At 41.7% G+C, this 57,671-nt stretch carries 47 protein-coding genes and 1 pseudogene (1 of these 48 running past the window's edge); 27 read left to right on the forward strand and 21 right to left on the reverse strand.

The window, feature by feature from the left end:
• The first annotated feature begins 317 nt into the window (after positions 1-317).
• Positions 318-884 carry a hypothetical protein gene (locus QWY86_RS03085; RefSeq protein ID WP_290238642.1) on the forward strand — a complete coding sequence of 189 codons (567 nt, stop codon included), beginning with the start codon at positions 318-320 and terminating at the stop codon, positions 882-884.
• Positions 885-917: 33 nt separating this feature from the next.
• Here the strand turns inward: QWY86_RS03085 and QWY86_RS03090 are convergent, their stop codons facing one another.
• A complete protein-coding gene (locus QWY86_RS03090) occupies positions 918-1,421 on the reverse strand; it encodes a hypothetical protein (protein WP_290238644.1) in 504 nt (167 codons plus the stop codon).
• Between the two features lie 115 nt (positions 1,422-1,536).
• On the reverse strand, positions 1,537-2,130 hold the full coding sequence (locus tag QWY86_RS03095; RefSeq protein ID WP_290238646.1) for a hypothetical protein: 594 nt from the start codon (positions 2,128-2,130) through the stop codon (positions 1,537-1,539).
• A 140-nt stretch (positions 2,131-2,270) separates the two neighbouring features.
• Here QWY86_RS03095 and gatB point away from each other — a divergent pair, with 140 nt between their 5' ends.
• The 3 genes from gatB to QWY86_RS03110 all read left to right on the forward strand — a co-directional run bounded on the left by gatB (position 2,271) and on the right by QWY86_RS03110 (position 5,634).
• Positions 2,271-3,728 carry an Asp-tRNA(Asn)/Glu-tRNA(Gln) amidotransferase subunit GatB gene (gene gatB / locus QWY86_RS03100; RefSeq protein ID WP_290238649.1) on the forward strand — a complete coding sequence of 486 codons (1,458 nt, stop codon included), beginning with the start codon at positions 2,271-2,273 and terminating at the stop codon, positions 3,726-3,728.
• On the forward strand, positions 3,728-4,840 hold the full coding sequence (locus QWY86_RS03105; RefSeq protein WP_290238651.1) for a TlpA disulfide reductase family protein: 1,113 nt from the start codon (positions 3,728-3,730) through the stop codon (positions 4,838-4,840). Before gatB ends, QWY86_RS03105 begins: the two co-directional genes overlap by 1 nt.
• A 104-nt stretch (positions 4,841-4,944) precedes the next feature.
• Positions 4,945-5,634, forward strand: coding sequence for a response regulator transcription factor (locus QWY86_RS03110; RefSeq protein ID WP_290238655.1), 690 nt, complete (start codon positions 4,945-4,947; stop codon positions 5,632-5,634).
• 55 nt (positions 5,635-5,689) lie between these two features.
• Here the strand turns inward: QWY86_RS03110 and QWY86_RS03115 are convergent, their stop codons facing one another.
• A complete protein-coding gene (locus QWY86_RS03115; protein ID WP_290238657.1) occupies positions 5,690-6,805 on the reverse strand; it encodes a trans-sulfuration enzyme family protein in 1,116 nt (371 codons plus the stop codon).
• A gap of 122 nt (positions 6,806-6,927) precedes the next feature.
• On the opposite strand from QWY86_RS03115, the gene QWY86_RS03120 reads away from it, so the two are divergent.
• The 4 genes from QWY86_RS03120 (at position 6,928) to QWY86_RS03135 (ending at position 11,759) form a co-directional block, all read left to right on the forward strand.
• Positions 6,928-7,422 carry a lipocalin family protein gene (locus tag QWY86_RS03120; RefSeq protein WP_290238658.1) on the forward strand — a complete coding sequence of 165 codons (495 nt, stop codon included), beginning with the start codon at positions 6,928-6,930 and terminating at the stop codon, positions 7,420-7,422.
• Between the two features lie 1,526 nt (positions 7,423-8,948).
• The gene (gene mqnE / locus QWY86_RS03125) at positions 8,949-10,142 is read left to right on the forward strand and encodes an aminofutalosine synthase MqnE (protein ID WP_290238660.1); all 1,194 of its coding nucleotides are present in this window, start codon (positions 8,949-8,951) and stop codon (positions 10,140-10,142) included.
• Between the two features lie 145 nt (positions 10,143-10,287).
• Positions 10,288-10,911, forward strand: coding sequence for a histidine phosphatase family protein (locus QWY86_RS03130; protein ID WP_290238662.1), 624 nt, complete (start codon positions 10,288-10,290; stop codon positions 10,909-10,911).
• Between the two features lie 107 nt (positions 10,912-11,018).
• Positions 11,019-11,759, forward strand: coding sequence for a menaquinone biosynthetic enzyme MqnA/MqnD family protein (locus tag QWY86_RS03135; RefSeq protein ID WP_290238664.1), 741 nt, complete (start codon positions 11,019-11,021; stop codon positions 11,757-11,759).
• A 127-nt stretch (positions 11,760-11,886) separates the two neighbouring features.
• Here the strand turns inward: QWY86_RS03135 and QWY86_RS03140 are convergent, their stop codons facing one another.
• The 4 genes from QWY86_RS03140 to nhaA all read right to left on the reverse strand — a co-directional run bounded on the left by QWY86_RS03140 (position 11,887) and on the right by nhaA (position 15,555).
• Positions 11,887-12,201 (reverse strand): HPF/RaiA family ribosome-associated protein, encoded by a 315-nt coding sequence (locus QWY86_RS03140; RefSeq protein WP_290238666.1) that lies wholly within the window; start codon positions 12,199-12,201, stop codon positions 11,887-11,889.
• 62 nt (positions 12,202-12,263) lie between these two features.
• Positions 12,264-13,160 carry a helix-turn-helix domain-containing protein gene (locus tag QWY86_RS03145; RefSeq protein ID WP_290238997.1) on the reverse strand — a complete coding sequence of 299 codons (897 nt, stop codon included), beginning with the start codon at positions 13,158-13,160 and terminating at the stop codon, positions 12,264-12,266.
• Between the two features lie 61 nt (positions 13,161-13,221).
• Positions 13,222-14,229 (reverse strand): aldo/keto reductase, encoded by a 1,008-nt coding sequence (locus tag QWY86_RS03150; protein ID WP_290238667.1) that lies wholly within the window; start codon positions 14,227-14,229, stop codon positions 13,222-13,224.
• A gap of 174 nt (positions 14,230-14,403) precedes the next feature.
• A complete protein-coding gene (nhaA, locus tag QWY86_RS03155) occupies positions 14,404-15,555 on the reverse strand; it encodes a Na+/H+ antiporter NhaA (protein WP_290238670.1) in 1,152 nt (383 codons plus the stop codon).
• 556 nt (positions 15,556-16,111) lie between these two features.
• On the opposite strand from nhaA, the gene QWY86_RS03160 reads away from it, so the two are divergent.
• Positions 16,112-17,503: a DASH family cryptochrome gene (locus tag QWY86_RS03160; protein ID WP_290238672.1), complete on the forward strand. Its 1,392-nt coding sequence runs from the start codon at positions 16,112-16,114 to the stop codon at positions 17,501-17,503.
• A gap of 239 nt (positions 17,504-17,742) precedes the next feature.
• Positions 17,743-17,988, forward strand: coding sequence for a hypothetical protein (locus QWY86_RS03165; protein ID WP_290238674.1), 246 nt, complete (start codon positions 17,743-17,745; stop codon positions 17,986-17,988).
• Between the two features lie 675 nt (positions 17,989-18,663).
• Here QWY86_RS03165 and QWY86_RS03170 read toward each other — a convergent pair.
• Positions 18,664-18,876, reverse strand: a complete 213-nt coding sequence (locus QWY86_RS03170) for a hypothetical protein (protein ID WP_290238676.1) — start codon at positions 18,874-18,876, stop codon at positions 18,664-18,666.
• A gap of 650 nt (positions 18,877-19,526) precedes the next feature.
• Here QWY86_RS03170 and QWY86_RS03175 point away from each other — a divergent pair.
• A complete protein-coding gene (locus QWY86_RS03175) occupies positions 19,527-20,060 on the forward strand; it encodes a GNAT family N-acetyltransferase (protein ID WP_290238678.1) in 534 nt (177 codons plus the stop codon).
• 10 nt (positions 20,061-20,070) lie between these two features.
• On the opposite strand, the gene QWY86_RS20055 is transcribed toward QWY86_RS03175, so the two are convergent.
• Complete coding sequence (locus tag QWY86_RS20055; RefSeq protein ID WP_353958890.1) at positions 20,071-20,184, reverse strand: topoisomerase DNA-binding C4 zinc finger domain-containing protein; 114 nt, start codon at positions 20,182-20,184, stop codon at positions 20,071-20,073.
• Positions 20,185-20,273: 89 nt separating this feature from the next.
• Positions 20,274-22,628, reverse strand: a pseudogene (locus QWY86_RS03180) (UvrD-helicase domain-containing protein); the annotation flags it as partial.
• 199 nt (positions 22,629-22,827) lie between these two features.
• Here QWY86_RS03180 and QWY86_RS03185 point away from each other — a divergent pair.
• Genes QWY86_RS03185 through QWY86_RS03195 form a run of 3 tightly spaced genes read left to right on the forward strand, consistent with a single transcriptional unit; the run spans position 22,828 to position 30,180 of the window.
• Complete coding sequence (locus tag QWY86_RS03185; RefSeq protein ID WP_290238681.1) at positions 22,828-28,488, forward strand: P-loop domain-containing protein; 5,661 nt, start codon at positions 22,828-22,830, stop codon at positions 28,486-28,488.
• A gap of 37 nt (positions 28,489-28,525) precedes the next feature.
• Positions 28,526-29,182: a RipA family octameric membrane protein gene (locus QWY86_RS03190; RefSeq protein ID WP_290238684.1), complete on the forward strand. Its 657-nt coding sequence runs from the start codon at positions 28,526-28,528 to the stop codon at positions 29,180-29,182.
• Positions 29,179-30,180, forward strand: coding sequence for a YiiX/YebB-like N1pC/P60 family cysteine hydrolase (locus tag QWY86_RS03195; protein ID WP_290238685.1), 1,002 nt, complete (start codon positions 29,179-29,181; stop codon positions 30,178-30,180). Before QWY86_RS03190 ends, QWY86_RS03195 begins: the two co-directional genes overlap by 4 nt.
• A 57-nt stretch (positions 30,181-30,237) precedes the next feature.
• Here QWY86_RS03195 and QWY86_RS03200 read toward each other — a convergent pair whose 3' ends face one another.
• Positions 30,238-30,735: a JAB domain-containing protein gene (locus QWY86_RS03200; protein WP_290238687.1), complete on the reverse strand. Its 498-nt coding sequence runs from the start codon at positions 30,733-30,735 to the stop codon at positions 30,238-30,240.
• Between the two features lie 371 nt (positions 30,736-31,106).
• Here QWY86_RS03200 and QWY86_RS03205 point away from each other — a divergent pair, with 371 nt between their 5' ends.
• The 3 genes from QWY86_RS03205 to QWY86_RS03215 are packed head-to-tail and all read left to right on the forward strand — an operon-like array spanning position 31,107 to position 34,654.
• Positions 31,107-31,886, forward strand: coding sequence for a DUF3800 domain-containing protein (locus tag QWY86_RS03205; RefSeq protein WP_290238689.1), 780 nt, complete (start codon positions 31,107-31,109; stop codon positions 31,884-31,886).
• A 3-nt stretch (positions 31,887-31,889) separates the two neighbouring features.
• The gene (locus tag QWY86_RS03210; protein WP_290238691.1) at positions 31,890-33,368 is read left to right on the forward strand and encodes an HNH endonuclease; all 1,479 of its coding nucleotides are present in this window, start codon (positions 31,890-31,892) and stop codon (positions 33,366-33,368) included.
• A 26-nt stretch (positions 33,369-33,394) separates the two neighbouring features.
• A complete protein-coding gene (locus tag QWY86_RS03215) occupies positions 33,395-34,654 on the forward strand; it encodes a hypothetical protein (RefSeq protein WP_290238694.1) in 1,260 nt (419 codons plus the stop codon).
• A 44-nt stretch (positions 34,655-34,698) separates the two neighbouring features.
• Here the strand turns inward: QWY86_RS03215 and QWY86_RS03220 are convergent, their stop codons facing one another.
• Positions 34,699-35,301, reverse strand: a complete 603-nt coding sequence (locus tag QWY86_RS03220; protein WP_290238696.1) for a hypothetical protein — start codon at positions 35,299-35,301, stop codon at positions 34,699-34,701.
• Between the two features lie 234 nt (positions 35,302-35,535).
• Between QWY86_RS03220 and QWY86_RS03225 the strand changes: the two genes are divergently transcribed.
• Both QWY86_RS03225 and QWY86_RS03230 read left to right on the forward strand, forming a co-directional pair.
• A complete protein-coding gene (locus QWY86_RS03225; protein ID WP_290238699.1) occupies positions 35,536-37,869 on the forward strand; it encodes a YecA family protein in 2,334 nt (777 codons plus the stop codon).
• Between the two features lie 136 nt (positions 37,870-38,005).
• Positions 38,006-40,471 (forward strand): RING finger protein, encoded by a 2,466-nt coding sequence (locus QWY86_RS03230; RefSeq protein WP_290238701.1) that lies wholly within the window; start codon positions 38,006-38,008, stop codon positions 40,469-40,471.
• A 315-nt stretch (positions 40,472-40,786) separates the two neighbouring features.
• On the opposite strand, the gene QWY86_RS03235 is transcribed toward QWY86_RS03230, so the two are convergent.
• Complete coding sequence (locus QWY86_RS03235) at positions 40,787-42,052, reverse strand: hypothetical protein (protein ID WP_290238703.1); 1,266 nt, start codon at positions 42,050-42,052, stop codon at positions 40,787-40,789.
• Positions 42,053-42,309: 257 nt separating this feature from the next.
• Positions 42,310-43,866, reverse strand: coding sequence for a hypothetical protein (locus QWY86_RS03240; RefSeq protein WP_290238705.1), 1,557 nt, complete (start codon positions 43,864-43,866; stop codon positions 42,310-42,312).
• A 95-nt stretch (positions 43,867-43,961) separates the two neighbouring features.
• Between QWY86_RS03240 and QWY86_RS03245 the strand changes: the two genes are divergently transcribed.
• Positions 43,962-44,696 (forward strand): TRADD-N-associated membrane domain-containing protein, encoded by a 735-nt coding sequence (locus tag QWY86_RS03245; RefSeq protein WP_290238707.1) that lies wholly within the window; start codon positions 43,962-43,964, stop codon positions 44,694-44,696.
• 203 nt (positions 44,697-44,899) lie between these two features.
• The gene (locus QWY86_RS03250) at positions 44,900-45,379 is read left to right on the forward strand and encodes a hypothetical protein (RefSeq protein ID WP_290238709.1); all 480 of its coding nucleotides are present in this window, start codon (positions 44,900-44,902) and stop codon (positions 45,377-45,379) included.
• Positions 45,380-46,306: 927 nt separating this feature from the next.
• On the opposite strand, the gene QWY86_RS03255 is transcribed toward QWY86_RS03250, so the two are convergent.
• Positions 46,307-46,654, reverse strand: a complete 348-nt coding sequence (locus QWY86_RS03255; protein WP_290238711.1) for a hypothetical protein — start codon at positions 46,652-46,654, stop codon at positions 46,307-46,309.
• Between the two features lie 187 nt (positions 46,655-46,841).
• Here QWY86_RS03255 and QWY86_RS03260 point away from each other — a divergent pair, with 187 nt between their 5' ends.
• Both QWY86_RS03260 and QWY86_RS03265 read left to right on the forward strand, forming a co-directional pair.
• A complete protein-coding gene (locus tag QWY86_RS03260; RefSeq protein WP_290238713.1) occupies positions 46,842-48,215 on the forward strand; it encodes an AAA family ATPase in 1,374 nt (457 codons plus the stop codon).
• Positions 48,212-49,000: a hypothetical protein gene (locus QWY86_RS03265; RefSeq protein WP_290238715.1), complete on the forward strand. Its 789-nt coding sequence runs from the start codon at positions 48,212-48,214 to the stop codon at positions 48,998-49,000. Before QWY86_RS03260 ends, QWY86_RS03265 begins: the two co-directional genes overlap by 4 nt.
• Here the strand turns inward: QWY86_RS03265 and QWY86_RS03270 are convergent.
• Genes QWY86_RS03270 through yhhA form a run of 4 tightly spaced genes read right to left on the reverse strand, consistent with a single transcriptional unit; the run spans position 48,924 to position 51,663 of the window.
• Complete coding sequence (locus tag QWY86_RS03270; protein ID WP_290238718.1) at positions 48,924-49,766, reverse strand: aKG-HExxH-type peptide beta-hydroxylase; 843 nt, start codon at positions 49,764-49,766, stop codon at positions 48,924-48,926. The two genes, QWY86_RS03265 and QWY86_RS03270, sit on opposite strands and share 77 nt — an antisense overlap.
• Positions 49,763-50,350 carry a cyclophane-containing peptide 2OG-Fe(II) oxygenase YhhC gene (gene yhhC / locus QWY86_RS03275; protein ID WP_290238720.1) on the reverse strand — a complete coding sequence of 196 codons (588 nt, stop codon included), beginning with the start codon at positions 50,348-50,350 and terminating at the stop codon, positions 49,763-49,765. The genes QWY86_RS03270 and yhhC overlap by 4 nt, the downstream gene beginning before the upstream one ends.
• Entirely contained in the window at positions 50,337-51,488 is a 1,152-nt protein-coding gene (yhhB, locus tag QWY86_RS03280; RefSeq protein WP_290238721.1) for a cyclophane-forming radical SAM/SPASM peptide maturase YhhB, read from the reverse strand. Before yhhB ends, yhhC begins: the two co-directional genes overlap by 14 nt.
• Positions 51,478-51,663: a YhhA family cyclophane-containing RiPP gene (gene yhhA, locus QWY86_RS03285; protein WP_290238723.1), complete on the reverse strand. Its 186-nt coding sequence runs from the start codon at positions 51,661-51,663 to the stop codon at positions 51,478-51,480. Before yhhA ends, yhhB begins: the two co-directional genes overlap by 11 nt.
• A gap of 405 nt (positions 51,664-52,068) precedes the next feature.
• On the opposite strand from yhhA, the gene QWY86_RS03290 reads away from it, so the two are divergent.
• From QWY86_RS03290 to QWY86_RS03300, 3 genes are all read left to right on the forward strand, one after another.
• Positions 52,069-54,135: an FAD-dependent oxidoreductase gene (locus QWY86_RS03290; protein WP_290238725.1), complete on the forward strand. Its 2,067-nt coding sequence runs from the start codon at positions 52,069-52,071 to the stop codon at positions 54,133-54,135.
• 160 nt (positions 54,136-54,295) lie between these two features.
• The gene (locus QWY86_RS03295) at positions 54,296-54,814 is read left to right on the forward strand and encodes a hypothetical protein (protein WP_290238727.1); all 519 of its coding nucleotides are present in this window, start codon (positions 54,296-54,298) and stop codon (positions 54,812-54,814) included.
• 349 nt (positions 54,815-55,163) lie between these two features.
• The gene (locus tag QWY86_RS03300) at positions 55,164-55,478 is read left to right on the forward strand and encodes a hypothetical protein (protein ID WP_290238729.1); all 315 of its coding nucleotides are present in this window, start codon (positions 55,164-55,166) and stop codon (positions 55,476-55,478) included.
• A 288-nt stretch (positions 55,479-55,766) separates the two neighbouring features.
• On the opposite strand, the gene QWY86_RS03305 is transcribed toward QWY86_RS03300, so the two are convergent.
• A complete protein-coding gene (locus QWY86_RS03305; RefSeq protein ID WP_290238730.1) occupies positions 55,767-56,411 on the reverse strand; it encodes a hypothetical protein in 645 nt (214 codons plus the stop codon).
• A gap of 102 nt (positions 56,412-56,513) precedes the next feature.
• The gene (locus QWY86_RS03310; protein WP_290238731.1) at positions 56,514-57,230 is read right to left on the reverse strand and encodes a HEPN domain-containing protein; all 717 of its coding nucleotides are present in this window, start codon (positions 57,228-57,230) and stop codon (positions 56,514-56,516) included.
• 314 nt (positions 57,231-57,544) lie between these two features.
• Between QWY86_RS03310 and QWY86_RS03315 the strand changes: the two genes are divergently transcribed.
• On the forward strand, positions 57,545-57,671 hold the 5' portion of the coding sequence (locus tag QWY86_RS03315; RefSeq protein WP_290238732.1) for a helix-turn-helix domain-containing protein. 284 nt of this gene lie beyond the right edge of the window; the window shows 127 of its 411 coding nt (coding positions 1-127); the start codon lies at positions 57,545-57,547; its stop codon lies off the right edge, out of view.

Raw genomic sequence — 57,671 nt, forward strand, 5'->3', positions numbered from 1 at the left:
CGAATCGTAAAAAGTAAAAGAACCAAAGGAAAATATCAAACATGGACCAACTACAAAAGAGCGATATGAGCCTTAAGTTAATGACATTGGGGGTTGGGGGTGGTTTGTAAGTTTCAATGCACATACCTAAATTCTTTAAACCCCATTGCAGTGGAAATATCCCGATTTCATCGGGAATTGTAACGCAAAGCGGGACTGAACGTTCCGAAGAAACGATAACGCTGCTTTTCTAAATATTTCGGAATAACAGAAGAACATATTATTATTTAAATGAGAAATTAAAAACTAATTTATTAGTTTCGTTCAAATTTAACCAAATGAAAAAAACTCTCTTAATTTCAATTTTATTGGGCTCCGGTATGTTTGCAAATGCACAAACTAATCAAGCCGAAAAGAAACAAAATAATGCTAACGAAACTGGCAAAAATGAGCTAAAAGTGAATTTATTAACTTCTATTTTAGCGTTACCAGAAATTAGCTATGAGCGAATTATTGAAGATAATATGGGTGTTGGCATTTCATTGTCAGCCGGAATAGGCGATGATGACGATTTTTCAGAATACCGATTTCTAGCTATTCCACACTATAGATTATATTTTGGTAAGAAACGTGCAGCAGGCTTTTTTATAGAGGGAAACGCTGCAGTTGGTGCGATAAGAGAAAATAATTATCAATTTTATGACGATGTTATAGGAAATTATAGAACGCCGATAAATAAGTCGCCAGTAATTAATTTTGGATTAGGTGCAGCGGTTGGTGCTAAGTTTTTAACCAGAAACGGATTTACCGGCGAGATTTACGGTGGTGTAGGACGCTTCCTGGGCAATAATCGTTCAATAGAAGCTTATCCAAGAATTGGAATTATTTTAGGTAAAAGATTTTAATCAAAAAAAGAGGCTCATAAGCCTCTTTTTATTTTAATGTCTACCTCTGCCGTGTCCTCTATCATGGTGGGCTTTACCTCTTCCATGAAAATCATGACCTCTGTTTACGTATTTTACGCTTTTATATGATCTTCCTGGTGCGCTATACCTAACCCGGTTGCCACCGCCACCGTAAGAATTACGATAATAATTGGTGTGGGTAGCATATCTTACACGATGTGTGTTGTAACTGCGATATGGACTGTTACCATAAACTACAACTTTTCTGCCGTGATTTAAATTATAACCTCTGTATCTGGCTGGCAAATACCTCGACCTCGTCCATCGATTACCACTTAAGTAAACGAATTGCCTTTGCGGAACGTAGTAATAAGATTGAACTTCGGGTAAATAGTAATAGTTAACGTTTTGATAACCGGCCGGAACCCATGCAGGTTGCGTGCCAATGTTTACGTTTAAACTTACTTGAGCGTTAGATTCTTTTGATGTTAAAGCCACGATTCCTACAATCGCGGAGATGATTAGTAACTTTTTCATAATAATCTAAATTTAATTTGTGTGTACTTGTATAAATTCAAACGCTGTGCCAAAACCATTATTGTAACAAAAAAAGGAGCTTCTTCCGAAACTCCCTTACCACAACTAAATACGATTATCCACGGCCATGCCCTCTTTGATTATTATTTCTTTCTGGACGATTATGGTTTGAATTATCATTACCACGATTGTTATTTTGTGCTGGTCGAGTATTTCGATTGACATTTACAACAGTTTTTTGGTTCCGATTAGGACGATTGGTAACTACAACAGTTTTATCATTCTTATAATTCGGGTGACCTTTTACCACATAATATTTACTATCGTGACTATCTCTGATAATGGTTTGGCGGCCGCGGTAATTTTTGTATTTCGCATAATTTGTTACATAATAGTTGTTTTGTAAGTAGGGTTTGGGTTTATTTACCACTACTTTGTAAGCTCGATATAAATCGAAATTTCTAAACTGCGGAGGCAGATTATTTGCCCAAATCCAATTATTGCCATTAGCATAAATATACTGACCAGATGGAACGTTATAATAAGCATTGATATCTGGGAAATAGTAGTAATCTACATGGTTGTAACCTGTTGGCCCCCAAGCTGGCTGAGATCCAATATTTATGTTTAAACCAACTTGTGCTTTTGCATTGTTTATGCTGAATAATGAAACCATCAGAACTGCAGCAAATAATACCAACTTTTTCATAACTTTTAAATTAAGGTTTCTATTGTGTGTTAATTATTGAAATAGACATAGCCGTTACACAGTAGTTTAATTGTAACAATCCGTTTTAACATTCTTTAACTATATTTGCCGAAGCAATACATTAAAGGCACAATTTTAATATGGGTTTAGGTACAAACCAAAGAAATTTCGAACTTGTTTCAGGACTGGAAATTCACGTTCAGTTAAATACAAATACCAAAATATTTTCTGCCGATAGTGCATCTTTTGGTGCTTTGCCTAATCAAAATATTTCTACGGTTTCGCTTGCTTTGCCAGGCGCTTTGCCTAAACTTAATAAAGAAGTTGTTGCAAAAGCCGTTAGAATTGGTCTTGCCTTAAATTGTACAATTAATCAAACCAATCATTTCGATAGAAAAAACTATTTCTATGCCGATCTGCCAAAGGGATATCAAATTACACAAGATAGCCAGCCAATTTGTGTCAACGGTTTTTTGGAGGTTGAGCTTGGCGACGGTTCGACTAAGAAAATTGGAATTAATAGAATTCACTTGGAAGAGGATGCTGGTAAAAGCATACACGATCAAGATGATAATTATTCTTTGGTTGATTTAAACCGTGCGGGCGTTCCTTTAATTGAAATTGTAACAGAACCAGATATTCGCAGTGCGGAAGAAGCATCAGCTTTGCTAAGTGAAATTAGAAAACTGGTTCGCCATTTAAACGTGAGCGATGGTAACATGGAAGAGGGCAGTTTGCGTTGCGATGCAAATATTTCCATCCGCGAAAACGGTGCAACAGCATTTGGTACCCGTTGCGAAGTGAAAAACCTAAACTCAATGCGTAACGTACGTAGAGCAATGGAATTCGAATTCGGCAGGCAAGTAGAGGTGATTTCTAACGGCGGTAAAATTATTCAGAGCACTTTAAATTTTGATGCAGATAAAGGCACAACATCGCCTATGCGTACCAAAGAAGAGGCAAATGATTATCGTTATTTCTCTGACCCGGATTTGCAGCCAATTTATATCTCTGATGATTGGTTAGCAGAAATTACATCGGCCATGCCTGCTTTGCCGAATCAAATATCAAAAGAAATGGTTGCAGAATTTGGTATTAGCAAAGCTGATGCAGCCTTATTTGCCGAAGATTTAGATTTGCTGTATTATTTTAATGCGGCTTTACCACTTGTTAAGACGAAGAAAACATTAATAAATTGGCTAATCGGACCGATTAGAGCAGTTTTAAATGAAAAAGGAATTGCAATTGCTGAATATAAAGTTAAGCCTGAACAATTGGCCATGACGATTAATTTGGTTGATGATAAAAAACTAACACAGCAGATTGCCATACAACAATTATTACCTGCAGTAGAACAAAAAGATGAGGTAAACGTTGCTGAATTAGCTCAGTCTTTAAATCTCTTGATTTCTGAAAACAGCGATGAATTGAGCGGTTTTATCGATGAAGTTTTACAAAAATACCCTGCACAGGTTGATGCATATAAAAAAGGCAAAAAAGGCGTTTTAGGTTTGTTCGTTGGCGATGTTATGAAATTGGCCAAAGGCAAAGCGGATGCTAAAAAATTAAATGAATTGATACTTGAAAAATTAAAATAATGAAATTAAAAAACCTGAGTTTAATCGTATTAATTGCGATAGCGTTTACAGCTTGTAAACCGAAAGATAGTTTTAACATTGATGGAACGTTCCAAAATCCTGGAAGCGAGAAGAAAGTTTTCTTATATGGAATGGAAAGTAGCCAAATGGTTGCTATAGATTCTACTAATTTATCAGAAAAAGGAGAATTTAAGTTTATCCGTAAAACACCATCCGTTGATTTTTTCCGTGTTTCTGTTGGTAATCACGAATTTATGTTAATTGCTAAAAATGGCGATGACATAAAACTAGAAGCAGATTTGGCTGATAAAACGATGGCTTACAAAATTTCTGGTGCGAATGAAGTGGAGAAGTTATCAGAAGTGAATGATTTGAGAAATACCTACGCTAAACAGGTAGAAAATTTACAAAAAGATTTTGAAGCAAAAGTAGCGCAACAACCTTCAAACCGAGCTGTAATTTTAGAACAGTTAAAGCCGCAATATGAATCTTATACCAACCAGTTAAATGTTGGTATTATTAAGTTTGCAAAGGATAACAAAGGTACTTTAGCAAGTTTTTATGCAATGAATACTTTAAGTCCGCAAGAATATGAAGCAGAATTGGTGAAATTTGCTGATGAAATTAAAGATGAAATTAAGGGGAATGCTACTGTAGATACTTTTGTTAAACAAATGGCTTTATTAAAATCTGTCCAAGTAGGACAAGTTGCACCAGCATTTACTATCAATGATGTTAATGGTAAGCCTGTTAGCTTAGCTGATTATAAGGGTAAATATGTTTTGGTTGATTTTTGGGCCTCATGGTGTCAACCCTGTCGTCAGGAAAATCCAAATGTTGTAAAAGTTTACAATCAATATAAAACTAAGAATTTCGATATTTTAGGTGTTTCATTGGATACCGATAAAGCAGCTTGGTTAAATGCAATTAACGCAGACGGATTAAAGTGGACTCATGTTTCTGAACTTAAAGATTTCAATGGAGAAACTGTTCGTAAGTATCAGGTTCAAGCAATTCCAACCTCATATATTATTGCACCAGATGGAAAAATTGTTGCGAAAAACTTACGCGGGAACGAGCTTGAAGCATTTTTAGCAAAAACGTTACGTTAAAAGAAACTCAATGTTAAACTAATTTGAGTTATTAACAATTTCTTAACTTAGGGTTAACTGAATATTGCATCACAGACACTACTTTCGTAATAAATATTTAACTAATGAACAACGTAGGTCAGAAAATATTAATTGTTGATGATGAACCAGACATTCTGGAACTGATTGAATATAATCTTAAAAAAGAAGGTTATCAGGTTTTTACAGCATCTAATGGCCAAGAAGGTATAACTGTTGCCAAAAAGGTTCATCCGGATTTAATTATTTTGGATATCATGATGCCGAAAATGGATGGGATAGAGGCTTGCAGGTTAATGCGGGCAATTCCAGAGTTCAAAAATACATTCATGGTTTTTTTAACCGCTAGAAGTGAAGAATACTCGGAAATTGCAGGTTTCAACGTTGGCGCTGATGATTATATTGCTAAACCGATTAAACCAAGAGCATTGGTAAGCCGTATTAATGCCATTTTGAGAAGAAATTCTGGAACAGAAGAAGTTTCAGAAAATAAACTTGAGATTGGTGATTTAGTTATCGACCGCGAAGCTTATTTGGTTTTTCAGAATGGTAATAAGGTGGTATTGGCGAAAAAGGAATTCGAATTGTTGTATCTTTTAGCTTCTAAACCTGGCAAGGTTTACACCCGTGAATCTATTCTAAAAAATATTTGGGAAGATTCAGTAGTGGTAACTAACCGTACAATTGATGTTCACATTCGTAAACTCCGCGAAAAATTAGGTGAAAATTATGTATCAACAGTAAAGGGAGTAGGTTATAAGTTTGAGCTTTCTTAAATAAACTTAAAAAAATATTTAGCCCCGTAATTTATAAAATTCGGGGCTTTTATTTTTAACCTAAAGCTTGTTCTAAATCTGCTATTATATCATCAACGTGTTCCAATCCTACAGAAATTCTAAGTAAATTTTTAGGTGTTTTACTGTCTGGTCCTTCAACTGAATAGCGGTGTTCTATTAAACTTTCAACACCACCTAAACTTGTAGCTTGTGCAAATAATTTAACTTTATTAACAACTTTGCTCGTATCGTTTACATCACCTTTAACTAAAAACGACATCATACCACCAAAATCTTTCATCTGTTTTTTAGCAATATCATGCTGTGGATGTGTTTCCAATCCTGGGAAAAATACAGCCTCAACTTTTGGATGATTGACTAAATACTGAGCAACTTTTTTCCCATTTTCACAATGGCCTTTCATGCGATAGGCTAATGTTTTTATACTTCTGCAAAGCAGAAAACAATCAAAAGGAGATGGAACGGCTCCGCCAGTTTGCTGAATATTTTTAATTTTTTCCCAAAGTTCATCCTTTTTGGCTGTAACTAAAATGCCACCTAAAACATCACTATGTCCGCCTAAATATTTAGTACTGCTGTGCATTAAAATATCAGCACCTAATAAAATCGGATTTTGCAGAATTGGCGAAGCAAACGTGCTATCGCAAGCTAAGGTTATTTGATTTGCCTTGGCAATTTTTGAGATTTCTTCAATATCCGTAATCTTTAATAATGGATTGGAAGGTGTTTCAATCCAGATTAATTTTGTGTTGGGTTTTATGGTAGATTTTATCAAATCTAAATCGGTTTGATCTATAAAATCAAATTCCAAAATCTCATTAAAGATGGTAAGTAATTGCTTTTTTATGCCCCAATACATATCATCAGGGGCAATAATGTGTGTGCCAGGTTTGAAAGCCTGAAACAAACTTAAACCGCAATTATTGCCCGATGCGAAAGCTGCAGCATCTTCACCGTACTCAAGTTTAGCAACGGTGTTTTCTAAAGCAGACCTGTTTGGATTGCTCACGCGACTATACATATGACCACCTGGGTAACCACCATGTTCATCCCTAAAAAAAGTGGTAGATAAATTTAATGGCGGTGTAACATCACCAGTTGTGGTTTTGACAATATTAGATGCGTGAATAGCAAGGGTTTCGGGTTTCATTATAATTTCTATTTAGATGCGATTAACCGCAACGCAAGTTAATAATTTGAAGCAAAATTAATGTTAGCAATTGTTTTGGCAAGATTTATGTATTCAGTTTGGCAGAAATTAAATTAAACAAAATGAAAAGATTATTTATAGCTATCGCGATAGCATGTTCTACATTGGTAATGTTACAAAGTTGCTCGTCAACAAAAAATGCAACAACTGGTATTAATGGTGGCAGAGGTACAATCACTGGTACATGGGTTTTGAATAATATTACCTTGGAAGGTTTGCCAGACCAAGCTGTTCAAGGCTTGTTTGGAGAAAAATCTTATAAATGTTTTCAAGGTAGTACCTGGAAGTTAACAAATAGTGGAAATGGTTCATATACATTGCCATCATCTAGTGCATGTGGTGAGGTAATGCAAACAATTTTCTGGTCGGCTACACCATCAGAAGAAACATTTCAATTCAAGAAAATTTATGAAGGAGATAAAGCTAAAAACGTAACAGAGGGTTATCGTTTAGTATTAACCCAACTTTCTAAAGGAAATATGGTTATGAAATCTCCAATCGAGTTTGGTGGTAAAACGGCTAACATCGTATTAACGTTTTCGCCAGCAATGAATTAGAATTTACCTAGGAAAAACATAATGGGAAAGCACTTCTGAAAAGAGGTGCTTTTTTGTTATAGCCACAGATTCACAGATTAATATTTTTTTTGCCACGGAAGCACGGATAACACGGAATTAATTGACTAGATGATTTTCCGTGCCTTCAGTGTTTCCGTGGCTATTATTATTTTATTTAAATACTAAATTTTTGAAATAAATAATCTGATAATTCTGGGGCTAACCTATTGTTTGCTAAAAAATGATGAAAAACCTTTCCGTGTCTTTTGTGCTTCCGTGGCAACAATTATTTATGTTTTTTTTAAATAGAAAATCTGTTAATCTGTGGCTAACCCTCCGTTTGTTACAAGAAAATGATTATAATAGAAGCACTTCTGAAAAGAGGTGCTTTTTTGTTATAGCCACAGATTTACAGATTAATATTTTTTTTGCCACGGAAGCACGGAGCACACGGAATTAATCGACTAAATGATTTTCCGTGCATTCAGTGTTTCCGTAGCTATTATTATTTTATTTAAATACTAAATTTTTGAATAAATAATCTGTTAATCTGTGGCTAACCTATCGTTTGCTAAAAAATGATGAAAAACCTTTCCGTGTCTTTTGTGCTTCCGTGGCAACAATTATTTATGTTTTTTGTAAACAGAAAATTTGTTAATGTGGGGCTAACCTATTGTTTGCTAAAAAATGATGAAAAACCTTTCCGTGCCTTCAGTGTTTCCGTGGCAACAATTATTCATGTGTTTTGTAAATAGAAAATCTGTTAATCTGTGGCTAACCCTCCGTTTGTTACAAGAAAATGATTATAATAGAAGCACTTCTGAAAAGAGGTGCTTTTTTGTTATAGCCACAGATTTACAGATTAATATTTTTTTTGCCACGGAAGCACGGAGCACACGGAATTAATTAAGGAGATGATTTTCCGTGTCTTTTGTGCTTCCGTGGCTATTATTATTTTATTTAAATACTAAATTTTGAAATAAATAATCTGATAATTCTGGGGCTAACCTATTGTTTGCTAAAAAATGATGAAAAACCTTTCCGTGTCTTTGTGCTTCCGTGGCAACAATTATTCATGTTTTTTGTAAACAGAAAATCTGTTAATCTGTGGCTAACCTATCGTTTGTTACAAGAAAATGATTATAATAGAAGCACTTCTGAAAAGAGGTGCTTTTTTGTTATAGCCACAGATTTACAGATTAATATTTTTTTGCCACGGAAGCACGGAGCACACGGAATTAATCGACTAAATGATTTTCCGTGCCTTTAGTGTTTCCGTGGCTATTATTATTTTATTTAAATACTAAATTTTTGAATAAATAATCTGTTAATCTGTGGCTAACCTATCGTTTGCTAAAAAATGATGAAAAACCTTTCCGTGTATTTTGTGCTTCCGTGGCAACAATTATTTATTTTTTTTTGTAAACAGAAAATCTGTTAATCTGTGGCTAACCCTCCGTTTGTTACAAGAAAATGATGTTCAAATCGCCTCAAAATTGTATTTTTGTTCAAAATAAAAGTCAGAAATGAATACAACTGAGCAAGTTGAAAAAATATTAGCTGATACATCATTATCAACTGAACTACAAAAGATAGCGCACAAAGTACTTAAGCAAGAACGTATTACTTTTGATGAAGGTGTTTATCTTTATGAACACGCAGAATTAGGTTATTTGGGTGTTTTGGCCAACTTCATTAGAGAAGCTAAGCATGGCGACATAACATATTTTAATCGCAATTTCCATTTAGAACCTACAAACCTTTGTGTTTACGATTGCAAATTCTGTTCATATTCCCGCTTAATTAAACAAAAGGAAGAAGGCTGGGCTTTGACAATGGACCAAATGCTGGATATCGTTAAAAAATACGATGATGAGCCAGTAACCGAAGTTCATATTGTTGGTGGCGTTTTACCGCAGTACGATATGGCTTTTTATGCGAGTTTGTTTTCTGCAATTCGTGCCCATCGTCCGGATTTACATGTTAAAGCATTAACACCTGTTGAGTATCATTATATTTTCAAAAAGGCGAAAGTAGATTATGCTACCGGAATGAAGCTGATGAAAGAGGCTGGTTTGCAATCTATGCCAGGTGGTGGTGCAGAAATCTTTCATCCAGAGATAAGAGAACAAATTGCTAAAGATAAATGTACTGGCGAACAGTGGTTGGCTATACACGAAGAATGGCATAAATTAGGTATGAGAAGTAATGCAACCATGCTTTACGGTCATATCGAAAAATACGAACACCGGGTAGACCACATGGAAAAACTTCGTGATTTACAAGATAGAACTGGAGGCTTTCAAACATTTATTCCATTGAAGTTTAGAAACCAGCACAATCAAATGAGTAATGTTCCAGAATCATCAGTAATTGAAGATTTGAGAAACTACGCCATCGCTCGTATTTACATGGATAACTTCGATCACATTAAAGCTTATTGGGCAATGATTAGTCGTGAAACAGCACAGTTATCTCTGAATTATGGTGTTGATGATATTGATGGAACTTTAGACGATACAACAAAGATTTACTCAATGGCTGGTGCTGAGGAACAAACACCTGCAATGAGTACAAAGGAATTGGTAAATCTGATTAAACAGGTCGGCCGACAAGCAATAGAACGCGATACTTTATATAACGTGGTTACCGATTTTGAAAACGTTGTTTTTGAAGAAGAGAAGAAGCCAGCTTACTATAAATTGCCAGTTGTAAATTAATCTTGAATGAACAAGTGATAGATTGAGTGAATTTTGCGAAATGCTTCAACATTCTCTATTCAATCATTCACTAATTCAATCATTATCTATTCAATCAATCACTAATTCAATCAATCACTAATTCAATCATTCACTAATATAAGAAATGAAGCAAATTTATATCATCCGCCATGGCGAAACAGAACTTAACAGACAAGGAATAGTACAAGGCAGAGGTATAAATTCTGATTTAAACGATACCGGTAGGGCACAAGCCGAAGCTTTTTATCAAAAATACAAAGATGTTCCATTCGATAAAATTTATACTTCGGATTTGAAACGAACCTGGCAAACGGTGCAAAAGTTTATAGATGCTAAATTGTCTTGGGAAAAACTTTCAGGTTTAGATGAATTGGCTTGGGGTGTTTGGGAAGGTAAGGCTAACACAGAGGAATCTCGTGATGCATTTCGCGAAATGTTACAAGCTTGGGAGCAAGGCGATTATACTGCCCATTTTGAAGGTGGCGAAAGCGTACAGGATGTTTATGAACGCTTAAAACAACCTATGCAGGTTTTAACAACCAGGCCCGAAGAAAAAAATGTTTTGCTTTGCATGCATGGTAGAGCAATGCGTGTTTTCTTGTGTTTGCTGTTGAATAAGCCACTTAGTGAAATGACGGAATTCCCTCATCAGAATACAGTTTTGTATAAAATGGGGTTCGAAGATGGAAAGTTTACCGTATTGGAATTTAATAGTGCCGTTCATTTGGATGGATTGGTGATTGAATAGTTAATAAAATTCGTCATTGCGAGGCACGAAGCAATCTAATCTATTGCATTACGCTCGAAAGATTGCTTCGTGCCTCGCAATGACGGCAATATTTTAAAAATAATACCTTGAATAAAATTAAAATATCGGCTGTTGAGTACACCAATACCAAAGCCTTTATATATGGAATCGAGCATTCCGATATTATAAATCAAATAGATTTAAGCTTGGATATTCCTTCAGAATGTGCAGCTAAAGTGATTAGCGGAGTTGTAGATATGGGTTTAATGCCTGTTGCTGCAATTCCACTGGTGCCAAATGCAAATATCGTAGCTGATTATTGTATTGGTAGTGATGGTGCAGTTAATTCGGTATTTATTTTCAGTAGCGTACCTGTAAATGAAATTAAAACCTTGAGGCTGGATACACATTCCAGAACTTCGAATAATCTTGCTAAAGTGTTACTTAAATTTTATTGGAAACAAGATGTCGAATTTATTACGGATATTCATCAGGAAACTGATGCTGTTGTTTTAATTGGCGATAGAACATTTGGTAAAAAAGATGATTACGCATTTGCTTATGATATGGGAGCAGAATGGAAAAATTTTACGGGCTTACCTTTCATGTACGCAGCCTGGGTAGCCAATAAAGAAATTCCGCAGGTATTTAAGGATGAATTTAATGCTGCCTTAAAGTTTGGGTTAAAGCATAAAAAAGAGGTTCTACAGCATTTGCCTAAAACTGATAATTTCGACTTAGGCGATTACCTTTACAACAAACTTCAGTTTGAAGTTACAGAAGATAGAATGAAAGCTTTGAAATTATTTTTAGGATACATTGAAGAACTGGAGAAAGAAACAGTTTAACAACACTTAATATTTAAGCTTTCGTCATTCCCGTGCCTACGGACATCTTAACACCTGTAATATTTTAATTCTGCATTAAGATGCACAGTCAAACTGAGCATGACGAAAGCGCTAAATATCTATTCTACTAATGCGTTTTCAATTTCCCAGCAATGGTTTCCAATTTACTCTTAAGCTTACTCAGTGCACCTGAAATTGCTAAATCATAATTGTTACCAAAATTTGTAACCGCTATTGGTTCTTTACCAGATATTCTGGCTTCTAATAAGCAACGTTTATCTTCCAAGCCATCCTTACTTCCGTTTTCATCAGAAAGATGAACTTCTAATCTGGTTATTAAATCACTGAAACGACTTAAAGATTCTGTTATCTGGGCTTGTATCTTATCTTCGTATTCCTGGTGTATGGTCAAGTTCTTGTCGGTATTCAGCTGAATCGTCATAATATTAAATTTAAGGTTAAATAATATTATGATAACAGTCAGAATGGATAAACGTTTTATTTTTAGTTAAATGATTGTCTAAATTCAATAGGCGACATTTCAGTTTTCTTTTTGAAGAGCGTGCTAAAGGATTGCGCATGTTCGAAACCTAAATCATAAGCAATTTCGCTGATTGATAAATTTGTGGTTGAGAGTTTTTCTTTTGCCTTTTCTATTAATTTTTCGTGAATGTGTTGCTGCGTATTTTGGCCAGTATGCACACGAAGTAAATCACTTAAATAATTTGGAGATAGATTCATGTGTTCTGCAATCATCTTCACCGTTAATAAACCTTGATTTACATTTTGATTATTACTGAAGTAACCATCAACGAATTGCTCAAATTTGACCAATATTTGATGGTTATTGTTTTTTCGGGTAATAAACTGTCGCTCGTAAAATCTATTTGAATAGTTAAGCAACAATTCAATCTGAGAAATTATAATTTCCTGCGTGTGGCGGTCGATATGCTTGCATTCGTTATTAATTTTATCAAAGATGTTAATGAGGTTATTTTCTTCATCTGCAGAAAGATGAAGCGCTTCATTAACTGCATAATCGAAAAAGCCATAGGCACTTATCGCAATTGCCAATGGATGTTTAAGCAAAAAATCGGGATGGAAGATGAGCAAATAACCTTTGCCACATTCAATGGTTTCTAAGTCTAAATGTTGCACCTGATTAGGTGCCGTAAAACTCAGTACACCTTTATCATAATCATAATGTTGCTGTCCGTAACGAATCTTTCCGGTTGCTTCTCTTTTTAAAGCAACACAATAAAAACGGTTTACAAATCCCTTCCACACATCATCTTCGAGAAATACACTTTCTGCCAGGTTAATTACACTAACCAAAGGGTGCAATGGTTCGGGTAAAGATAGTAACTTGTGAAATTGTGAAACAGACTTAATTTCGTTCATCATACTAAATTAAACATTATTAAAATTAGCGGCTGCATTTTATATACAGGCCCTAATTATTCTAATCAATTAAACCCATGCTAAATTCATCATAAGGGTTTCCTGTATTTGTACCTAATGGAACGATACTTTCAATTTTAGCCAATTCACTTTCCGTTAAACGAATGTTTGTTGCCTCGATATTTTGCTCCAGATATTTTCTTCGCTTAGTACCTGGAATAGGTAAAATACCTTTGCTGATAATCCAGGCAAGCGCCAATTGTGATGAAGTTACATTTTTTTCTGTAGCAAGTGTTTCGATGGCTTTAACCAATTCTATATTCTTATAAAAATATTCTTCCTGAAAACGCGGTATTGCCCTGCGGAAATCATCAGCAGGTAAATCATCAATACTTTTAATTTCTCCCGTCAAAAAACCTCTGCCAAGTGGCGAATAGGCAACAAAACCAATACCATGCTGACTAAGCGTATCCAACACACCACGCTCTTCAACAGTACGTTCAAATAAAGAATATTCACTTTGTATAGCTGTAATTGGATGGATTGAGTGTGCTCTTTTTACCGTCTCAGAAGAAACTTCCGATAAACCGATGTAACCAACTTTCCCTTCCTTAACCAAATCAGCCATAGCTTGCACAGTTTCTTCTACAGGCGTACTCTTATCTAATCTGTGCATGTAGTACAAATCAATAAAATCGGTATTCAGGTTTTTTAACGAACGTTCTACCGCTTTTTTTACATACTCTTTTTTACCATTAATTGCCCAGGTTACTTTATTGTTATCATCAATTTCCCAACCAAATTTTGAGGCTATAATGTATTTATCTCTGTTGCCATTAATTGCCTTTGCTATAAGCTGCTCGTTCTTAAACGGTCCATACAAATCTGCTGTATCTAAAAAATTGCCACCTAATTCCAGCGAACGATGAATTGTGGCAATGGCTTCCTTTTCATCTGCCTTACCATACATATTCCCATCTTGAAAACCTGTCATGCCCATACAACCTAAACCTATTTGCGGAACTTCCAGGCCTTGACTTCCTAATTTTATTTTCTGTATATCCATCATTTTATGTTTTATAAATCAAAGGTATTGCCTTTGATGATTAGCATTGTATGCAAAGCCCTGATTGTTGTAGGTAAATCAAGGATTTTAAATAGATACAGAATTATAAGGGTTTAGTAGCAAATGTAGATTCGTATATTATTAGGGGATTTTATTTAACAAATCGGTATTAAATGATCAAGATTTTAGGTTTTTCAAAAAGATAAAACCAATAATGCCTGATAAAATTGATGCCGTTAAGATGGCAAACTTTGCTTCAGCAATGTGACCGGCATCATCAAAAGATTGTAACGCAATAAAAATCGACATCGTAAAACCAATGCCTGCAAGCATCGCCAACCCAAAAATATGTTTCCAGTTTGCACCTGTTGGTAAGGATGCCCACTTTAATTTTACAGCCAAAAAGCTGAAACACGTTACACCAATGGTTTTCCCGAAAAATAAGCCAATAACAATACCTAATCCTAGCGGGAATTTTAAAGTGCTGAACATATCACTCTGCAAAGTTATATTGGTGTTAGCAATTGCGAAAATTGGCATTATTAAATAGTTTACAGGAACAGTTAATGCATGTTCTAATTTTTCTAATGGCGATTCCTCGTCTGTATCGTTGGTTGGGATTGTAAAGGCTAGTAATACACCAGCAATTGTTGCATGAATGCCCGAATGGTGAATAAAATACCATAAAAATACTCCTGGAATTAAATACAGCAATAGGTTTTTAACACCAAAGTAGTTCATCAGCGAAAGGATTAACACCACAATTGCTACCATTCCCAAATATTCGAAATGTATTTGATTGGTGTAGAAAATAGCAATTACGATGATTGCACCTAAATCATCTACGATTGCTAAGGCGGCTAAAAATATCTTAAGGCTAGCTGGAACATTCTTTCCAAGCATGGCTATAATTGCCAGGGCAAAAGCAATGTCTGTAGCCATCGGAATTCCCCAACCTTTTGAAGTTTCAGTTCCTGTATTAAAAAGAATGTAAATCAATGCAGGCACAAGCATACCACCAAGTGCGGCAATTACTGGTAAGGTTGCATTTTTCACTGTCGATAATTCTCCCTCTACTAATTCCCTTTTGATTTCCAGTCCAACTAATAGAAAGAAAATGGCCATTAAAGCATCATTTATCCAGGTTAATATACTGTAATTCGCAATTTCAAATCCGATTTTGGTTGCCAGAAATTTTTCGAAACCAGCACTGGCAGATGAATTTGCAAGTAGGAGCGAAACACACACACAAACCAGCAGAATAATACCGCCAAATTGTGATGACTTAAAAAACTGCTTAAATATGTTTAGGTTGATACTTTTAGCCATTGCGGTAAAAATAGTGAAAGCAATTCTAAAATTTCGAACCTAGGTGTGTAAAAACGGATAAATTTTTTACGGCATAATATTCAAAAAAAAGCCAGAGGCTAAACTCTGGCTTTTTTGTTAATGCTCTTGCTTGTTGTTTGGTTTTACAAGTGCAATCAAGATGCCAAGGCTGGTAATCATGGTTAGTACGCCGGCGAATAGGTTAAATTTCTCTGCCATTTCTCTTTCTAGTTTAGTTTCTGAAAAATATAACTATTCTGTTACAAAGTCAATATTAGCATAAAATAATATGTACTCCTAAAAGTTTTAAGTGTAGTTGGCTCGAGTTGCGAAGTTAGGCTAGCATAGTTTAGAATTATTAGCATAATTATCTATACTTGAACTCTATTTAAGCTATACAGTTGATAGGTAGTTGCATTAATTATTGCTAACTATATCTGTTCGAAACTTTTTTAATGCTCTTATGTTAAAAAAGTAATAACAGAGTCTTATAAAATTTTGACTGAGCACCTATATAACCATTATTAGGTTTTTTGGGTAAATCAATATAGTTGGTATGAAAAAAATTGGTTTAGTTTGGTTTAAAAATGATTTAAGACTTCATGATAATGAGGCACTTGTTACCGCAGTTAAAGAGTGCACCGAATTATTGTGCTGTTTTTGCCTGGAAGAAACGCATTATCAAAAACATGAATTGGGCTTCCGCAAAGCGGATGTAAACCGCTTCATATTTTTAGAACAAACAATCAATAATCTGAAAAAGAATCTTAAATTAATCGGTGGCCAGCTCATCATTGGTTCTAAATCTGCACTTATTACTTTGCCTGAGCTCATTAATAAATATGGCATAACCGATATCTATGCAGAACAAGAATATGCCCGCTATGAATTAGATTTGATTGATAAGTTGAAAGATGCCTTGCCTAATGTAAATTTTAATTTTTTCTGGGTAAAAACGCTGTACCATATAGATGATATTCCTTTCTCTATTGCTAAAATTCCTTTAACCAGTAAAGCTTATCGCATTCCAACGGCCAAGGCGTCTGAACCCAGAAAAACGCTTGACGTTCCAAAGAAAATTAACGCTATTAAAAAGATAAAAGCGACTAAATTTCCTTCATACAAAGAATTTGGTTTTAAATTAAAGGAATACAAAAATGCAGCGCCTTTTGTAAAGGGGGGAGAAGATGCTGCATTGGAAAGATTGGAATATTACACTTTTAAGTCTGAGCAATTAACTAAATACCGCTGGAGTAGAAACCAATCTGATGGTATGGATTATAGTTCCAAATGCTCTCCTTATTTGGCTTTGGGTAGTATATCGCCCAGAGAAATTTATGAGAAGGTAAAGACCTACGAATCGAAAGTTAAAAAGAACCAAAGTACCTGGTGGCTGATTTTTGAACTGGTTTGGCGTGATTACTTCACTTTCAAAGCGATGCGTTTCGAAGATGCTATTTTCAAAACGAAGGGTTATAAAAATAAAACCTACCAGTGGGAGAATGATCCCACCAAATTCGAAAAATGGTGCAATGGAAAAACCGGTATTCCTTTTATTGATGCCCACATGCGCCAACTCAATCAAACCGGTTTCATGAGCAACAGGGGCAGGGTAAATTGCGCCAGCTATCTGGTTCACGACCTTAAGATAGACTGGACCTGGGGTGCCGCTTATTTCGAATCGAAACTTATCGATTATGATGTAAGCTCCAACTGGATGAACTGGCACATGCAAGCTTTTGAAATTTGGTACACCAACCCTGTAAATCAATCTAATAAATACAAAGCACAGGATTTTATAAGGCATTGGATTCCCGAACTCGCCAAAGCTAATAACATGGAAGTATTAATTCCCTGGGAAAATAAATTTAAAGGATACCCTAAGCCCATAGAAATTTATTCTAAGTGGGACAGGGCGATTAATTTGATTAAGAAGATAAAAGTTTAGCAAGATTTGGCATTGCTCTTCTGATACTAGTTTTATTAGTACATTACGATACGCGTGCGGCAGCAGAGGGTTTGAAGTTCTCTCCAGTAAATATATCCTCAATTCCATTTTCTTTCTATATCATGATCTACACTTTTACTTCCAGCTTTTACCATTGATGTATTAGTAATAAGTTTAAACTACTTTTAGTGATTGGATTTGGAGGGAAAAATTAATATTTTAGTTAAAATTAAACTCTTATGTCAAATAATAACCCTACCACCACCCAAGCTGAAAAAGGCACTGATTTAAAAAACCCCTTTAAGGCATCCATTTTAATTTTTTTATTTTTTGTGTTTATCAGCTTCGCTCTTGCAATAATGGTTAATGCCAAACATACTGGTGATACCAATCTGCTATTAGTTGGGCTGATTTTTCTAGCTATATCTGTTAATTGTATTGCAGGAACGATAAATATTTTTAGGAAAGCTTCAACCCCTCGATAACGCAGGCCTGTGGTTTTAGCAATATATTGTTAGAAGTTTAGCGATGGATCAGTCCCGCAGTGCCCGATCGCTGTCTTGAGCCTTTTTCAAATCGAACCAGGCCAACGCTTCCGTTCGAATCCCAGCGGGATCACAAAAAGCCTCCAACTTTCGTTGAAGGCTTTTTGTGATCCCGCTGGGATTCGAACATAGTTCGAAAGCATGCGTTTAATCAATATTTATTGGTCTTTAGGTTCGATACTCACCCAGTGACTCACCGCTTTTTTTGTGTCTTTTTATTGCAAATACTATACTGTAAATCTAACTTTTTATTTTTTAATATTGAAGCGATATTTTAAAATTAATCTAAAGAAGATTTCTGCGATTTTTAGGATTTAGTAGCTAAAACTAATTTCTCCTATGTCCCACGACATATGCTTAATATTTATTCAGAAACTGAATATTTGTTAGTTGATAATATTCAAAACGGTTCGAGCCCCATTATCCACCCCCAAGTTTTGAAAAGCAGTCTGAAAAGACTGCTTTTATTATGTAATAAGCTTTTTGTCAATTAGTTACAAAGTAAAACCTTCCTAAAAAAGTGGTTCGATGTTTTAAGGTGAAAAATGCATAAATTGGGTTTTTAACTGAATAAAGCTGTTCTTGAAGGTTCGAGCCCCGCTATTGATCTAATTTTTAGTGTGATTTTTTGTGACTGAAGATAACTTTCTTTAAACTACGTCTAGCTCTACCTTTCTTACTCAGTCCAACTTTAAGTCTTTTTACAATATTCTTAGACAAGAAATACATGAAGTCTAATATTTCTATAGCATCCTCTTCGGTGATATCTTCTCCTTGTTTCTTGAAGTAGGCAATTGCGTATTTGGGGGCTATTGATCTTTTATCCATGAGAATACAATCAGGTGTATTAACTGAAACGAGTAATATATCGAAACCATATTAAAAGTCTAATCAATAAGTTTAAGGGTATTGCATAAGTTGATTCAGAGACAACATTTGATTTATGCAATGATTTTGCAAAGGTTGGTGTTAATGTGGGTATTTCGGCAAAAGTGTACGAGCGTTTCGCATTTATGCTGACACCTTATTTCGCTCCAAACTGACGGGCTGTTTCGGACCAAGCTGTACGCACTGATCGTTGGGGCAGGATTTCTTCGCTCAGTAAGTCCTTTTAATTTTTTAAGTTCAGGCCAAATAAAGGGCTCTCCTGCTAAAATGCTGCCGGATATGGTAATTGATCTGTCGGGTGGGATTTGAGAGGTTCAGTGCACTTTTTGAAGGATATTTAGATTTATTTCCAGGATTAATCCTTAAGGATTGCTGGGGCAAACTTTTGGATATTTGTCTGGGCAGGATGATTGGATGGATTTACGAAAAGAAGGAAATTTGGAGCTGGCGATCACTTTTGTTCAGAGGGAAAGGGACAATTTAGTTAACCGCCCGGCAGTCAAATTCGCGTACAGTTTGGCCCGAAATGGATCGTACAGTTTTATTGAAATACGCATCGCGAGGGCACATGCTGTTATAACAGCCTCTAAATGAAAATCGATAGAATCTTCAGTATCCGCATTTTTGACGGTAAAAAAGACCTACGGGATCGCATACTTATTTTCAGTAAGTCCGCAATCGCCAAAGCCGACCTGCTGACCCGTATAGATTACGATGCCCAGGCCTTAAGCAAAAAACTTGACCAGGGGACGGTCATCCTGCTCATGCTCGAAGAACAAGTCTGCGCCATGGCACGCTATCAGGTCCATCCCACAAGAAACCGCCCCGAAAACATCCATAGAAAAGATATGGCCTGGATCAGCGATTTCGCCGTGCTGCCCACTTACTGGCAGATTGGCCTCGCCAGGATGCTGCTCGAGGTGATCCGCAATTATTCCCGTTACCTAGGCAAAAACACCCTGCGCATCCTTGCCCCAACCAGACCAAACGAGCTTAAAGCGTTTCTGCTTCACAGCGGCTTCACTATAGGATCCAGCCAGCCAGGCTTTCCCTTGTCCTTTTTAGGACTTGCACTCCGAGTCAAAAAACAGCCTCCTACCTTAACATCAAACAAAAGGCCTTAGATGAAAATTGCTAAGCCCTGGAGATCAGCTGCTGGGTATAGTTGCACTGGGGATAATTCCTGCAGCCCAGAAATGCGCCCCTTGCCGAATTCCTCGCCACAAGCAGCCCATTGCACTTCGGCACAACGCCTGCTCGCCCGCCTTTTCCCCAAGCGCATAATCAGAGATGATCTCCTGCAGAAAAACACTTGGATTCTGCGGATTGTACATCAGGTAAACCTGGTGTTTAGCCCTGGTCAGCGCCACATAAAACAGCCGTCTTTCCTCCGCATGCTCAAAGCTGTCCCCCTCATGGAGCAGGTTTGACAGGATCGGGTCATCCGCCATGGCCGAAGGAAATCCGAATACCCCACCGTCCAGGTCCAGCAAAACCGAGACATCACAGGTCAGTCCCTTGCTGGAATGGGCCGTAAAATAACTGATACTGAGCATTTTGAAAGCCTTTTGCAGTTCCCGAAGATCATCGGGCTCCGTGCGGCGGTAACGACCGATCAGAAATACCGTAGCCCGGCCATGATTGCGCGAAATTTCGCCCAGTATCCGCTTCAGTGCATCAAACTTCTGCAGGCTTTGTATTGCGCTATTGCCAAAAACACTTACCGGCACAAGCTCGAAAGCCGTCCAGGCAGCCTGAAAAGGAGAGGAGAGCGTTTTTTTGAGCTGCACCGGGTTCTTCTGGATAAAGCCGCTGGACAGATTCAAAATCTCCTGATTGAACCGGTAAGTGCGCAGCACCCCATTGAGCGCGGTAGCGCCAAAATGTTTGGAAAACTCGGTCATAATGCCAATATCGCTTCCCGTAAAACGGAAGATCGACTGCCAGTCATCGCCCACCGCATACAGCCTGGCCTGCGGATTGGCCGACTTCAGCGACTTGAGCAAACCATAACGTCCAAGCGACATATCCTGGAACTCATCCACCAGGATGTACTTATACTTTTTCCTAAAATCCCCCGAGCGGATATAGCCCGAGGATAAATTGACCATATCATTGTAATCCATGCTCACAGTTCTTTCCAGCTCCGCCTGATAAACCCTCAGCAAAGGCTCAAATACATCCAGAAAAACCGAAAACCGCTGGTCGTTCCTGCCCGAACGCAATTCAGCCAAAGAGGAATGGTTGGATTTCATCAGGTTCAAAAAGGTATAGATCAGCCCCATAAAATCCTCAAAATCCTCGGCCTCTTTCAACGTATCGAGCAGTTCACCCGCAGGCCGTTTTTCCAGCCTTACCCCATGGGCCAGCAGGTGGTTTTTCAGTACCCGCAACAGCTGGCCTTCCCTGGCCTGAAAGGAATAGGTCTTGATCAGCGTCGTCTGGTATTTTTCATGGATGTCTGCTTTCCAGGCCATTCCGTGATGGTACTGTTCCCTGGCCGAGGTAAAAGGTGGCCTATACTTAAAATACGAAGGCACATCGCCCTTTTCATCAATCCCATAGTGCTCATGGTAGATCCCATAACCCGGCAGAAAGAAATCTGGCGAATAAGCACCAAACTCCGGGTTGCGGTCCTCGCGCTCCATGGGATAGAGGCTTTCATATTCATACTCCACCTGGTGCAGGTACAGAAAGTTGGCAATCTGCACTTCCTCCATACTCCGGTATTCCCTGCCGTCCAGCCCCTTGTTCCTAAAGGAACGCTCCTGGGTAAACAGGGCATCCGCACTCTCAAAATCAAAATCGTCCCGCTCGGGCCTGGCAAAAAAGGCTAGAAAATTGATCGCCTTCAAAGCAAAGTCACCATCGGACAAAAACAGCTCATCGAACTTGCGCTGAAGGAAAGCCTTGGTGAGGTAATCCTTTCCGTCAAAGGCCAGCTTTTTTGGGTTTTCGCTGCAGTACCGCGTCACCATATTGCCAAAGCCGTTAAAGGTCTTAAAGGTAATCCGGCTAGTAAGCTCGCCGTCCCGCAGAAACCTCGAAGTCCGCTCCGCCATTTCCTCCACCGCATTATTGGTAAAGGAAATGACCAGCAGCTCCTCGGGCTCGACCAGCGACTTTTGCAGCAAATAGGCAATCTTCGCACTGATCGTTGTCGTCTTGCCCGTACCCGCGCCCGCAATCACCAGGTTGTTGTCCTCCTCGCACACCACCGCCCGCATCTGCTCCTCGGACCGGGGATGAGCGTCCAGTCCGGCAAAAAAGTCCCGGTACCGGCCGATCTCCATCGGAATAAAACGTTCATTATAATCCGAACGGATCTGCTCCAGGTTGGCAAAGCTCCACAGAAAATGCCCCACTAATGCCTGCTCCTCTGCTTCCAGACCGCAGTTCTTATAGTCTTTTGGAACCGAATCCAACAACACAGCGTAGCATTGGAGCAAGCCCTGCGCTTTCATCGCCGAAAAATAAAACAGCATGTCCTGGGTATCGCCCAATGCCCTGATCGCCAAACGGATCTCTGGAATCAAACTGCGGAGGTTTTCCCACCGGCTTTTCTCCGCCCGGCACATCAGGTAATACTGCCACAGGCCCAGCGAACATAAAAATAGCAGCAGCTGCAGCCAGCCTGGCAGTCCCTCGGGCGTGGTTTTCTGGGTTTTTCTCGGCTTTGGTCTAGGTTTCATTTTGGAGCGCAAATGAGATTTTGGCAAATATAATCATTCTGCAAGTCCAGGCCTTTAAAATTCCCAACTTCTCAATAGCACACCCTAAAACAGACCAAGCCCAAACTTTTGAACATCTGTTCAAAATCGAAAAGATTATCCTTAATTTTAGCCTGCTCAACGCTCCCAAAATCAACCCTGAGCAATAATCTAAATGACCATGGCGCTATCCAATGCACACGAAGGTTATGAATACCAGGATCTGTTGACCTGTTATTTTATCCTTCAGGAAATACTCGAGGAAAACAGAAGTTCCTTCCTCATCGACCGAAAGGAATTCTCCGGCGACAAAATCGATGACCTGACCATCATCAGCGACAAAGGACGGCAAAAAAAGCAGCTCAAATACAGCAACGCCGATACCGACCACCGCCTATGCAAAAACGATCTCTCCAGTGAAGCCGCCTACCAGCTCTCCCTGGACACGCTCTATTTGGCCTGGCTGGACCATCCCGAAAAAAACCAGAGCAGTTTCCGGATCTGCCTGGCCTGGCTGCCGCCCACGGATTCATTATTGGATATCCTTATCGAAAGATCCAATCAGGGTAGCTTTAGCAAGTTTCAGACCACCGTCTATCAGATCGATCCAGAAAAGCTCTGGCCGGAAAATGCTGCCCCGATCCCTTCCTGGCAGCGCTTTAATAAAGCCGCCCAAAAGATCGACCGCGATAGCTTTAAAGTATTCTGTGCGGCCCTATTAATCGAAGTCGGCATGCCCAAGCTCAGCCTGAACCTCCAAAACCCGGGCGACCTGGAAGGCCTGGTCCTCCAGCAGACCAAGAACCTGGGCATCGGCGTCTATCCCAATGAACACTACCGCGAGGAAACCTTTATCCTCGCCCTTTTGGCCATCGTCAAGCGGTCCCGGAGCAAGAACATGGAAATCACCACCCAAGGAATTTTCCATGAACTGCGCATCGCGACCGATTTTGGTTCCATCGAGCAGCATTTTCCCATCCTGGAACAGGAAAACATCCAGCGATCGGACAGTATGCAGGACTTTATCGATCAGCACCGCCACCAGCGCAAGCTCCTGCTCCTGGGCGAGCCGGGCGGAGGCAAATCCTGGTTCATCGAAAACCTGACCTCGATGCTGCGCAAAAAAGGCATTCACGTGCTCCGCCACCTGTGCTATACCAAACTCGACGATACCTTCCAGAAAGATCGCATCAAACTCAACGTTTTTTACGGCAACCTGATCGCGGAACTTCTGCAGGCCTATCCCGCGCTCAAAGCGCTCAAAGAAAAAAGATACGCCTCCAGCCTAAATGAGCTCAACCACCTGCTTGGGCAAATCAGCCAGCAGACCTATATCTTCATCGACGGGCTGGACCACATCGAGCGCATCGCCAGTTTCAGAAACTTCAGCGACATCAGCCGGCAGGACAGGGCCATTATCGAAACCATCTCCAGCCTCCGTGACAATCCCCTGGTGAGCATTATCGTAAGCTCCCAGCAGATCAGCGAGCTCGGGCTCATTAGCGGATTCGAGAAAGTCAGCCTGCCGGCCTGGACGGAAAGGGAAGTGCGAGCGATGCTCAAAAAACGCGAAGTCACAAACAGCCCCTTAACAAAAAAACTATTGCTATCCGGCTTTTTGCTTGAAAAAAGCGCGGCCAATCCACTATACCTGAAATACCTGATCGATGAGGTAGCCAAAATGCAGGGTCCAGACCTGGCCCAGCTGCAGGCCCTTCCCGAATATGCCTTCAACCTCAGCGGCTACTATACCTATCTGCTCAGCCAGCTCAATACCCGGGAAGAAGTACCCCAGGTACTCTCCGGCGTTGGATTTTCCCTCACGCGCACCGAGCTGGAAGAAATCACTGGTGCCGGACTTGACGTGGTAACCTCGCTCGAAATCCTTTCGCCAGTCCTTGCGGTCAACATCTCTCAGAGCGGTTACCGCATTTACCATGAAAGCTTCCGGCGGTTCATCCTCGAATACCTCAGCGCCCGTCAGATCTCGGTCGAGAAAAAAATCTTCCGGCCCATTCGCGAATGGTTTTCGAGTAAAGATTTTTTTTCCTATCCAAAGGCCTACCGCTACCAGCTGCAGTTCCTCTTTGAAGGCGAAAACCACGAGGAAATCATCCAGCAGCTCAGCCATACTTTTGTCACTGACAGCAAGATCAACGGTTACAGCTGGGAACTGATCGAAAAAAACTACGGCTATTTCGTCAAGGCCGCCTGCATCCTCCAGCACTTTCCCAGCATCATCCTGCTCAACGAGATCGACAAGGTACTGGCCAGCTGCAAGGAAGAATTCGAAGAACTCTTTCCTCAATACATCCGGACGCTGGGCAAGGTTTTCGGCTTTAAAACCGTGAGCGAATACCTTTTGTTCGAAGGACAGCCCGCCATGCCGGCAGCCCAGGGTATTGAAGCCTGCTATGTCTGTGATGAGCACCAGACTTCAGCGCCATGGCCGGCTTACATGTCCTTTTTTCCGCCAGGATCGCAGATCAAAGGAGAAACATTCAAATACTGCCTGCGGGGCCTTCTTGTTCTTCAGGATGAAAAGCGTCTGGAAAAACTGGCCAAACACCTTACAAAGCATACCCAAAGCAGCCAGGCGGAAACCTTCCGCAAAGAACTGCAGGGCTTTGCCAATAAAGAGTACATCGATAAGCTGCGCCTTCATTATCCCATTATCAACAAAATTTTGGACTATAAGGCAAAACCAGCCAGCGCCGGCTCAGTTAAGGAAGTGCTTGAGCTGGCGCACAAAATACTCGATATTGATGATGTACACGAAAGCGAGAAGGAACTCATTTTTCGCCTCATCCGCGGCTGCGCTGCCCACCACGATGATGATGCCTTGCACCAAAGCGTCAAAAAGCTGTTACAGAGCCACAACTGGTTTTACAACTGGCTGATTTACACCATCAGCATCAACCGTTTGAACAGCCAATCACCCTATAGTGCGATCAAAGAAGCCTTTGACCACCTGGCCTTCAGTACCGATCCATTTCAAGGACAGCCCCGCGCCTGCGATTTATATTCGATCCAGGGCTTCATCTTCCAATCCCTCCATCAGGGTTTGAAACTGATCAAAACCGCCCAGCAATGGCAGCAAACCATTGACACCCTGGTCAAGGTAAGCGATGAGACCACGACTAACCTGCAGCGCAGCACCAATGGTCCGCTCACCACCAACAAGCTTTTCGGCATACTCTCTACTTACAGCTGCAAAGAAAATGCGGATTACATCAATACGATCTTTAAGCTCCAGTTAGCAGAAAAAGAGCAGTACCGGCTGCACAGCGACATTGCAGAATATAACCTCTACCTGGCCTCCCTTTCTGCCGATTCAGGGGCGGTGGAAGCTGCCAGAGCGTATTTCAGCAAAGCCCTTCAGTTTGCCCTTGGCTATACCATGCGAAAAGACCAGACCCTGCGCGATCTGATCGTGGCGATCGGGGACTATGGCAGGCTTTCTCCAAAAAAACTTACCGAGGACCTCGTCCTGAGCAGGATGCTCGTGGACTCGGCGGTAGACCATACCGACGGACGAGAGACAGACTATTTTCCCAACCTGTGGTTTGAGGGGCTGCTCAAAATTGACCGGGACCTTTCTATGGCCTACCTGCTCCATCAGCTTAAAAGTTCCAGGTTCGATTGGCGCGCCGAAAAATCGCTCGCCCATCTCCTGATCCAGCTCCAGGGCAGCCTTGATCCACGTATTGAAAGCTACCTGGCCCTAACGCTTCCAGTCAATACCGACAGCGCATTTATCGCCTGCTGCCTTGATCTTTACCATCAGACCAGCAACACCCATTCCTATATTTCCGAGAAACTGGCCGGTATGATCGTACCCGCGATGCAGCCCAAACAAAACCGGAACAGGGGAGAGGCCTTGATCGAAACCTATAACAGTAGTCTGGGCCAGCAGTTCGGACAGGTGCCATTGAATAAAAAGACAGCACCCAGCTTCCGTTCAGAAAAAAAATGGTACCATAAATGTATCCAGCGCAAAGAATTCAGCTTGATGGGCGCTGAGGAACGTGTTGCATATTTTGATGAAAATGCCTTCACCACGCAGGACCTGCCTGCGCTGTCGTTTCTGCTGGATTCCCTGAATGCATTGTCCGAATCCACCTGTGAGCTGATTTCAACTGTAATCTCCCGCAACAACAATCGTTATGAAGATAAACTCGAACTGGACTGGGTTTTCCAGAACGGGGGAGATATAGAATGTTTTTACTGGGTCTGCCGTTTTTTGAACGACCGTGGAGGCTGGTATGAGAAATTTATCAACCAGGAGGCTTTCCATAAGGCCCATGCCCTTAACCCCGAACTTGCCTTTGCCAAGCTGTTCGAACAGTTGCCCGATTACCTGGAGATCGGCAACAATACCGAATTTTCGGCCAACCTGATCAAGCTCCTCATCAGCCTGGATTACGACCGCGCCACCATCGAGCAGATGTGGGCAAACCTGAAAACCATGAGCGCTTACCGACTGCCTGTCCAGCAGCCCATAGACTGGGCGGAGGAAACCGGCAATCCCCTAAAAATGGACGGCACCGAAATGCTCCTTTCCATGCTGATCTGCAGGTTCCGCGCTGCCACTGTACATCGCTATCGGCTCACCTGTGCCGCCCTTGAATCCATCCTGGATGAATTTCCGGATAAACTCATCAAGCCCTTTCAGTGGTTTTTCACGCAACGGAACTCCTTCGAAAAATCGGCCGAGCTTATTGTCCTGCAACTGCTGTACCGCCAGGAGCAAAAAAATCCCGGCTTCAAAAACCATTTCAGGGCACTGCTCTGCAAAGATTTTCCGAGCCGGTATTTTCTGTCCGACTGGATCATTTCTTTCTTTTACGGTTTAAAGCTGAGCAGCCTGGTTATGCCTGCAGGCATCAGTTACAATGATCTGCACGCCGTTCAGATACAAAGCTTGAGGCGAAGAAACAGACGCTATTCGATATTTGAAATGCAGTGGATTGATATCCACCAGGCCTTCAGTAAACATGTCAATACTTACCGCCAGCAATACAGCGAGCACCTTGAAATTTACACCAACCGGGTGTACAAGAGATTTGTCCCACATATCCAAAGTGCAGAACACCTACTAGAGATCTTTAACCAGGATTATTACCAGGACTTTAAAGAATGGTCAGAGACCGAAAGTGAAGAAAGCCTCACACTGGACTGCTTTCTGGCCATCGATTCAGTGGCCACCTACGGACATGCTATGACCACTCGTCCGGCAGATCTTCCCCTGCCGTGTCAGCGTTCAGAAATTGAATCCTCAACAGAATTTGAGCCCCACCAAGGATGGATCCGCCTGGCCCACACCGAAGAAGAACTCCAGCAGGGATCCATCTTTGAACTCACTACCCACAGAAGTTTTGGCGGGACCATGTTTTGTGCGCCCAAAGCCGACCAAAATCCGTATTCATCCTACCAGCCATTTCCCTTTCAGCTCTGGGGAGAAAAACGTCCCAGATTCGATATCGAAAAACAGATCATCTTTGCAATCCTCCAGGATGACCCGATCGAGTATTACCGGCTGCTCTGGGTCAATCCAGATCTGCTCGCAGGGATGGGCATCCGTACCAAAAGAGTTCCCCAGGGACTCATTGGGATCAATGAGTCTGACCAGTTGGTACTGAAAATGCGCACTTGGTGCTGCGATTATCTGGGAGATGACTTTCGTACCCGCCTGTCGGATGAAATTCCGAGCTTGCAGGGAACCGACCTGATCATCAGGCCAGATTATTTCGAGCGGCTCAAATCCCATTTTACTGACCCACCGGTCTATTACAGCGACACCCTGCATGAAAAAAAGAAAAAATGGCAGCAGCAGCGCTGAGCAACCCGAAAAAAAACAATAACGAAAAAAACTTAACATGTCAGAAGATTTACCACCGGAAAACCCAGACCCCAATAATCTATCCCACACTTCGCAAATAACACCGGAGGAATATGCCCAGCGAAGAAATACCGCCTACAGTCATGCCATTGAACTCATCAAATTCGAAGGGGAAATGCTTTGGACAATTCTCTCGGTATTTTTGGTGGTCAATACCATTTTACTGGGATTTATTGGTCAGTATATCGCAACAAACCAAACGAGCGTCACTGAAAATGGCAGCTGGCCCTGCCTGATCGGTGCGTTGATGGGCCTTGTACTCTGCATTCCTTTCTATGGTACTTTTGTGCGCAACAGCAAATATTACAAGTTCAGAATGGAGCAGGCAAAAGCCTATGAAGATCCCCTGTTTCCCTTATTGCGCAAACAGGCGAAGAAATTCTCCGAAGGCAAAAAAGCCAAAGCCAATGGCAAAGAGATGAAGCTGAACTGGATCGCCAGAGAAATGGCCAACAAAGTAGCGGCCAGCTGGATGATTGTACTCTTTGTCTTGGCCTACCTTAGTATTTTAATTTACGCTTTGCCGAAATGCCATCCGACAAAAGACTTTAAACCCGTCAACAAATCGATGCAACAAAAGACCCTTAGTACCCAAAACCATACAACAATAATTACCCCAAAATCATTCAAATGAGCAAATTCCTACTGAACCTGCCGATTCTCCAGAGCGGCGATATCATCCTGATCAGATCTGAGGAAAGAGAAAGCCTTTTTATCCAGGAACAAAGCGGCTGCCGCTACTCACATGCCATGTTGTACGTCGGCGAATCCAGCTATATCGAGTCCGACGGGCTCGGCGTTCATGCTTTCAATGCAGCCCGCAAATTATTCGACGGTCCCACAGATGCCATCGCACTAAGATTCAAAGATGCTGAATCCACCCCGCAAGTGGACGCAGCAGTGGAATACGTCAGATTAAAAATCGGAACAGAATATTCTACCGCCGAAGCCCGACGGGCCGCCAGAAATCCAGCCGAAAACGCCGCGGAGGAAAACCGCCAGTTCTGTTCCCGCCTGGTGGGTCAGGCCTATGCCTATGCTGGCATTCCGATTACAGAAAACCCAAACTACGCAACGCCAAAACAGCTGCTTGAATCTCAGGTACTATTACACATTACCGACATCCTCCAGGAAGCTACTGCAGAACAGATCGCTTATGCAAGTGAGCAAAATACTGTTCTTGACCAACAGACAGAAGCAACCAATACCATTTTGGAATCCGCCAGAAACATGACCGGAAAAGACCTCCAGACGCTCGAACAGCTCAGTGACTTTATGCAGGAAAGTCTCCAGTACGACGGCCAGATCACAGCAGTAGTCAAGGGCTCAGGCTACCTTGACCTGTGGAAAACGGACGAGGCAAAAAATCCCATGTATTATGATTTTGAAAAGCTCAAAGAAGATTGTCCCGAGGATAAACTTGAACAAGCAGGCCGCCAGCTTTGCTATATAGCCTCAGGTAATCTGGCCCGTTATTACCAGATGCAGGAAGCCTATAACTGGCAGGTGCTGCTCCAGCCCACAGCCTATAACCTGCTGTTCAAAGATCTTTACGATAATCTGGTGCGCCAGGGAGAACGCATGTTTGAGACCGGTGCTGCAGCAATTAAACACAGCACCAAGAACAGCTAAAACGGATTTTTATCGGGCCTTAGATACGTTAAGATCTCTTTTGGTATGAAATAATGGCTATACAGGTAAAAACAATCCGATTGTACTATATTTGAAAAATCTGCTCCTAAAAAGCAGTAATGAAACCATGACCAACGCCTCCAAAAAAATCTCGCCCCAGGCCCTCAACCAACTCAAGGATACCCTTTCGTTATCTACTGGAAAAAAGACCAGTTTGGGTACCAAATTTTGTGAAGGGTGATTGTGCGCCAGGATCATGCCGGCACAAAACGTTTTCAGCGCCACAGCGAATACCAGTTTGGGATCCACCAGCGTCCCATTGGAACTGCCCGAAGATATCTGCTGGATGCCTAGCACGCGGCCAGCATTGTTCAGCAGTAAAACATAAAACTGCTCGGTCATTTCGATCACATCGTGATTCCAGTGCGCATTAAAAATGCGGTAAGCATCGTTGGAAGCGGTTACTTTCGGCCGCTCCGACACGTTAAAGCCCGGCTGGTAACTCACTTTGATTTCTGAAACGCTGAACAGCGAATTTTCAAGGATTGTTTTCATGATACTGAATATTGGGTTAAACCATCTGTTCTTATTTCTCCTGTTGTGGTTGATCACATCAAAATCAATGGAAAAAAAAGAAAGCACCGGAAGCATGGCTCGCCAAGCGTAGCGGTATAAGTCCAGGAGGGTGGCGAAGCCATTATGCCCGCGCAGCGCAGGCAAGCGCCATATAGCTTCGCTTTCCTTTTTTATCCCATTGATATGATTCCCTCTATGCGTTACTTAATTCTTAAGAAGATGCTCATAAGCCGTTACAGTCAGATATTTTTGACCATTTGGCAGAATATATTTTCGGTAGTGGTTACAATTCCCACAGGATATTGCCGGCCAAAACCCATTCATAAGAATTATTAATTTATATTTGGGATATGGGAAATATCTATGTTGACGACAGTGTGCACGATCAGGGCGATTTTATCATCTGCGCCTGTGTATATGCGTCAATGGATATCGAAGCTGAAATTTTAAGGCTTATCCAGGTCTTAAACCTTGATGCTGAAACTTTTGAGTTTAAAAGCTCTGCCAATTACAGCAAAGAACCTGAGCGTGCCGAGTTTCGGTCCCGCCTCAAGGAACTTATGCAGGACCACGGGCATTATGGACTGGTTATTCTGCCTAGGGCCAATAGGGTTGAGGCCGGACTGGAATGCCTCAGGGCAATCCAACAGTTTATTGAATTCAGTCCAATCATCCGGCAGCCGGTTTCCATCTATTTGGACCAGGGCCTGTTTTCTTCAAAAGATCAGGCCGAAAAACATTTTAAGGCGCTTGGGCTGTCCGGCGCTACCCTTCATGCCGAGCAGGATTCCAAAACCGTCCGCGGCATCCAGCTTGCCGATCTGGTTGCCCATATGGCTTCCATTCAACTCAAGTCCGCTATGGGGCTGATCAAAAAAATGGTCAAGGCCGGCGAAAATTCGGGCTATGAACCGGACATGAAACTGGAACTGGAATTTGAGATGTGGGCTACCCTGCGTTATTGCCTGATGAACGAAGGCAATCCCAAACCGCAGACAGGCGACCAGTTCCGTGACGCCAACATGCAGGTGGGCAGGGCAGGACTCTTCATTGCAGAAAGCTGCGGTGAGGAACTCCGTGAATATGCTGAAGGCACCTTTGGACAGGTTTATTTGGGATGTATCCATTAAGCGATGAGCAGGAACCCAATTGACTCCATTCGCAGAACAGCCATATGGAATACCTATAACAACAAATGTTTTTATTGCCATCGTGAACTGGAGTATTTTGATATTCAGATCGACCACATTATCCCTGAGCGTTTCGCCAGGGACAGAGCCGGACTGAACAACATTATTGCCGAATATGGCCTGCCCATCGACTTTGACCTGAATTCCCCCGCTAATCTGGTACCGAGCCACAGCCGCTGCAACAACCGAAAAAGCGGCCAGCTTTTTGAAAAGGGGGCAACCCTTTACTACCTGCAGACCCATTCACAAAAACTAAAAGCGATAGAGCAGGAAGAAGAAAAACTAAGAACCAGAAAAGACAAGGGCCAGCTCCTGTCCAGGATCAAAGTCGCACTGGAAAACCACGTCATCGACCTTAAAGAGCTCGAAAGGATCACCCTGGAGGCAAAACAGCATAATTTTGCCAGTCAGGTAATCAAACTCGAACATGGATTCGAATTCATCGATGCGGTTTACGATGCCTTTTACCTGGGCGCTGACCTCTCCATGCTGTATCACAAAAAGCTCCTCATCAGTTCCGACGAAGCTGCCCTGGAAGTCATCAATGACCATGGGGAACGGCGTACGGTCAGCACGCTCAATGAATGGGAAGACGCCAAGGCCATGGACTTTTACCCGCAGACGACCTACGATATCAAAATGTCCGCCCATTTCACTTACCTGGAGAATTTTCTGCATGCCCTAAAGACTGCAAAAATGCCCAGATATTCCTTTATCAGCGAGCCCTGGGTATCCCTATCGGATCTGGAAATGCTTTCTCCAAACATCATTCAGGATTTTGAAGGACAGCTCAAGGTCTATATTGATGCCGGCAAATCGGTCGCCGACCTGATCGGTATGGGAATCGTCCAGAAAAAACAGAGCGAATATTATGAACTGGTACTCGAATTCAACGGGATGGAAACTGCACTGAGCGAACAGTTCCGTGCCGATTTTAATGGCGATGGCTTTGAGTCCATTTTCGTCAAGGGCTGGGTAAGGGCCATCGGGGGAACACTGGGTTTTGGTTTCAATGATACCCTGACCCGCCGGTCGGCCGATGAGCTCATCGGCATTTCCCAGCAATCGATAGACCACAATGCCCTGTTCAATTTGACGCTTTGGTCTGACCGGATCGGGGATGAAACGGTCTTCTATTTTCAGAACAATGGCGAGCAGCCCATTATGGATGCAGTTTTTTATATGGACAAACTCGGAAAAACCCAAGAAGAGGCCATGCGCTCCCGACATACCATGGAGATTGTTTTTGGAACGATCCCGCCAAAGACAACTTTTGATCATCGTATGGAAAGCACTGATGAAGACGAAATTTTTGGCTTTCCTTTATACAGCGGGGAATTTACGGCCAAAGACGGCACCCACTATGCCATCGATCAGAAAAACAGCATCAGCCCAATCCCTTTCCGGAGCTCCTTTGATTAATCTAAACACACTCCGTTTTCCAATATATGAAGATATCCAGCTCAAAAATCCTTTTAAAATACCTCTTTCGTTTACCTGAAGACTACCTGGTCCCGTTTGGGCCATTAAAACAGCCGGGCGCACTGATGGCTACAGTAGATGTCGAGCCCATTTGGCAGGAACTCAGCTTTACCCAAAAACTTAAAGCGGTTGTCTCCTTTCAGTGGAAACCCGACGAAGCGCTGATGCATGATAAGGCAATTCAGATATTGCAGCGCGACGTTTTTGGTTTGGAAAGCGATTTTGGAGATGTCATTCACGACATCAATCTTTTGCATCACCACAGAGAATGGCCGCTGAATGAACTTAACGAATCTGACGATGAAAAAGTCAATGCTCTGATGAGTGTTAAAATCCTCACCGCCCTTAAACATTATCATGCCGGAACCAATGATGCGCTGCACCTCAATCTGGTTTCCTACAATCCGCTCATCTGTACACTGGTGATCCCGATGATGGCGAAGATCCCGGTAGTTTCCCTGCGCTTCGGCCTAGAAATCCAGGAAAATTATACATTCAATGCGATCCGTTCCGTCAAACATCCCCAGGCGGATGATCTCATCGCTTTTTTGTATGAGACCTTGACCATACAGCAAAAACTCTCCATGGCATTTCACCGTGTGCTTCATTTGATGAGCCAGATCCAGAAGGAAAAGGGAGATTCTTCGCTCACCGGCAAAGAACTTGAAGCCTTGACCGAATGTGACTCAATCATCAATTACCTCAAGGCATCCGTTGAAAAGACAGTGCTGATCTTGGCGCTTACCTTCGGGATCACCGATCTGGATTCAAAACAGAAACATTCGCAGAAATTAAGGGCGCTGGACCAAAAGATTCCGCCACTGACCAAGAGCCAGCATTACTTTAGGTTTTTATGGAAATTCATCCAGTCCGATGAACTCGATAAACTCAACAGCCTGAGAAACGGCCTCAACCACAAGAAAGGGGTATCCAATCTACAGCCGCACAGTTATCTCAACAAGAGCATGTCGAGTTCGCCCATCGCCGCGCATTTTAATCTATTGCTCGATCAGCACCGTAAAAACACAGCGATCTTACTCTGCACCCTTGCCTTATTGGTGGATGATCTCATGTTCAGAAAACCACCAGTAGGATCGGAAATCGAATTTTGTTCAGACCTGATGGACATTCACGCTGCCTATATCTCCTCCGATAAAGGCCAATCCGATTTAGAGCGATTTATGGGCACCCAGACCGATCCGCCTGAAACTGAAAAACCAGATTAAAGTCTATAGATTCCGGACACCAAAGGCCATTTAAACCATCAGTATTAAAAAAGGCTCAACTGTACCTGGCCAAAGCTGGTCTCCTCAATCGACTTCAGGGTTGCCAGGATCACCTTCTGATGGTAATTGGTCGTATCCTTATTGCCCACCTTATCCTCCATCTCGCCTTTCAGGACCACCAGCGCTGCATCCAGAACTTGCTGCCTGCCGGAAAAAACAGGGCCGTACACCGATAGTCCGCATGCAGACCCAGCCGTTCCATAACTGATCGACATGCCATAAGTCCAGATTCCGTTCGGGCCATGGCCCAGGGAAATGCTGCTATAATTGCCGTAGCGACTTTTGTCCGCCAGCCCAAAGCGCAGTTCCTCCACATCCAGAAAAGCTGGCCTGAGCAGCCAACCATAAACATCAAAATCAATTTTTTCAAACCCAAAGCCCAGCCCCATGCGGTAGGCATGAACATTCAGCAGAACCGCACGCAGACGGTCACCAAAACCCGCAAACCACCTCAGCTTGCTGACGTCATTTTGCACAATGGCACACTGGATCTCCTCAAAAGTCTTTCTTTCATGTGCACAGAAGTTGTATTCTTTTTCAAATATGCCCAGTTCCTGCTGCGCAAAAACAATCGGTAAGTTGTCCATAACAAGTGATTTTTGAATGCAGGCTTATTAAGCGGCCGGCGCAGAGTGCCGTTTATATACCCTTGAACGCCTTTGCGGCCAAGCCGCTACCTTGCATAAAAAATCAAATGTTGGACAGCTGCCATCAGCTCATTCTGGCCAATGGATTTCAATCTGTCCTGATACGATTTGTTAAAAAAAATCCGGCAGCTCCTGCTGAAAATTCCATTACCTTTAACCAAAAGACGCTCAATTATGGAACACATCAAAGACACTGCCCAGGTCATTTCCGACCTCAGGCAGCTCATCAATCAAAAAGGTTATATCTACACCCTGTGCCTGATCCTTTTTGAAGACTTTCACCACGACCTCAACAAAATCCACCAGGTCGATCCCCGCGATAAGCTCAGCGTCAAAGAGTCTGCGCTGCTCATTGGCCTGCTCAGTCAGCAACCCTTCGCCCTAGACTATCCGGACAGCCCGGAAGCGACCCTGGAGATGAAAACGCAGACTTACGAGCTGATGAAGGAACTTCAATTTTCCTTCAACGCCAAACAGTTTGCCAAGTTGAAGGAGATGATGGAAAAACAGCAGAACGGGGAAACCCTGGGTAGCGAGGCGGAGGACAAGTTGGAGTTTTTTGTCAAAGATGCCGGTATGGTCGAGCCCATGTTTTATGCCGGCGACGGCGTTTACGATTTCCAGTACCTGGAATTTTTGGAACGCAAATACAAATACGACCAGCCCTGGCTGGAAAAAGAAAAAGGCTTTGTGTTAAACCAGGCCATCAGCATCACCAAAGCCATCAAGGCACATTTTCATAAAAATACCAAGCGGGTAAATCTGATGGACTTGAAGACCGTATTTCCAAAGTTTGAGCAAAAGGTTAAAAAAAAGCTCAAAAAATACAGCCCCTCCGTAAAGCAGATCATGCTCGATCAGCAGTTTGTGGCAGCCAGTTTCTATCAATACCGAGACCTTTTTCCAGATCCCCAAAACCAGGAACCAGGCGCGATAACCGGGTGGCATACTTTTTATGACAACCTGCTGGACATGTTCATGATCACCGAAAGTGACCTCAGTGGGCAACAGGGCGGGCCTAGTTTTTTTGAAAACTTTTCCTTCGCTCCGGGCGGCAACACCGCCTACAACGGCCCCGGATATTTCAACCTGCTCCATTCCCGTCCCATCATCCGCTTTGACGCCGAGCGCTATTTTGTGCCCATCGGTTACCTGATCCCCGAGGCGGTCTATGAAAGCCCCTTTTACTGGATGACCGAAGACAAGGCCTATGCCAACGCTTTGGCCAAACACCGTGGCGATGTGGGAGAGGAGATTGCCTTCGAGTTTTTGCAAAAGGTCTTTGGAAAAGAAAACACCTTTCGCTCGGTGATCATCAAGGCCAAAAACGGCACACTGATTACCGACATTGATGTACTGTGTCTGCTGGGCAATAAAGCGATTTGCGTACAGGTAAAATCCAAAAAACTCACCCTAATGGCCAAAAGGGGAGATTTTGAACAGCTGAGCAAAGATTTTCAGGGCGCCGTGCAGGATGCCTACGAACAGGGCCTGGTTTCCAGATCGAGCCTGCTCCAGGACGGGCTGACTTTCCTCGATGAATCGGGTAAAGAAATTCCTGGCCTGGGCACCGGCAGAATAACCGAAGCCTACATCATGGGGGTAACCACAGAAAACTATCCCGCATTGGTACACCAGGTGGGCATGCTGCTCCAAAAACAGGAAGGCGATCCTGCGCCACTTGTCCTTTCCGTTTTCGACCTAGAGCTCCTGAGCCATTATCTTCCCGATCCATACGATTTTCTGTATTATGTGCGCCAGCGCATCCGCCTGACCGATTACTTTAAAGCTGATGAGGAACTGGTCTACCTGGGCTACCACCTGCACCAGAAACTATGGCCCATCGAAGGCTACGATGGTGGTATGCTAGAAGGGAGCTATGGTGCGAACATCGACCGGAACTATTACCCCTACAAGACTGGCCAGCTGCACCTGCTCCCGGAAAAAGATGATCCGATCGCAAACCGGTGGAAAGATCCCAGATTTGATGAGCTCATCAAAAACATCAAGGCCAGCAATCACCCACAGCTGACCGATATCGTTTTCCATCTTCTGGACTGGTCGGGCAAGGCCAGGGAAAATATCGTTACCACTATGGGCAGGTTAAAAAACGATTCCAGGCGCGATCGGTTGCTGAAATCCATTGCCACCGCCAACGCCCCTGATTTCGGGATCAGTTACGTCGTGCTCAATGGACTGGATTTTGATGAGCTCAACCACCGCGTCTGCAAATATGCAGCGCTGAGAAAATATGCCTCCAAGTGCGATGCCTGGCTGGGCATAGGCGCCTTTGCAGGCAGCAATAAGCTCATTGATTTTCTGATCTACCTCGATGAGCCCTGGAAGCATGACCCAATCCTGGAGCAGGAGACCCAAGAACTGCTCAGTAGAAGCCGGGCTGCCGGAAACCGTCCAGTAGACATGCGCGAGCGCAGCAAAAAAATCGGACGCAATGAACCCTGTTTCTGCCAGAGCGGCAAAAAATATAAAAGATGCTGCGGACAATAACCCGATGACCCCTTTGCACAGAATTGATAATCTTATTGTCAAAGGGGTCAAATACAAGAAATAACTGTTTTTTCAGTAGCCTCCTATCATCAAGCCTGAAATAAAAACAAAACCAAAAAAACATTAAATTAAGCGTATGAAATTAGGCATCAATCAGCTCACCGCACCGCTCAAACTCCTTATTCTGATCCGCCCGGACGACAAAGAAACACTGAGCAGGGCAATGCAGCTCGCATCCTGCTGCTGGGGAGGGATATATATGCCCATATTTCCGTTATATCAAAATCTTCCCACTGATTATCGACGGGAATACCAGATTAACCTGTCCACCGAGGCTTATTATCAGAACCTGATCGCCAACTATGATCCAGATGCGATCCTCTTTGATCAGGACTTGGACCAGGAAACCATCCTGACTATATCCGGAAGCTTAAAAGTGATGACCGTGGAATCGCTTCTCGAGGGGATGCGCAACGGCAGAAATGAATATTCCATTGGCCTATACGAACTTGCGGTGTACCTCCGCGATCATGAATTCAAGTACACCAGAGCCGATGGTGCCAAATTTGCCCTTCCGGTCTTTAAAGAAAACTGTCTGCTGCTCGATGCAGTCTTCTGCAGAATCCCCGACGACGAACATCAACGTATTAAAAGGATTTTTACCGGAAATGATGCCCTTTGCGAGCCAGAACTGACCTGGGCCGCTGCAGTCGAGTACCGTAATCTGCTAAAGATGGATGTGCGTGAGAGCATCACTTACCAACTGATGCCCTATGGAAAAAGAGCAGATCAGCTTGGGGCAGCGATTTATCCGATGCGCCGTAATCGTTTGCGCGATGTCATGAACTATTGGAACCTGCGCGCCAGTGGATGGCAGGTGCTGCCCATTCCGATGGACCTCTTGGATGCGGATTATTTTCATAGAGCTGTTCAGCAGTTTACCAGTGAACGGCTGTCCAATTACGGATCGCAGAGTCCTTTTGCCATTACCCTGCTTGCCGCACAGGGAATTTCCCATCGACTGAGCAGAACTGCACTCGAAAAAACAATAGCTGTCTATCAGAATGGGCAAAATATGCCCCAGTATAGTTATCAGCACTGGTTCCCTCGCAACTGGTCCGGTTATGAGATTTTGAAGGCAGACCACATCAAGGCCATTATGTTTGTCCAGCATGCAGACTTTGAGCACCATGACAGCGAGGAAACCTACGCACGCATTCCCATCAGGACCGTTGGGCTGGAATGGGAAGGCAACGTATCCAGAGAGGCCTCCCATAAGGTAATCCTGCGCTGGAATTTATACGATGAACAGGGCGAGTATGCCGAATTGCTTTCCGGAATCGATCAAGATCAGTTTACCAGACTGGTCGGCTCTATGACCTTCCGGAATATGCGCCTTTCACCTGTAGGTATCCATCAGCCCCTGCGCAAGAGCGACCGAGATGTTACCCTGCTTCTGCCCAGGTCAGAACCCTTTTTTAGGGCTTATTTCTCCAAACTAAAGCACAAACTAAACGAAACTTCAAACAGTAAACTTGCCTCGGAAGTTCTGCGTAATATCGGTGGAATCCGGGGCGCTAAATTTTTTCTGCGCCCAGGTATTTTAAAGGTCATCGAACTTTTTGAAGGGGGTAGGATCATTGCCTACGCCACATTGATTGCAGCGATCAAGAAAAATGCTAGACTGGAAAATATGAGCGAAAAACGTTTTATCGCACAGCTTCTTGAACATAAGATCATAGAAATCGGAGCAGAGATCCAGTGTGCGGTCTGTAACCAGCATGGCTTTCATTTGCCTGCCCAGATGAACATCGAACTGACCTGTCCGATCTGCCGCAACCCATTTGCAATGCCCCAGTCAGACCCTTCCGGCATCGTTTGGGCTTACCGTGGCATCGGCCCTTTCACCAGAAACAATAAAGCGGACGGTGTGATGGCCGTCTTCGCCGTTCTGGGTCTGTTCACCGATGAGTTTTCTGGCATTGACTGCCAGCAATCCGCACTGATTGGCTTTGAGCTCAGTATGGCAGAAGGTGAAAATATCGAGAAAAAGGAAGTTGATCTGGGTATTTTGATCAATGACCAATATGACATGCTCACGCAGCCTGACCTTCTGCTGTGTGAGTGTAAAACCTACAAGCGTTTTGTACAGAAAGACATTGAGCGGATGATCACCTTGGGAGAATCCTTCCCTGGTGCTGTTCTTACCCTGGCTACGCTAAACGATACTCTGGATGAAATTGAGATCGAACTCGTCGGAAAACTTGTTGAGCATTTTCAGACCGGTAATCGCAATCGCCCCAGAAATCCGATACTTATTCTTACGGGAAAAGAGCTCCTTCCGGAACAGTATTTTGGTAATCTGGACCATTTTGAGCAGGATCTCAAGCCATATCACCGGCACAACGATTATCTGGGTGCGCTGTGCGAGCTGAGCGTGCGCAAAAACCTAAAGGTCGAAAACTGGTGGGACAGGGGAAACAGGCTTTGGAGAGAATCCATAGAGCGCCGTAAAATGGTAGGTCATATCCTGCAGGGCTTGCTTGACCGTCCCAGCCGTCTGCTCCTAGGTTCCGGGTTACCTCCAACACCACCAGTATAATCTTCAGCTCAACTCATGGAAAGCACACCGCCAGATGATATGGTTTAACTTTTGCATATTTTATTGTAAGTTTGAGCCACAAGCCAAATGAAGTATATATATCAGCGAAAAAAAGACTAGAGGCTCTGGAGCTTTCCGATAGGTTTGGGGATTCGTAAGCCCATAAACAGCTTTATTTTTGTAACAATCAAAAACTGGACTGCGAAGCTAAATATTTCCTTTCTCATCATTATTTAAGTTTGAAATGAATTGTCTTACAATATCATAAGTAGGGAATGGTCTCTGGGCTTTGTTAAATAAACGCGTTAATGCTACTTAAGGATCAGGATATTCCCTGAAATTCACCTCAAAACGTTTTGGAGAGACCAGGATCTGGAGATTTTGCTGATCTTCTATCGTCTGTCTCTCCAATTCCTGGTTCCATCCGCTGCAGTCAAAATAAACCAGGTCTTCAGAAAAAGCAGTAGGCCGTGTTCCCGATTCGATCGCAATGCCTACAACATGTGCCGCCTCAGGGTTCATTAATCGCACCACAAAAGTGGTAATGGTCAGAAAAGCCCTGCGGGTTTCGCGGTATTCATCATAATTGCGGTACAGCTTCGGGTCATAAGGGAACAACAGAACCACATAGAAAAGCGCATCATCATGGCCGGGCAAGACGCGCGTTCTTTTCAGGTGGCCAGGGGTGGTAAAGATCATTTCCAAAACACTTCCCGATAAGACCCTCCGGCTAAACCGGGTTTCCTGGCCCAGAAAACGGATGGCCTGTTCACCGTCGGAATAGCCACCCTCAGAAACATAATATTGGGTATCGTTAATGGTATGGATGCTGAACCGCTCGATCAGCTCATCCCAGAAATAGCTTTGCCGGTCTGCCTCCAATTGGGCCAGCCGCTGGGGATTGGCTACAAAGTCTGTCCAGATGCCCTGCTTAAAGGCATAACCTTCGTTTTTCGACTCAGGCAATACAAAGTCATGTTCGTTATCCGCGTTCAGGCATTTAAGAAAATGTGCCAGCATTTCCTCTTCACCCGGCGCATAGATCCGAAAATCGCTGCGGAGCAGTTTTTCCCTTTTATACAGGTAATCCCTAAAATCGGATATTGTATCCCGGGTCTGCAGCACGACATCCAGCGAAAAATCATCCAGTACATGTATAAAGGTCTGTGCAGGATTCAGATCGCCGACAACAAAGGGCTGATTGTGAGAAGCGATCCCCTTAAATTTATTATCAATAATCAGGCTTCCGCTGCCGTGAAAAGCCTGCTCGCAGGCTTCTGCCGAGCCATGGGCAACCAGAATCAGATGAAAACGGGTCTGCGCATTGATTTGGATCGGTACACGCAAAGACTTTTCACACCGGCTGTCCACATAAACCCTGTCCGGATCACGCCGGATCCACTTTTCCGCACCCCACAGCTGTTTGGCCGAAGCTGCAACGGCCCGTTTGAACCACCTGCTCCAGTCCAGTTTTCCGTCTCCCGTATCGGGATACTGGCAGAACTTGTCCGAAAAAATCATGATGTCATCTCCGCAGACCACCAATAAATCGCAGAGTTCGCTACCCGGCTGACGGAACACATTGGAAAAGCTCCATAAGGATAAAAAGGTACGCCTGCAAAGACTTGCCAGATACTTTTCAGAAGGATTTAGCCCAGAAGGCACTTGATCTGCCGTAAATACAATAAGGTGATGGTATACTCGCTATGGTCAGCAGTAACCATTTAAATCTTTCCCCAGTTCCAAAGTAAGCGTAATTGGAAAAAGGCCAATATAAATGTTTCCTTGAAACTAATGATGCTAGTTCCGATGGGCCTAACAACGCCATTTTGGAAAAATTAAGCTTTTGGGCCGATATCGTAACCCAGACGGGTATAGACGTCCTTTCCCTTCTTCATCCTGACAAAGGCAGCTTCCAACATCGGTATCTGTTGGTCTTCTGTTGCATCTAAGGCCTGGATCATCATCATCGTACCAATCCGGCCGTGCAGAAGAATAAAGTCCGGGTCAAGGACCAATGCCGATTCCCAGAACGCTATCACTTCCGGAATCCGCTCCAGATAAATGGCATTATGTTTTTCCGTTCCTTTTTCCATAAATTTATGTAGCTCACCCTTGAGGATTAAAGATAGGGCTGCAGGCGCAAAATCTCCGTTCAGGTGTTCAAGTATGGTTTGGTTGATTTCATTTGAAGCAGCATCCTGAATAACCCTAGTTAGTAATTCCTCAAAAAATGGCGTGAATGGAAATGCGTTCAAATCATTCGAATCATGCCCGGGGTGCACAAATTTTTCCAGTCCTTCCAAGACCTGCGATTCTTCCGACTCAACCATTGCATCCTGAAAAATTTCGGTATGTTGAGCGACAGCACTGACATATTTTCGGTTATAGGCTTCCCTAAACTCCTCATACCGGCTGTATGGAAAATATGGATTTAACTTAATTGCCTTAAACAAATGCCTGATCCCGGCCTGAAATTCGCGTTGGTTAATGTAGGTAGTGGCCCGGTACCTTTCCATATTGGCCAGCATATCTTTTTCCGCGAGTTTCAGGGCTTCAGTGTACTGACTGCCCAGCAGCAGCTTTATTTTTTCGAAAGCACGCTCGAAAATATCCTGACAATCGTCAATAATCCTATGGCACATTAAATAGTCTTCTTCTCTAGTAGCCATATCAAGAACACACTGACCCATCTGGGCCGAAAACACCTTGCTCACCTCTAAGATATACTCCTCAGTGACAGTCTGGTCTATAACCGAAACATTGAAATGGCTCCAGAATCCGGCCAGGTACTGGTCGTTCATAAAAACCGGATCATAAAGAACATCAAATTCAATCCGGCTACCGCCACTTTCCTTGCTGACAATCAGTACCGAAACATAAGCTTGCTGTCCCAGCTTAGTGCGAAAAAAGCTTTTTACCTCATCGATTGATTTTGAAATATAGAAAAGCTTGGGCAGACGCAACAGCCAAGGATATACAATACCTTTGGCAAAAGGCTCTTTTTTGGCAAGATACTGGAAAAATTTAAACTGTTTTTCACTGATCCTTGAACTCTCAAAATCAACGGTTAGGTAATCCCGCTCACTGATCATAATCGTTTCCACAATCGCGAAGTTGACCGAAACGGTGCTATAAGGGAGCCGCATCTCTTTTTGATAGCATAAATAAGTTGCCGGTAATGCAGTTAGCAGGTAGATGGCGATAACTCCTAGCATCAGCCGTTCATTGTCCTGGGTAATGTCGACAGTGAGGTAGGCCAGGCCAAAGACCAATACATAAAGTGGAATGCTCCAGTAAGAATAAACCCGGACGGCTTTGAAGGAATAACCAATCCATTCGGCGATGCCCCTGAAAATGGTCCTCGAAAAAAATAACTCTAGAATATCTTTCATGTTTGAGATGCGTTTATAAATCTGATGCGATATTACTGAAAAAGCAATGGAACATCAATAATTTCTTAAATTGCGACCTGAAATAACGCAATCATATGATCACTGAACTCTTCGGCCACAACCTCTTTTCCCTTTCCAAGACACTCATTAAAGCCTGGGTAGAAAAGGACCCACTTTCAAAAAAGCTATTTATTTATGGACTAATTGCACTCATCGGCGGACTGTTCATTTTGCTGCTTACCGAAACACACTTGATCGAAAACAACCTCCTCTCTACTGTAGGTTATGTGCTGATAGGCGCATTTGTGCTGTGTTATCTATCGATCATCGCCTATCAGACTTTTAAAGACGAGCAGACAGCAGAAAAAGAAATCAAAACCAAAGAGGCAGAACTCAGGGCCAATCCCGAGGATACCCAGACCGCCTGGGACCTGGCCAGAATTAAGCTCGAGTCCTATCTTAACCGTAACATCAGTCAGGTCAGGTGGATCTTTATCTGGACGGTGATTGTTATGCTGACCGGATTTGGCCTAATTATTTACGGCATTATCCGAGTATACGAATCGCCCGCTAATTTCCAGCCGTCGGTGCTGGTCACCATAGCTGGTTTACTGACCGAATTCGTGGGGGTAACTTTTCTGATCATCTACAAATCCACCATGTCCCAGGCCAAGGATTATGTCAATGTCCTCGAGCGCATAAATGCGGTTGGGATGTCCATCCAGATCCTGGAAACCGTTGATAAAAGCTCGGCACTGCTCAAGGATACCACTAAAGCTGAACTGGCGAAGGAACTGCTCAAGTTATATGGCAGGGGCACCGGCGGCTAGCTGATAGCTGAATTTTTAAAATCGTTGATTACTGGAAAAACCACAACCTATTGACCCCTCTTCACCAAAAGCAAATTATTGATTACTTTCTGATAACCAGTTTGTTTCGGGGCCAATTAAATTGGTGAAACGGGGTCAATTAAATTGGTTTATCCACCATATCTCCCAATACAACCGTTATCATCATATTAAACCTTAATGTTATGAACTCATTTATTAAATCTGGAAGTATTAACGAATTGAAGAATAGGGTGCCAAAAACATTGGCAACAGTATCTTGTTTGGCACGCGATCCTTTCGTTACACATTGCTATCACAGCGGATGTAGATTTTTGAATAGCTATCCTATAAACTATTTTGAGCGAAGGAGCGAAAGGATTAATAGGAGGAGAGATTTTACATACTTTAAGCTAACAAAATCGGGATGGCTTTTGCCTGTTAATCCATATCATGAGGAAACACCTGAAAGAAATAGTTTTGAATTATTCAGGCAGACCTGGGGAGAGATCAAGTTTGTTGGCAATATACCTTTAAAGAGAGATACATACCATAGAGACGAAATATCATTTAAGTACATTTCTGTTTTAAAACATTGGATCGATCCCGATAAGGATTTAGATGCTTTAGAAATTACAAAATACGAAGACATAGATGAGGTAGCGTATTATAATGGGCCAATTTAACCTTTTAATTGGGAGTTTCACTTGAACTGTGTTACTTTCTAAATTAATACTTCTCAGAAGCTGTTTTTTTTCTGAAGAATTTTATCTGGGTATTTCAGCAGAAGTGATTACTCAATCCGCGTTTAAGCTGACAAAAGAAACACCAAAATTTGGGAAGAACCACTATTGCCGAAATATCCACCTACAAAACCAATATTGGATTTTCATTCTTTTGCAAGAATTTTTGAAAAGCGGCCTATTTCGATTAATTCGTCCACAAAATGGTTGAAATTTCGGACTGCCATTGACCTTTTTTATCTATATTAATACCGTTCTTTGACAAGATTTCTATCGCTTTTTTCTGGTTTGATACCCTTTCTCTTAATCTGACTATTTCTCATCTACATATCGTATAAATGAGCAATATCAAATTTTGTAAATTGCGCTTTTGACAGCTTGTCTAGTGAGTTGCTAAAAATGCTTCTTGACTAAACTTGGGGCATGTGTCTAAAGTCGTTTAAATTTTTTTATCCACCCTTTTAGTACATTTAGGCGAGATTTGTCGGCTGTCAGTTGAAGGCTTTGGCTTATACAACCGACAAAATAATTACGTAACCAATTATACTTGGCATAGAATTTCTGATCGCTATAAAGATTCTTTTTAATATTACTATATACAGCACTGATGATCGGGCTTATTTTGGTATCCTCTTCCTTCAAAGCATAGGCGTAAATCAATAAATATTGCATCGTTGTCTATGTCTGTATATGAGTTATGTCGAAATATGTAGTTCGAATGTGAATTGAACTGTTCACTTTTATTCAAAGTTTCCAATAAACTTGTTCTATCCATTTCAAGATGAGAAATGATAGATGGGTCAATAATCACTCTGGGAAAAATAGCCTCGCTTTCCAACTGATAAGCCCTTAAATACCCTTTACCAACAATCACGTTGTGACTATCATCAAAAAAACTTCACCATAAGATACTGCTCCACGTATAAGAATGTTTTTGAAAAGCAATTTACGTTGGATTTTACGTACAGCCCTGATCAATCTTTTAAGACCATTTAAGTCATCAGGGGTTATCATAATTATGGAATCACTAATGTTAAGTGGTTGTACTTTTTGATTGGTAGCCTTCATTTCTCCCAATATCTCTGTTATGGTATGAAAATATTGCTCAAGTTGCGAATGTTGACTTTTATATACTAAGTCACTAAAGCCAAGTACATCAATAAAAGCTACGTATTGCTTCGGAAGTGGGTTGGGAAGTGTAAATTTTGTATTCTCCATTCAGACAGCGTTTAGGTTTCAAATTCAATATACATTTTTTTAACTACTCCCCAATAGTTTGATAAGCGAGTGAACACTGATACGGTGGATTGATTCTCGTTTCTGTCTTAATCAGAAATGACTAGAAAAAAACAGAATAGAATAAATCATCAAAGAATTTCTATTTTTGTTAACCTACACGGATTTTATGAACGAAGTTACTGAAACAACACCTGTATATTTTTCTTCAATCAAACTAAGAAACATTAAGTGTTTCGGAGAGGAACAAATTTTGGATCTGAAAGACCAGAATGGAAATCTCTCTCAGTGGACTTTAATTTTAGGTAATAACGGCCTTGGCAAAACGACGCTACTCAAATGTATTGTCTGGTCTACTCCCGTAGAAGAAACAGATCTTCTGCGAAGGGCTAAAGCTGGGTTAAATGAGGATGATAAGCGCTTAACAATTAAACCAGCCTTAGATGGGCTCGAAGATGATAGTCAGTATGAGAAGATGGTTCGTTTGGGGCAAAACGTAATCGGTGAGGTTTCTGCTGAACTTAGTGTAGGTACACCATTCGGTGAAAAACCAGACGATAATTCACTGTTGTCATTTTCAGAAGTGATAGAAAACCGGAATGGTGAACTTCATACTGTGGAACCCGTATTAATGGCCGTAAATAAGTTTTATGCCCCAAATATTTATGCATACAATGCAAGCAGGCACATGGAGCTTAAAAATGCCGATGCTTCGGCACTGAATGACCCTACTTATAATCTCTTTTCTGATTCTGGTGAACTCTTTGATGCCACTGAACAGCTTTTGTCTCAGGATCACGCTGCCCTCCAAGAACGGGGTATAGGGAAGGAGACCGAGCTCCTAAAGCAGATTAAGGAATTACTCGTGAAATTACTTCCAGGGTTGAAGAGCACGGACGATATCTTAATCTCAGCCAAACAAAAAGAGGTAAGGCTTAGAACAGATGATGGAGAAGTACCGTTGAATAGCCTGAGCCTAGGATATAAGACTATGGTGGCATGGACAGTGGATCTTGCGCTTAAAATGCTGGCGCGCAATCCGAGGAGCGATGATCCGCTTCGTGAACCTGCAGTCGTTATTATTGACGAAATTGATCTTCACCTTCACCCAACTTGGCAGAGGATCGTTCAGCAAACTTTAACTGACACTTTTCCAAACACCCAATTCATATGTACCGCCCATAGTCCTTTCATGGCGCAATCATCCGAAAATGAAAATCTTTGTGTGCTCGAGCGTAAGGGTAAGGAGGTGCATATCGACAATACGCCATTCATCGTTAAAGGATGGCGTATTGGCCAGATCATTACCAGTGATCTTTTTGGTGTGGATAGCGAACGAAGTCCAGAATTTGAGGCTTTGATTGATGAACGCAGACTGCTGCTTGACAAGGATGTGAAAACAAACGGGGACAGTTTGCGGATCAAAGAGTTGGATCAGCTGCTCGCTGAGATGCCAATGGCGGAGAAGCATGATGATCAGGCACTTTTGGATCAGCTTCGAAAAACTGCTGAATTTTTAAAGACGGAAGGTAAACTAAAATGATCGCAATAGATAAGGGAGCATCTCCAATGCAGTTGGCCGCTGTGTCTTTAGCAAAACAGCAGGAGTTTGCCTTGCTGTATGATGCCAGTAAATTAGGGTATGACGACGGAAGCCTGAAATTTGATATAGGAAACCAATACGCCAGTGCGGAAGTTAGAGCTGCATTAAAAGTTCGACAGTACAATAAATGTTGTTTTAGTGAGGCGAAGTTTTGTGGAGATTATCCAAATGTAGAACATTTCAGGCCGAAGAAGCGAGTGGACTCTGAAGGTAAGACTAGTGTATTCCCAGGGTATTACTGGCTAGCTTACCAATGGGATAACCTTTTTTATTGCAAGGTGCTGATAAACTGCAGCTATAAGCGTAATTTCTTTCCTTTAATGGAAGGCTCAGATAGGAAACTTAATCATCACGGACAGGAAATCGAGCATCCGGTGCTTATCGATCCATCAATAGAAAATCCAAGAGACCATATTCATTTCCATCTTGATGAACCAATCGGCATCACTCAGAGAGGTAAAGAAAATATTAAATTACTTGGTCTGCGTGATAGTAGTTTTGAAGAATCCAGAAGAAGCCTGCTGATCGTATTAAAAACGTACAAAGAGCTGGTAGAAGGGTTTTTGGCTAATGGATATTCCGCTGACCATAACATGGTAAAGCCACTTATGGACCGGCTGATAGATTCAATGAAGCCTTCTGCGGAATTTAGTTCGATGGCAATAGATTTCTTGACAGGGTGGCACCCGCTGGAGTTAATCCAGGCTCAAGGTGAAAATCCTTGATAAGAAGGAATTCTTGATGAATCACTTCAGTTCGCCATAACATGAAATCACGGGTAGCCGGATCTTGATGATGCTTTTGAGCTTCACTATACCAATCACTAATTGCTTTAAAAACAAAAAGGCCATGAAGCACGCCTCGTATTGGCCTGTTCTCCATGCGCCACGGTGAATAGTATTGTCTCCCATTATCGCTTACAAGTGGGATTTCTTTTTCAATAAGGCTTAGCATCAGGTGCATTGATTCATGGAGAATCGATTCGGCGAGCCTTACGGTATCAATTTCGGATTTTTTTTTTCCAACCGAAACAAAAACTGTAAAAGGAATATCCGGATGGCTATAACTGGTATCGTATTCAGGTGCATACTGTTCAAGTAACTGCACAGCCTTTACGATATTTTTCACAGAAGAACCACAATGATTTGCAAAGTTCAACATATCTAATGCCTCATTAATCTGCTTTCCGCAGTCCAGTTTTTCATATTGTTCTATTGCAAGCATGGAGAGATCATTCTTAAGATAAAAGTCACCAAGATATTCAACATCGGGGAGCTCGATGGGCAGGGAAGACGAATTTACAAATTGCACTGGTGTGGGAATTCTTTTTTTTAAATAGACTTCCCGTGTGTTGTATACATTAGACATGTAGTTCTTGCACTGCAGTCTTTCATTATGCGCTTCAGCCAGTAGGCGAATGAATTTCAACTTCCATACAGGATTGGGGTTGCTGATGTATGCCTGGGTTTGCCCCTCTGGTAACAGCTTCATATCTGGTTATAAGTATAAACCAAGGTGAAACGTTTGAAATTATGTACCGTTGAAACTGCATGATAAGAATTAGAGGAAATTTCAAATGCTATACCAGAATTGTGAACAGGAGAAATCACCGTTGCAACATCCTGCGGATCTTTCGAACCGAAAAGCATTAAATAACCTCCGTTTTCCGATTTCCAATTTTCATTGAGCTGTATCACCAACCTGTGGCTTTCTTGTTTTCCAAGGAAATCATTGTGAACCCCCATCTTGTAACCATCCACTAACAGATGTGCCGTAATCCCCACGAGTTCGAGATCAGTTGTAAGGAATTCATTTTTCAGCTTTTTTGCAATGCGGTCAGTAAAGTACTTATTATTAAGTATTGCTAATTCTTTAGGCATATTGAGGTCCATCAAGCTGAACTCATGCTGGGTATAGAAATCTGTCTCTGTCAGTTGCCACTCATCAGTAGTTTTTAGCCATTCCAATGTTTTTTCTGCCAGATCAGCCTCCATAATACACTCACTGATAAAGTGAGGAAAAGGAAGAACGGTCAAAGAAAGGTTGTCAATTGGTAATGGTTCATAAGGTCGCATAGGCTAATTTTTTTTTAATTACTTGGCGCATGTGGTCAATCAGATAAAACTGATCAGAACAATAAATTGAGGGGTTGTCAAAACCATTTTCCTTACCCCACCGATGCAACATCATGCCGCCACCGCACAGAGAAAGGTTTGCGCAATTGATGCAAGCTTCATTCACCGGGCGTTGCATTTTTTTATATTCCTGAAATTCGCCCGTTACTATAAAATCCAGGATCGAGGTATCTCTAATATTTAACTGTTGTGAAAATTTGTCCGCCCCATTGAATGTGCTTTTTAATGTATCATTCTTCATTATGGTTCCGTCAGTATCAATGATTAAAATTCCAAAGTCAGTCAATCCCATCCCTTCCTTACTCACCATTCCGCCCAAAAGCACCTTAAGCATATCATCAATTACTCGGATTGGTACAGGGTCAGCATCATCCAGATAAACATCCAGCAGATTACTCATCCATTCGCCATATTCAATTGAAGTAGCCGAAAGTTTTCCTGAAGGCAATCGGTCGTGATTGCCATCCTTATACAGAAAGTCCACACTAGGCGCATCGATTTCTTTAAAAAAGCTGTATACCTCTCTCGCATCCGAACTGGGGTCAATGACAGCCAACAGACCTGCATTCAGGAATTTATTGTCTTTATGGGCCTTGAGCAAACTGATCCCCTTCATGACTGAATGAAAAGTTCCCATGCCTTTATGGTCCAGTCTGAGTTTGTCGTGTGTTTTTTCCGGACCGTCTATGCTCACCGCGACACTGGTTTGAAAAGCGGAACAAATGTCCAACAACTCTGTAGTGATGAGCACCCCATTCGTTTGAATGCTGATTGGGTAGCTGGCAGGTAAAACAGTGCGCAACCGTTCTAGCAGATGGGCTAGACGCCTGCTTCCAAGTAAAAGCGGTTCTCCGCCGTGTAAGACTATACTGAATTTCGCCTGTTGTCTGGATGCAAGAACACCAAGTGAACAAATTAGGGAATCAATGGTCTCATTTGAGATGAGTTTAGATTGCTTAGACCAGTTATCATCCCCCATATGGTACACATAGCAATAACTGCAATTAATATTGCATCTGCTGGCGACCTTTATTAGTATGGTGTCAATCTGACTTGAAGTATAAGCATTAACGTCCACGGTTGTGACGGTTATGGGTTCTGTTATAGGCGTGCAAGTGATTCTCCCTGTCAAAATCTATCTCTGCAATAAGCCTTTTTAAAACCTCATTGTCAATTTTGGAAGCATCAACCGCCACTGGGATAATTTCGATTGGAGTTACTGGAGCACTTGAGCTGCGTTCGATTGGTTTCATATGCTATGATTTGGTCATAAAATTAGATATAAAAAAATAGAAAACATACAGATAATAAATAACTATTTGATAATCAATAAATTATTTTGATTAAAAACTACGCATTATCTGCTTGCAAACAAACAAAATAATATATAAATTACTGTTAATCAGTTTATTAATTTGTTTATTGCTTGTGTGTTATTTTTTAAAATAAAAATTGTAGAATGTTTACATCCATCGTCAACCGATCTTTAAATGCGTACTCATTGCTCGATATATCACGCTTTGTGAACCTTAGAGATCATAGTTTTGGATAAACTCAAGTTAAATTAGACAACGATTGGCTAATTAAAATTAATGTCGTCGGAACTAAAGAAATAATAAATCTTTATCTTCGTGTATCTAATCATTTGTACTCTATACATGAATGAACACCAGCGAGAGGATATTCTCAGGCGATCCATAATACCAGAACATAAATACGTTTATATTTTAGGCAATACCGCTAAGCGCGTGACTTTTCATGCCCAGCAACATCGTGCTTTCAATCTAATCTGTGCTTTGATTGAATCTGGACGTTTAAAGCCCGGCGCCAGAATTGGTGTCGTAGGAGGCGGGCTTGCGGGTATGACCGCCGCACTTGCAGCTAAGATCAGAGGTTTTGAGGTTACCTTGTATGAACGTGGTCAAGTACTTATGCCAATGTGGAGCGGAAATGACACGCGGTATGTCCATCCACAGATTTATGACTGGCCTAAGAAAGGCAGTAATATCGAACTCACTAATCTTCCGGTTCTAAATTGGTATGCTCAATCTGCGCAAGCAATCTCTAGGCAAATCATGAATGAATGGAAGCAATACGGCTCTGGAATCCAGGTATGCCTGTCCACGGAGGTCGTTGAATTAACTGACCGCGACGAGTTTTGTATGGTGCGCGTTAACCCACATGAATTAAAAGACCACGAATGCGTGATCTTAGCCACTGGTTTTGGTATTGAAAAAACCGAAGGGATTCTTAATGCACAAACGTACTGGAAAAATGATTCGCTTCATCAGTCCGATAGCGGTAAGGTAAAGAAATACCTCATTTCAGGATGTGGTGATGGCGGTCTGATCGACGCTCTCCGCCTGTCCCTTCTGAATTTTAATCATCGGGAGCACTCTGAGGAATTTCTGAACCATCCAACATTTGATGGTGTCCGTCAGGCAATCCTTGATGCTGAGGATGGTCTTAGTGTTATGCCGGGCCAGCAGGCAAGCGAGGAGCTTAACAGACGGTATTCCACAATCCCTTTTCCGGATGAACTATATGATTTTTTGGGCTCCAAGTTACGCAATGATACCGAGGTCAATCTCAATGGAAAAAACGCGAGTCCAATGAGTCGGGATGCATCTGTTCACAACAGGGTTTTGGTTTTTCTGCTGACTAAACTAAAAAAGATTAACTATTTGGCCGGAAAAGCTGGTCCTTATGAACCAGATTCCGGTCAGTTCAAAGTGACCATTGCCATGCAGAATGGTAACACCATGCATGTAATTGTGGACAAAGTTATTATCAGACACGGTCCGGAACAAATTCTCCAGCCTCTATTAGGCCCCAATTGTACGATTCCTACTTCACCACTTCCAGATATCAGTTGCGACAAACTGTGGCCAGAGGAGTATTATAATGGAATCGAAGTGCCCACCACAAATCAAAAAAAATATATGGCAGATAATATCGGATCATTACAATCACGTATAAAATATGATTTTAGCGTGGGTATTGGGGTGACTGAACAGGATGGAAAGTCACATTATGTACTCAAAATTCCAGACTCAAAGCCATTAAATTATTTGGCGGATATAATTGAGCACAAAGGCTTTCCAGTAATTTTCCAACGCGTTCCCGAGCTAATCAGCGCGCAGTATGGAACGCTTCGTCAACAAGATAATTGGAAACCCAGGTTTGAAATGGGTGCTCCAATTGCCAATAAAATCGAAGCTGAAATGAGCAGGAATTATTATGGTTCTTTGGGTGCTTTTGTAATCAATGCCTATGGACAGTTATGTGTGCTTTCCAGTTCTCATGCCGTAAGTTCACAGCACTACTCGAATAGTAATGAGGTCGTTTTACTCTATGACAGGAATTCTATCCGCTATACAAAATTTCAATCGCTGGGCAAACTTACACATGCTACACACCTAAACTACAATTATGGTGATTTCAGCGAGCCCAATAAAATGGATGCAGGCCTGGTCGTTGTTGATGACCAATTGAGTAAAACAATTTCATATGAGCGAATCAACGCTCTAGACGCTGAGAAAATTGCGGTTCACCAGGAGGTTGAAAAAATTGGTGCAGGATCGGGTATTACCAAAGGAATTGTTTCCGCCGTGTCCTGCCGAATCCAGGTAAAGTTCAATGATGGATATGCGGTATTCAAGACGTATTTGAAATCAGAGGACTCAATGGCCGGTTTTCCGGAAGCGGCGATTCGGGCGCTTTAGTCTTAACCACGGATGGTAGGCCAATGGGGATTATTTTTGCGGGAAATGAACAGGTATCCTATGCATGCCCTATAATGCCAATACTTGAGCAATTTAACTGTACCGTTGTTATGCCGAGGCATTAATCTAATAAAATAAAGCTCTTTTAAGTTAAAAAAATATGGATATCAAAAAAATAGATGACCTGTTAAAATACCTTTCAGCATACACCCAAATTATTATTGGGGAATATACGAACGAAAAAGAGAAGAGTATTGTCCTTGAAGCTGAACAGCTGAAACTTATTTACAAAAGCAAAGAAAACACCTATCACTTGGATAGATTAGGTAAAGAAGTTGTAGATACACGTTTATCATGGGCGACATATCAGGCAGAAAAAGAGAGTGAAAAATATAGTTTCAGTGAGGCGATCAGATTCGGTGTACAAGCGGAAATAAACAAGCAGACTATAAAAAAGACTGGTAGACGTTCTGGTTTTCAATCTTTTGATCAGAGCCACAAACACAAAAGGTTTCCAGAGGAATCTAAGGTATTGCCGCATGCGCCCGACTTATCTACCTGGCAAAAAATTGCTAATTTCCAGGACAGCCCACAATTAAATCAGCGAATAGCATTTTGGGCTGGTATCCTAACCATTATCAGCGCCATCATTGCCATCGTGGTGTTATTCACTTCTTAAAACCTGCAAATCAAAGATGAGTCTTCTTTGATTAAAACAGAGATTTATTTTAAGCTGGATAAACCAGAGTACGTTGACCCCGCCTCACCAGAAATAAATTTGCTGTAAGGTTTTGCTTGTCTGTATTTTAGAGAATTGGCGGAAACGCGTCAACTGAATTGGTTTATGCAATGAACAATCATTTTCGAAGATCATAGAAATTTTGCTACAGCAGAAACATGAGCAAGAATTCTCTGTTTTAAATAAACACCTGCAAATTTTAATCAAGAAATCAGCTGCGGCACCGGCTGTAATTCCGGTCAGGCACTATCATAATTTTGACTTCAGTTCAAAACCATATTTCACCGGTTTGGCAATTATAACAATTACCTTCATTTTTTCAATTGGTTTTTCTTTCTATATGTTTTCTCAAAACCAGAATATATCAAATGAGGCTGATAAGTTTAAGGTGATAAGAGGTAATGAACCTGGCTTGGCTTTAGCAATTGACTCACTATACCTTATTGACAGCGATAATCTTATGAACCAAGCTGAGAAGCAAATTTTAGCGCAAAAGCGGGCAATATTAGCCACCGAAAAAGAACAGAGTGCCAAGTCTGTCTATGAGAAAGCTAAAGCTGAGACTAAAGCGTTAAAGCAAAATAATTTGAAGAAGAAAAAATAGTTTCTTAGCTGACTAGCTTTTTTGTCTGGCGAATCTACTAACTTAAGCTCTGCTAACCACACATAAAATTTCTTCTAATTTGATAATCAGAAAAACGGCAATTTTAACATCTAAGTCCTGTTAACGAGAACGAAAATTATTATTCCCTTGTAATTATTTGTCTGTTTCTTATCCTGGCTTTTTAGTGCTATGATTAATAATCTAAATAATTGAGATGGTCAGCACAGATACCGATTGATGTTTGTCCATAAATCCCTTAACAATTTGTCAAGAAAAATCAATCGAATTTTAAGGTCGTAGTTTATTTCTTTCACTAATCAACCACGTTGCTTCGAACAGACAAATCAGGTTTTCGTAAATAGGAATAATTTGCTCTTTGGATAGACTTTCCTCCATGTATTTATGACTTAAAGCATCATACAGCCAGTTTCTCAAGATAGAATTGTAATGGCGCAGCTTATTAGTTTTAAAAAACTTTTTAATTACGGTAGCAGGATTTATGATTTCATCTACTTCCAGGTGGCTTGGGTAATCCCGTAATTGTTTTCTCTCATTTTTTATACACCATTCTTTAATTACATTATTTTCATCGTTCTCAATATCGAGCTTTCCAATTGTTTTTTTTCGAATTAACCAGGCAGCTTCAATAAGCTTCATGGTAAGTTCATGGTCATATAATCTGTCTGACGGGCTACCTTTGATCGGATGACTTGATTCAAATGAAACATCGTTTCGCCAATCCTTTAACATTTCCAGCTGTTGCGGCAACCAGGCAGCATCAAAGAAAGCTGTTATGGGTTTCATTGGCATCTCTATTTCGTCAGCATCAAGGAAGTTAATCCGGTTCTTACGTTTTTGTTTTATCTTAGTTTTCATAATGATGTCTTTTATTGTGGTTCTATCATCAAAGTCATTGTTCATAAGCTTTTCCATCAGGAATAGTTGATTTACTCAAGACTATTTAAGAAGATTTATCTAATGAAATTGAAAATTATTGATTTCGTGGTAATAAATAAAAAATCGTTTAGGCAATATTTATGTGATCGGAGATTCAGGCATATGAGCAATATTGCTGAAATAAATTTCATTTTCATGATTTTCTTGTCTTTCAAATTCTGCTATCTTTTCCTCGCACAGACTTCTTGTCAATTTTTCAAAAGCGTAAGCTTTAGATAGAATTTTATCAGCATCATCTTGTTCTACTTTAAATTGATCGTTATAGCGGGCCTGAGAATAACTTTTTAGCAAAATTTCGAATAGTCTGCGATCTTCAGCGGTTGAATTAAACATTTCGTAGGGTAATGATGAAAAGCTGGAACATAAATCAAGTTGGCGTCCTAAATGATGAATATCCGACCGATAGGATAGATGAACTCTAATTAATGCTATCGTACATTGTTCGATCACCTGATGCGCCATGAAGAGGCAGACTACAAAATGTTCATTACTATAACAGTCTGCCGCGCCTTCCAGGAAACCAGAAGATAGTTTAATTCTATGGGCATAATGTTTAGTTGCTTTTTCAAAATCTTTAGATAGGTCAAAAATAATTTTTTTGGCTGTGTTGAAAATCCCGTCAACGCTATACAATTGCTGTGAATCGTTTAAAACGGAAATGAAAAAACGGTTGTTTTTTGATATGCATTCCTGAATGGTTTCCAGACCATGAGATAATATTGTGGTTTTTCCAGGGTAAAATCTGGTATTGCAAAAATCCTGCACTTCATGTTCATTTCTTGTCTTACTTTCCATAACCATTAAAAGAAAGTGATGATGTTCAGTTGCATTATAGTTCGAACCGAAACATCCAGATTTACTAACAGTTTTGGTGAGCCTGCAAAAACAGTAAATGTACATCGGCCTGAATTTTTCGACCAATGATTTTACGAGGTTCATGATGCAGTCTGTTCGATTGTGAGGTGTAGGTTGATTTGTTTTCATAACTATATGGCTTTTAAGTTATCTCGAATTTGCAAATCAATTCAGGCGTACCGAACCACAAGTGGGTTGTTAAATACGAAAAACAAGTTGTTTTTAACGGTCAAAAAAAATAGGTATATTTGGGTATGGAAACACCTGAAAAAAACACTCGAATGCATTTAGGACGTAAGATTTCTCGTATCCGTGAATTACGTGGCATGAAGCAAGAAGCGCTTGCCAATGAATTGGGTATTAGCCAGCAAGCAATTAGTA

It is taken from the genome of Pedobacter aquatilis (assembly GCF_030409415.1).
Taxonomy (GTDB): domain Bacteria; phylum Bacteroidota; class Bacteroidia; order Sphingobacteriales; family Sphingobacteriaceae; genus Pedobacter; species Pedobacter aquatilis.

Coding starts and splice junctions, on each gene's coding strand:
- QWY86_RS03240 (WP_290238705.1), bottom strand. CDS start 43,866: ATGAAAGATATTCTAGAGTTATTTTTTTCGAGGACCATTTTCAGGGGC.
- QWY86_RS03230 (WP_290238701.1), top strand. CDS start 38,006: ATGAAATTAGGCATCAATCAGCTCACCGCACCGCTCAAACTCCTTATT.
- QWY86_RS03205 (WP_290238689.1), top strand. CDS start 31,107: ATGGGAAATATCTATGTTGACGACAGTGTGCACGATCAGGGCGATTTT.
- QWY86_RS03090 (WP_290238644.1), bottom strand. CDS start 1,421: ATGAAAAAGTTACTAATCATCTCCGCGATTGTAGGAATCGTGGCTTTA.
- QWY86_RS03130 (WP_290238662.1), top strand. CDS start 10,288: ATGAAGCAAATTTATATCATCCGCCATGGCGAAACAGAACTTAACAGA.
- QWY86_RS03120 (WP_290238658.1), top strand. CDS start 6,928: ATGAAAAGATTATTTATAGCTATCGCGATAGCATGTTCTACATTGGTA.
- QWY86_RS03200 (WP_290238687.1), bottom strand. CDS start 30,735: ATGAAAACAATCCTTGAAAATTCGCTGTTCAGCGTTTCAGAAATCAAA.
- QWY86_RS03265 (WP_290238715.1), top strand. CDS start 48,212: ATGATCGCAATAGATAAGGGAGCATCTCCAATGCAGTTGGCCGCTGTG.
- QWY86_RS03190 (WP_290238684.1), top strand. CDS start 28,526: ATGTCAGAAGATTTACCACCGGAAAACCCAGACCCCAATAATCTATCC.
- QWY86_RS03110 (WP_290238655.1), top strand. CDS start 4,945: ATGAACAACGTAGGTCAGAAAATATTAATTGTTGATGATGAACCAGAC.
- QWY86_RS03245 (WP_290238707.1), top strand. CDS start 43,962: ATGATCACTGAACTCTTCGGCCACAACCTCTTTTCCCTTTCCAAGACA.
- QWY86_RS03140 (WP_290238666.1), bottom strand. CDS start 12,201: ATGACGATTCAGCTGAATACCGACAAGAACTTGACCATACACCAGGAA.
- QWY86_RS03145 (WP_290238997.1), bottom strand. CDS start 13,160: ATGAACGAAATTAAGTCTGTTTCACAATTTCACAAGTTACTATCTTTA.
- QWY86_RS03310 (WP_290238731.1), bottom strand. CDS start 57,230: ATGGAAAGTAAGACAAGAAATGAACATGAAGTGCAGGATTTTTGCAAT.
- QWY86_RS03105 (WP_290238651.1), top strand. CDS start 3,728: ATGAAATTAAAAAACCTGAGTTTAATCGTATTAATTGCGATAGCGTTT.
- QWY86_RS03175 (WP_290238678.1), top strand. CDS start 19,527: ATGAAAATCGATAGAATCTTCAGTATCCGCATTTTTGACGGTAAAAAA.
- QWY86_RS03095 (WP_290238646.1), bottom strand. CDS start 2,130: ATGAAAAAGTTGGTATTATTTGCTGCAGTTCTGATGGTTTCATTATTC.
- QWY86_RS03165 (WP_290238674.1), top strand. CDS start 17,743: ATGTCAAATAATAACCCTACCACCACCCAAGCTGAAAAAGGCACTGAT.
- QWY86_RS03220 (WP_290238696.1), bottom strand. CDS start 35,301: ATGGACAACTTACCGATTGTTTTTGCGCAGCAGGAACTGGGCATATTT.
- QWY86_RS03305 (WP_290238730.1), bottom strand. CDS start 56,411: ATGGAAAAGCTTATGAACAATGACTTTGATGATAGAACCACAATAAAA.
- yhhC (WP_290238720.1), bottom strand. CDS start 50,350: ATGCGACCTTATGAACCATTACCAATTGACAACCTTTCTTTGACCGTT.
- QWY86_RS03195 (WP_290238685.1), top strand. CDS start 29,179: ATGAGCAAATTCCTACTGAACCTGCCGATTCTCCAGAGCGGCGATATC.
- yhhA (WP_290238723.1), bottom strand. CDS start 51,663: ATGAAACCAATCGAACGCAGCTCAAGTGCTCCAGTAACTCCAATCGAA.
- QWY86_RS03115 (WP_290238657.1), bottom strand. CDS start 6,805: ATGAAACCCGAAACCCTTGCTATTCACGCATCTAATATTGTCAAAACC.
- QWY86_RS03270 (WP_290238718.1), bottom strand. CDS start 49,766: ATGAAGCTGTTACCAGAGGGGCAAACCCAGGCATACATCAGCAACCCC.
- QWY86_RS03215 (WP_290238694.1), top strand. CDS start 33,395: ATGAAGATATCCAGCTCAAAAATCCTTTTAAAATACCTCTTTCGTTTA.
- QWY86_RS03170 (WP_290238676.1), bottom strand. CDS start 18,876: ATGGATAAAAGATCAATAGCCCCCAAATACGCAATTGCCTACTTCAAG.
- QWY86_RS03260 (WP_290238713.1), top strand. CDS start 46,842: ATGAACGAAGTTACTGAAACAACACCTGTATATTTTTCTTCAATCAAA.
- QWY86_RS03210 (WP_290238691.1), top strand. CDS start 31,890: ATGAGCAGGAACCCAATTGACTCCATTCGCAGAACAGCCATATGGAAT.
- gatB (WP_290238649.1), top strand. CDS start 2,271: ATGGGTTTAGGTACAAACCAAAGAAATTTCGAACTTGTTTCAGGACTG.
- QWY86_RS03290 (WP_290238725.1), top strand. CDS start 52,069: ATGAATGAACACCAGCGAGAGGATATTCTCAGGCGATCCATAATACCA.
- QWY86_RS03085 (WP_290238642.1), top strand. CDS start 318: ATGAAAAAAACTCTCTTAATTTCAATTTTATTGGGCTCCGGTATGTTT.
- QWY86_RS03225 (WP_290238699.1), top strand. CDS start 35,536: ATGGAACACATCAAAGACACTGCCCAGGTCATTTCCGACCTCAGGCAG.
- mqnE (WP_290238660.1), top strand. CDS start 8,949: ATGAATACAACTGAGCAAGTTGAAAAAATATTAGCTGATACATCATTA.
- QWY86_RS03160 (WP_290238672.1), top strand. CDS start 16,112: ATGAAAAAAATTGGTTTAGTTTGGTTTAAAAATGATTTAAGACTTCAT.
- nhaA (WP_290238670.1), bottom strand. CDS start 15,555: ATGGCTAAAAGTATCAACCTAAACATATTTAAGCAGTTTTTTAAGTCA.
- QWY86_RS03255 (WP_290238711.1), bottom strand. CDS start 46,654: ATGGAGAATACAAAATTTACACTTCCCAACCCACTTCCGAAGCAATAC.
- QWY86_RS03150 (WP_290238667.1), bottom strand. CDS start 14,229: ATGATGGATATACAGAAAATAAAATTAGGAAGTCAAGGCCTGGAAGTT.
- QWY86_RS03295 (WP_290238727.1), top strand. CDS start 54,296: ATGGATATCAAAAAAATAGATGACCTGTTAAAATACCTTTCAGCATAC.
- QWY86_RS03250 (WP_290238709.1), top strand. CDS start 44,900: ATGAACTCATTTATTAAATCTGGAAGTATTAACGAATTGAAGAATAGG.
- QWY86_RS03185 (WP_290238681.1), top strand. CDS start 22,828: ATGGCGCTATCCAATGCACACGAAGGTTATGAATACCAGGATCTGTTG.